Genomic DNA, 42,356 nt, shown 5'->3' with positions numbered 1-42,356 from the left:
GCCATCGGCGTCCCACGCGGCGGCGTTAAGCAGCCGTTGCATCCCGTCCGGGGCCAGATCACCAGCAGCCTCAGCCAGCGTCCACCCGTTCTTGCCAGCCAACGGAGCAAGTAAGCCACGCACGTAGGCACGAGCACGGCGCCGAGGCTCGACTCGCAAGAACCGGCCCGCCACCTGGGCAAACAACTCTTCCAGCCCATCCACCCAAGCATTGAGATCTTCATCAGTCACCACAAGATCGACAACTTACACGACAGATCACAAAGTGCGGCTGGAGTACTAAGAGACCGTCAAAGCCCGCCGCGGGGACGCCGCCGTCGAGAGGGCGTTGTTGCGCAAGGCGCGGATCTTCATCCGGTTCGGCACCTTCAACCACTGCGCCCTTCGACGAGAACAACCCGACCGGCGCGCTCTGCCTCGAGAACGCGATCATCCCACCAGGCCACAAAGGCCCGCTGCAGGATCGGTGCCGACCAGATTGCTGCGGCAACAGCATCATCGGCCAGGAGCACGTGCCGATCTGGGACGCCGAGAAACGCGCCCTCCTCACCCTTCTCGACAGCCCGAAGCTGCCGCCCTGCCGCAAGACCGCCCTGCAGCGCGAACTCACCGACATCGAAACCGTCCTTGGCAAGGCAGACAAGGAAAACCCGTGACGATCACTCCAGACCACCCTGCCGCACCAACCCAGGACGAGGGCGTGCCGCCGCGCACCGCCGTCGCCCTGCGTGAGGCCATGGACCGGCTGCTGGCCGGGCGCCCGCAGCGCATCGACGGCAGGCTGGTCAAGGATGACCTCTGGAAAGAAGCCGGCGTCAGCCGAGCCGCCATGAACCGAGCCCACCGCGTCATGGCCGACTGGAACACACGCGTCACCGAATGCGGCGGGATGACTCCCGGCGAGGCGCGGAAGAACGACGAGCTGACCCAGCTGCGCGCGAAGCTCGCGGAGCGGACCCGCGAATGCGCCCTGCTGAACCACCGACTCGACGCGGCGGGCCCAGCGATCGCGGCCCTGCACCACGACAACACCCTGCTACGCCAAGAATTCGACCAGACCGGGATCCTGGTCACGCTCGACACCCGCCGAACCCAGCCCCCATGACCGGAAGGCAGAACCCGAGTTCGAACCCCGGCAGGCCCCACAGGTTCTGCTTTCACGAACTCCGTTGCTGTGCGCGGCCACCGACGGTCGTACGCTTGTCGCCTCGGTCGGTCGGATGTGGCGAGGAAACTCAGCGGTCAGGTCGCGAGCATCGTCGCGCCTCGGGTGTTCCATGGATCAAGTCGGGTGGTCCGCCTCTTCGAGGCTGTATCTCCAGGCGGACGTCAGTTGACGTGCAGTGCCACCTTCCCGCGCGTGTGTCCGCGTTCGATCCGCCGATGTGCCTCCGCGGCTTCGCCGAGCCCGAGACTTGCGTCGACGGGTATCCGCAGGGTTCCCGTCGAGGCTAGTTCGGTCACCTCGCGCAACGCGTCAATGGACCGGCCGCCAACCCGCTGGATGCCATGGCTTCGCACGGCATCGGTGTCGACGGTCGTCCCGATCCGGGTCGGTGCGATGCCGAGGGCCAGTGACGCGAGCACCGATTCGCCGCCGACCAGGTCCAGCGCGGCGTCGACGCCGCCAGGCGCGTGTGTGGCCACGCGGTCGACCAGGCCGTCGCCGTAAGCCACCGGAATGATGCCGAGCGCGCGCAAGTAGTCGTGGTTCGCCGGGCTCGCGGTGCCGATGACGGTGGCTCCGCGCAACCGGGCCAGTTGAACGGCGACCGTGCCGACTCCGCCTGCGGCACCGTGCACGAGCAGCGTGTCGCCCGCACGGATCGTCAGCGCCGTGAGCGCCGCCGCCGCGGTTTGGCCGGCGGCGGGCAGCGCCCCGGCCAGTGCCCAGTCCAGCGAGTCCGGCTTGGCGACGACCGCGTCGGCGTCAGCGACGATCAGCTCGGCGTAGGCCTGGGCGAAGGCCGATCCGAGAACTGCCTCGCCGACGGCGAGCGCGGTGACACCCGGACCGAGAGCGTCGACCAAGCCGGCGTATTCGTTGCCGACCCGGCGCGGGAACGCCGCCGGCTCGTCGGGGGAGGCGAAGGCACCGCCGCGCGACTTGGCGTCGACGGGGTTCACCCCGGCGACGCGGATTTGGATCCGCACTTGGCCGGGGCCGGGCTCGGGGTCGGGCAACTCGGCGAGGCGCAGTACCTCGGGCGGGCCGTAGCGGTCGTAGACGATGGCACGCATCCGGTGCTCCTCATCATCAGGCGGGATAGGGAACGGTGGCGCGGGCCGTGCGCAGTGCGTCGGCCACCAGCCGAGTTGGTCGAGCAGCAGGTCGGCGGCGTCCGCCTCCGGGTCCTTCGGGTTGCCTTCGGCGTCGAACCGCTGGTGGCAGGAGTGGAAGCTGACCGTCTCCCGGATGGGACACCATGTGCAGTTCGGCGACGACCAGCCGGAGCAGCTCCACCGACCGCAGGCCACCGGCGAGGCCGCCGTAGGAGACGAAGGCGATGGGCTCGGCCGCCCATTCCCGCCTCGCGCCAAGAGCGTTCTTCGGCGCTCCGGGGTAGCCGTGGTTGTACTCCGGGGTCACCACCACGACGGCCTCGGCGACGCCGACCCGGGTGGCGAACGCGTCGACCGTGGCGTCGCGAGCCAGGCTCGCGGGAACAGGAGTCGCCACGAGGTCGACCGTGTCGACCGCGAAACGGGCGTGCGCACCGGCTCTCCGCGTGAACCACTTCGCCACGACTAGGCCGAACTGGGAATCCCGCACGCTCGCGGTGATCACGAGCAGTCGAAACCTGTCCGGCGCTGCACTCGTTCCCGTCTGTGCCACCGTGGTCATTGGGCACTGTCCTGCTCGGCGGCGGGGTTCGTCCGGTTCTCGGCGACAGCCGCCAGCCGTTCTCGGGCTTGCCGCAGGACGGCAGTCAGCACGCTGGTCCGCTCGTCGTCCAGATCGCCGAACGTGGCGTTCTCCAGCCGACGCCAGATCTCGTTCGCCCGGGGGCACAGCTGCGTACCCTGCGCGGTCAGCTCGACGGTGAGCGCCCGCTTGTCCGCGCCGGAAGGCCGGCGTAGGACAAGTCCGCCGCGTTCCATCGCTTGGATCGTCGCGGTCACCGTCGAGCGGTCCCGGCCCAGATAGCGAACGAGTTCACGTTGCGGGGAGGGGCCGTGCTCGTCGAGAAAAAGCAGCACCAGCTCCTGCGGGGGCACCAGCCCGACATCGGCTAACCATCGCGTGGCGAGCGCGGCGTGTGCGCGCACGACCTGCAGCAGCGCCGAGCCCAACGGCGCCACTGCGATCCGCACGCCGACGTGGGGAGGATCATCATCACTTGCTGGCATGCCAACAAGTGTAGCAGAATGTTGGCATGCCAACAGAACTGGTGGACGACCGGCGCCTCCGACTGCTCGCCGGCGTGCTCCTGCTCGGCGCGACGGTCTCCTTGCTGGACACGACCATCGTCAGCGTCGCTCTGGACACGATCGCCGCGCAGACCGACGCGTCAGAGGCCGAGGTCGGCTGGGTGTCGAGCAGCTACCTGCTGGCGATGGCCGTGGTGATCCCGCTGATGGGCTGGGCTGTCGATCGCTTCGGCGCACGGACGGTCTGGCTGGCGACCCTGACGGTTTTCGCGCTCGGGTCGCTGCTTTGCGCGCTCGCCTGGTCCACGCCGAGCCTCGTGGCCTTCCGGGTGCTCCAGGGAGCGGGCGGCGGACTCATTCTCCCGCTCTGCCAAGCGATCCTTACCCAAGCAGCCGGGCCGGAGCGAATCGCCAGGGCGTTGGCGCTCATCACGATACCTGGACAACTCGTACCGGTCGCCGGTCCAGCGCTGGGCGGCTTACTGGTTAGCGGGCTCGGCTGGCGTTCGATCTTCTGGATCAACCTGCCGATTTGCGCGGTCGCGCTGCTCGCGGCGTGGCGCCTTCTGCCGGACGGTGAGCGTCGGACCGGCCTGCGACTTGACTGGCTCGGCGCACTGCTGCTCTCGGCCGCACTCGGTGGCTTGATCTACACGCTTTCGGTAGGCGGCGAGGTGCAGTGGCTTCCCGCCGGAGCCGGCGTGGTGCTGCTGGCGCTCTTCGTTGTCCACGGGCTGCGGACAGCCGAGCCCATCGTCGACCTCCGGCTGTTCGCGCGACGCGGATTCGGGCCCGCGGCGATACTGCTGTTCCTGTCCGGGGTCGCGATCTTCGGCGCGCTCTACCTGTTACCTCTGTACTACCAACAGATCCGGCTGCACACTCCCTTCGAAGCTGGGTTGCTGCTGGCGCCGCAGGGCGTCGGCACCGCACTCGCCCTCCTGGCAGGCAGCCGCTACGTCGACCGTGCCGCGCCCGCCCCACTGGTCGTCGCCGGCACACTGGCCGCACTGGCCGGCAGCGTCCCGTTCCTCTTCGTTACTGCCGAGCCCGACTCGGTGTTGCTCGCCGCGGCCATGGTCGTGCGGGGATTCGGCCTCGGACTGGCAGGTCTGGCCATGACAGCCGCCGCCTACCGGCTGCTCGCACGCCCCGAGATTCCGCGGGCGACGGCGCTCATCAGCGTGCTTCAACGGCTCGGCGGGGCCGCGGGCACGGCGGTACTCGCGCTGGTGCTAGCCACGCAACCGGCAGGCGAAGTCGATGCCTTCGCCATTGCCTTTCAGTGGAGCGCCGGCCTCGTCGCGATCTGCCTGCTACCAGCGCTCGCCCTGCCCTTCCGGCGAGCCGAAGCACCGTCGCCCCCCGCGACCTCGCGGTAGAAGATCGCGATCTCAGGACCTTCGACCAGGATCGAAAAGTCCGGGTTGTGCCACGCCAGGCCCATTAACGATCGAGTGAACTTCTCGATTCCGGGTCAGCCAGCCATGATGTCTCACGGTCGGCCAGCACACAGACTTGCCGTTCCGCTCGACATGACCCTTCGACCAGCACCGCAGTCATTCGCCGATGTCTCACGAGACATTCGAAATCTGGAGAAGACTTCGTCGCCGACATCACCTATGCGACCGACTGGATCGTGGTCAAAAGCGAGTGCGGGCTCACGATCACTGTCCCGGAACGTACCGCCCTGGCCAGCATGCTCGACCGCTGCTGACAACGCCGCCCGGCCTGCCAGCGGAGGTGTCAATATTTCCAGGTGGTGCCGGTTCCGCGGTATTGCTCGACCGGGACGGGGTACTTCTGGCGCATGTGGTCGGTGTAGAGGTGGCCGTGGAGATGATCGATTTCGTGGGCGACGAGGCGGGCGACGCCGCGTTCAAACACGGTGGTTCTCGTGGTGCCGTCGCTGATCTTGCTGCTCTCGCCGTATCTCTCCCGTCGGGACGCGAGAGCCTGGGAGCTTTCGATGGCGGAGTATCCCGTTCGTGAAAGGCACGTGACGGTGGTGAAATCGTGGTCGGTGGGAAGTTTGACGCTCCCGGCCTCGCTCCACTTGGACAGCGGAGGTGTACCCCGGAAATACCTCGTCGTGCCGGTGCTGAGCATGTCGTGGACGCACGAGGCGATGAACTGCTCTGCTTCCACCGGCCGGAACACACCGAAATCCGGGGTCACCACCACCAGACTGCGGCGCAGTTCGGTGTCTTCCTGCCACACCACGTGCCAGTGCGCGGTGCTGCTGTTCGCGCATTTGTCCGGGTGGTAGTTGACGACACCCCACGGTTGCCCGGCCAGGGTCCGTCCGCGAGAATCAGCGGCTTCTCGATCAGCTGCCGGAACACCGCGAGGGTGACCTGTTTTCCGGACACCGTCAGGGTTTTGATCTCCACGCTGGCGGTGGTGATCGCGGCGTTCTGCACGGTCAGCGGCGGCTTCGCAATCTCACTCCTTCACCCCGCGGTGCGCGGGCGGTTGATCATCGATTGGGTTCCGCGCCGGGATAGGTCCAGGCGAACCGGGCGGCGGGCGGGTTCGCCCGGTAGGTGGTGAGCTGGGATTCACGCTGATCGGCGCCGAAACCACCTCCTTCGGCGCCGTTGCAACCCGCGCAGAGCGCGCGCTCGGCCAGGGCGGGGCGCAGCGCGCGGGCGATGGTGTCGAGCGCGTGGTGGATGGCCATGTGGGCGCTCCGGTCGGAACGTCGGCGCCGAGTCCTTGCTCGATTGCGGTCGCGACACCGACGCCGATCTAGTCCGGTACCCGACACGACCCCGCCTTCCCGGATCCAGTCAGAAGCTGAGCCCGCAGTGAGTCGTTGAAGGAGGTAACGCACTCCGGCACTTTCCGCTTCTGCTTCAGGACGATCGCGGACGCCACGGTGGCCGCCGCGACGCCGGCCAGCGCGGCGAGTCCCGCGATCGCGACTGGCCTCTTGATCATCAGGGCGGCCGCGTCAATCGCGTCCTCGACCTGTTGGGGAGCGGAAGTCTCCTTGAGCAGGGCCGCGAGACGTCCGGCGCCGTCACGGATCACACCGGCGTGGCGGATCAGGTCACCGGTACGTAGACCCGCCTCGATGTCGGCGGGGAATGTCGAGGGTGATCTGAAGGTTCATTCGTGATCCTCGGCTGTGCTCGGTGGTGGTCCTGCTACCCGGGATGCTAGCGCTGGTCACCAACAGGCCGAGTCTCTGGCCGCGACCCCGTTGGCGGCGCCGAGTCGCTGGGCGGTCGGGGTCTCCGGGTTGTTCGATCTGGGCGGTGTGTCAGCGGTCGTGACGTCGTCCGCGGCTTCCGCTGGTTGAGCCACGGGAGTCGGTTCGTGGTCAGCGTGCGTTGCGAGCGCGGGTTTCCCCATCGGGTGACGGGACACCGCGCTACGGTGCCGGTTCTCACCATCGCCGACTCGAAGAGGGGCTTGATCGTGCCGCACGACAAGAGGTTCGACATCAGCGTCAACGGTCACCAGATCACCGGTGTCACCGCGTCGCTCAACGTCATCGCGGTTCCCGAGGACCGGCTGCACCTTTCCGGGGCCGAATCCGGGATCGCTATCGAACTCGCCGCGATACAGCATCTCCTGGAACTCGTCGCCGACGGGAGCGTCACCGCTGAACAGGTCCGCAAGCGGTTGCACGACCTCGGAAGCCAGCTTCACGAGTCGAACCGAGAACTACGCGCCATGAAGGAGATCGACGAGCTCACCTGGGCTGGCACCGACTGACCGAAGCTGTCCGGCAAGGCACACCATCCACCGTTACGTCGTGTCCCCGGCTTCCGGTCGACGGGCCACTGTGCGGTGGCGTGCGCGCCGGCGGTCTCGCCCGCGGTCCACCGCCGCAGCCCGGTCGCGGTCGACCAGGTCCACAGACGGCGCTGTCCCCGCGTGCGATCTTGATCCCGCCCGGACCGACGTCCCCGACGCGCCTGAGTCTCCAAAGGACTGTGATGAAGGAGCTCTTCGTGCCCGAGAACGCCTCGCCTCCGCCGCTGACGGTCAACCCCGTGACCGGCGAACCGATCAGCGAAGGCGACACCGTCGCCTTCCGCGTGAGGCACCGTATGCAGGCCGTCGTGAGCGGCATCGCTGAACGTCTCCTCGGTGGGAGACAGTTCGCCGTCTACAACCTGGGTGAACGTGCCACGGATCCACGGATTTCGCCGAGAAACCCCGACATGAGCAGCCCCGACCAGTAAGCACGCCCTCGTGGCGCGGCGGTCGACCGGGCGGGGGCCGCGTGCGACGGCGTTCGCGCGGCGGTGGCCCGTCGTCCGGCGCTCGGCATAGCCGGCGACCTGAGATACCTGAAACGAACCGCGCACGGATAGGCACAACCGCCTGCAAACCGGATCCGGTTTGCAGGCGACCCAGTGAAGGTCAAGACCGCCGGACAGATCCAAGCGCGACGGCCTGCGTCGTATGTTTCCGCAGTTCAGGCACCTGCACGCTCCCGACCGCGCCGTCCACCTGATCCGACGGCGTCGACGCACCCTCCGACAGCCGCTCCACGGTCTCCACCATTTGCTCCGATCCGCCAACGGCGGAGACCGACCTGGCGGGATGCCACACCAGCCACTTCCGCTCGACCTGTTCCTTGAGGTCGACTCCGTGGTGCCGAGCCATCAGCACCACACGACACAACACATCGGCCAGCTCGGCGCCGAACCTGTCGTCCAACTCCTGCTGCGTGTTTCCCTTGGATCTGGCCTGCCCAGTCCGCATCAGGAACGCCTGCGTCAACTCGCCGACCTCCTCCTGAAGCTTCAAGAGAAACCACGTCTCATTCCGTTCGATGCCGTGCGCACGGGCATAGCCCCGCGAGACCCCCTCGACGTCGTCACTCAGCCGCGTCAGATCCATCGGGGCAGCCTAGAGACGAGCCTGACCGAAGCTTGACCCGCGTATCGCATCCCTCGTGGCGCGGCGCCCGAGCCGACAACGCTCATCCGACAGGCGACTTGCCAAATGAACGGAGGGCGCGTTCCAGTCGCCGTCAGCGTAGCCGGTGTCGAAGCGCTGGACGAGCAGGACGTGCCCGTCACGAACCAAAAGGAGCAGGACGTCAACATAGCTGGTGTACGGCACGTCGGAATCCATTTCGGCCGGATACGAGTTTCATTGATATAGGCTATTTGCCCATGTCATGGCAGGTTGTCAGGTGGGCCTCGCACGCTCGCACCGCGGCCATAAGTTCGTCCAGCAGCCCGGCGGAGATGGTGCCGCAGTCGAGGCCGGATGCCTGCACGATCTCGGCGAACGTGGTCGAGTCGTCTTCCGTGATGTGCGTACGGCACCGGTCGTGTGCGAGCACGTCTCGGGCCGCATAGGCGTCGCCGGCGGTCAGCGCTTCCCGCGCGATCCGGGCGGCCAGCATTGGCACGTCGGGGTCGGGTGCGAGGTCGAGCGCGCACAAGCCCAAGCGGGTGCGGAACACGGGATGCCCAGGTGCGGACTCCAGGTTGAGCACATCGTCGATCATCGCTGTCAGCCCCGCTTGGGAAAGCTGTCCGGAGGCGTGGAGGCAGAGCGCTCGCAGGAACGCGGCGATGGCCCGTTCCCAGGGTTCGGGGATCGTGCTGTCGCCAAGCAGGTCCAGGGCGCCGTGGTGGTCACCCGCCGAGTACCGCTCGAGGATGGCGACCTGCCGACCGTCGAGCATCCGCTTCGCGATGCCTTTGTGCTGCTGAAGATGCTGTAGCGCGTCGTGCCAGCGGCCAGCTCGGGTAAGGGCGCGAGTGCCGTCGGCTAGGAGAATGGTCTAGAGGAAGCGTCCTACGTCCTTGTGGTGGCTGGGCTGGTCGACGAGGTGATGGAAGTCGATCCGGCGGCCGTCGACCGTTGCCGTGGTCTGGTCCCGCACGGCCTCGAAGACGTTCACGAAGAGCTGATAGGCACGGTCGTAGTGGCCTGTGCGGATGAGGAGTCTGCCGAGGTTGACCACGGGCTGCAGGGCGAGCTTCGCCGATCGTTCCGGCAGTGGCCAGGCGGTGTGGAAGATGCTGAACTGCTGCCAGCACAACTGCTGTGCCAGATCGTCGAGACCGCAGTCGCTGAGCACGAGCGCCGCCTTGTTGTGGGCCTCGGCGGCTGTGGAGATCCGGTCTTCGGTCGGGTTCTCCGGCGCCACGCGTGCGAGCTGCCGGATCTCGTCGACCCGGCGTTCGAGGGTCCGGCACTGGGGCCGGGCACGGGGTATGAGCGGGAACCATTCGGTCAGTCTGGTGCTGAGACGCTCTTGGTCGGTTCGTTGCACGAAGTCCTCTCAAGGTCGGAGCAGCGGCGTGCCCATGCAGGCCCCCTTTGTGGCGTGAAGACGACAGCCTTGGCGACGTTGGCGAGGATGCTTTGCCTGGTGTGGCTCAGGCCGAGGCGGTTCCAGGCGAAGATCACGTGGTTGGCCAGCACGGCCCGCAGTCCTCGACGGAGGACACCGCCGGTCGCGAGCTCACCGAGTTGAGCCCCTGCCTCGGTGAACGCCGTGGCCCAGCCAGCGAGAGTTCCGTTGTTCTGGAGCAACTTCGCGGTGTCCACGGTCATCAGCCGCCGGAGTCCAGGCTCCAGGCCGCGTAGCCGGTCTGCCGGGGTGTCCGGCGGAAGCGTCCGGTGCTCTGCGACGCGCGCCCAGACGTCGCCTTGTTCATGCCAGTCCTGTTGGGCGCTGCGCATGAGGGCGCTGCACAGCAGGATCGAAAGCTCACGGCGCTGATCGTCTGCCTCGGCTGCTGCGGAGCGGTCGCTGCCGAGATAGGCAAGGATGTGGCGGCTGTCCATGTGAAAGAGGCGGTGAGCGGTGTCCATTGCGGTGGAGCCGCCGAAGGCGTGGGTTTCGGGCTCGTAGATGGTCTTCACCCACCGGGTGATTCGGTGGTCGTGTTCCAGCGCGTCGAGACGCTGGTGAATTAGCCCAGTGGCGTTCTGGGCAGTGCTCTGGTCGCGGGGGAGGAAGCGCACGCGCCAGCACGGGGATTTCCGCATGAAGAACCAGGCGGAGATCAAACCCGTGTCCTCGGCTTCGGTAAGCAGTTTGGCGAGGTCGGTGACGGCGATGCGTTCGGCGGCGTTCCAGTCCTCGAAGTGGACGAACACTTGACACCACGACGAGGTCATCTTCTCCGGTCCTTCCGCGTGGCGGTCAGTTCAGCAGCAGGCAGGCGTCCCACACCGCTGGGGGAGTGGCCTCGGTGCCGACGGCGTGCAGGGCCAGGCCGATGCCGGCGAGTCCGTCGAGGAACTCGATCTCGTCGCCTACCGCGGAGAGTTCGGCAAGCAGACGTTCTGTGAGGGCAGGCAGTTCTCCCGCCAAGTCCGGGGTTCGCGCGTCACGGGACATGCGCCAGGCGGCCTGAAGAACTCCGGCGGTGCCGTGGCAGAGGCCGCTGTCGGTGAGGCGGTCGAGTTGCACGTGGTCGCGCAGGCAACCGAGCATCGCGGCTTCAGCGGTGTGCTGGCGCTCGACATCGCCGGTAGCCAGCGCGGCGAGCTGTTGAGCTCGGGCAAGGCCGGGGGAGCCGTAGCACCACGAGGGTCGTTGCCTGGTGTGCGGATCGACGTGTCCTGTGCGGACCTCGGCCAGGGTGACGAAGCCCGGCCACCACGGCCCTGTCGGATCGGGCTGTTGCCAGATGTCCAGCCAGGCACAGATCCGCGCGATGGCCGCTGCGTGCCCGTCAACGATGACGTCGCGGCGGAGCGCGAGGGCGAGCACGGTCAGAGGGGCGGCGACGCCGTGGGACATGCCCAGGTTGCCGTGTCCGCCGGGGAAATCCGGTGCCAGGGCGCCGTTCGGGGAGACGTCGGTCCACCAGCCGGGCAGCTCGTCCTCGTAGCCGGTCAGCGGTTCGGTCAGCCGGACGAGGTAGGTGAGCACGGCGCTGGTGATGTCGTGGTTGGGATGGCGCTGCAGGTGGTAGCTGCCGAGCCCGGCCAAGCCGCGGATGAGGTCGAATTCGGCCAGCGGCGGCCGTTCGCCGCGGTCGATGCGCGCGTGAGCGTCCTCGATGCGGCGGCGGGTCAGGGCGATGGTGGTGGCGTCGAGTTCGGCGAGGGCTCGCGCGTACCTGCCGGGTTCGTCGGCCGCCACGTCGGTGACGAAGGCGAGGGTCGGGGCACCGAAGTACAGGTTGGCATTGGGGCCGGCGCTGAGTGTCTCCTTCGCGGCGGCCGACAGCCAGGACCGTGCAGTGGCCCAGTCGCCTCGCCCGGAGCGGACTCGCTCGATGTGGAACAGGGCGATGCCCGCCGCGCCTCCGGCCAGGGATTGCGGTCGGCGTCGGCCGGGACCGTTGGGGCTGGCGGTTTGTGGGTCGGCAAGCTGGTTGGCGATGGCGTCTGTTGCGACGTGCGTTTCGGGGATGGGTTGGTTCACAGCGCTCCTCGGGTGCGTGTGGTCCAGCTCAGGGCGGCGGCGCGGGCCAGCCGAAGGCAGGCGCGTTCGGCGTCCGTGTCGATTCCGACCATGCGGACGTGGTGCAGGTGCAGCAGGTCCGGCAGCACCGTCTCCGGGGTGGTGTCGCTCTCGGCGGTGAGGGCGGCGCGATAGGCGTCGAGCGCGGTACGTCGTCGCGTCCACGCGGCGGTGATGCTCTCGCCGCCGGGAATCTCGCGTAGCGCGGCCCAGGCGTCGCCGGGGTTGGCTAGCCGGATCGCGGCGTTGTGCACCGTGCGGTCGACGGCCGGAGCCGGGGACGTGGTGGCGTTGTCGATCAACCAACGCATTCCGGCGGCGGGGTCGCCGGTGACCGAGATGGCGAGGTCGACCATGCTCGCGGCGATGACGGGGTGCAGGTGTTGGCCGTCTCGTCGGCCGGTCACGGCCAACTGGTTGACGGCTGAGGCGGAGTCGGCGGCGAACAGCGCCTCGGCGGCGTGCATGGACGCGCTACTGCCGAACCGTCCTGTTTCCGGGTAGTAGGTGTCGAACTGCACCTGCCCGACGAGACCACGGCGGCGTAGGTCGCTTGACCAGGTGGCGATCCGTGCGGCGGCCGAGCCGAAGTCGGCGTGGTCGTGCAGCCGGAACCGTAGGCGCAGATGGTGCTCGGGATCGTGGTAGCGCAGGAACCACCATTCCGGCTCGTCGTCCCATGTGGACAGTAGGACGGGCAGGTGGGTGGTGAGGACGGTGTTTTGTCGGTCTGGGTGGCCGTAGAGCTTGGCGAAGAGCCAGGGGCTGGCGGCGGGTAGGTGGCCGTGGTCGCGGCTGACGACCCTGTCGGGCCAGCGTCGGTGAGGAACTGGTGGGCTGGTCGTCGCGAGGGGGATGACGACTTCGTGGGCGTGGCCGCCGATCCAACCGAACGCGCTGTCGCTGGGTGCTTCGCGGATCGCGACGTGGCCGGCGCGCTTCAGCTCGGCGTGCAGCACGTGGAGGTGGGCGGGTTCGGTCAGGTCCAGGCGGATCCGGCGGTCGCTCTCGCCGAGGTAGACCGTCTGCGGTACTCGCAGCCGCTGTTGCCACGCCTTCAGGCTGTCCACCCAGCTCTTCCAGGGTGCGTCGGGTTCAGGCAGGTCGGATTTGGCCAGCAGCCAACGGGCTGGCGACAGGATGGTGCGTCGATAGCGCAGCCTCGGCAGGAACGGCAGCCGACTGGCGGCTCCCCATGAGAACGGAGCGCACGCCGCAGCGCGAGCGGTGCTGATCTCGCACAGGAACCGGACCAGGGGATGGATGTGGTTGAGGAACTCCACCGCGCTGAATAAGACCGGTTCTACCGGGACCTGCCGGGACAGCGAAATCAGGTACAGCCGGTGGGGGTCCCCGACGACCGCCAGGTCGTGTACCGGAATCAGGCCGTCGCGGCCGAAGTTGTGTTCGCCCAGGGCAAGCAGGTGCGGCAACACGGCGGGAGTGCGGGCCACGTTGTCCGAACGTGGGTAGAGCGTGGGCCCGGAGACCTGCACCGGGATCGCCTTCTCGTTGACCGTGGGCAGCGCCGCGTAGGCGGTAACCATGCGGTCCCGGTCGTGTTGGGGGAACAGGTCGAGGAACCGGCCGGTCGTGGTCCCGGCCGCGCGGGACACGCCACTCAGGGCGAGCTCGAAGTCACCGTCGTCCAGAGCTTGGAGGGTGGCGGCGTGTATCCGCAGGCGCAGTTCGGTGTGTGGCTGGACCCGGATTTCGCCGAGGTCCGCGACCGCGAGTTCGGTGATCAGCTTCTCGTCGAGCTGGATCTCGTGCTCCTGCCGCAGCGCGGCGGTCTGTGCCAAGGCCAGCAGCGCGTCATCACGATCGGACAGGCCGGGCCGGGCTGCGGTCTTCAACCTCGAATCGCGGTACCCGGCGGGGAATCCGAGACCGGTGTCGCCGTGGAGGAGTTCCTCGACGGGCACCACGGCACCGACTCCGTACCGTTCGAGGAACCGGCCGTGATAGTCCTGCCAGGCCGGTGAGCCGAACGGCTGCGGCGTGAGTTTCACCAGTGCGGCAGCGGCGGCTTCCGCTTCGCACGCTACTGCCGGTGGCAGGCTTACGTCGCTGCCGAGGACCAAGTCCACCGACACCGGCCGCTCGATGGCGGTAACCGCCGTCGCTTCTTGCGCGGCGGCGATTCGCAGGCCGCGGGCCCGCACAGCAGAGCGGGCGCAGTCGTGTTGCGTCAGGGCGGTGTGGATACCCCGTAGGGCACCTGCCAATTCGGCGGTCTCGGGGAGTGTGTCGGCGCCCGCTGCGGTCAATACCTCAACGACATGGGCTAGCGGATCGGCCACCGTCATCGGCGGCTGCAGGTTGGTAATCAGGATCCGCTGCGCGACCAGCCCGGCCAGCATCGTGTCGATCAGGTTCTCCGGGGTGTCGGGGAAGTCGATTGCAAGCTTTGCCGCCAGGTCGCCCAGCCGGATCGGCGACTCTGTGGCGCGCAGGATGGCCTGGGTAGGTTTGGTGTGCCGAACCGACACCTCGGCCGGCTCGTCACCGCTGCCGGATCTCTGCTGCTGGCAGCCGACCACCAGTCGGTCGTCGCGGACGAACGCAAGGTTGGTGCGCACGACGAGTAGGCGATGGCGCAGGTCCCGACAGGACTCGAGGCGCGTGATCACCGCGGCGAGCCATTCGGTCTCGACCCTCGCGACCGGACGGTGGTCGTCGCCGATGTTTCCGGCGAGTGGGGAGCCCAGGCGGGCGGGAGCGATCCCGGCGAACAGGCCGAACGGGGTGGCTCGACCGGTGGCACGCAGCAGATAGCGAACGACCGAGAGCACGGCACGGCGGACCTGGCGCTCATCCAGCCTGTTCCCCGCGCACACCTCTTCGACACGGTGCGCCAACGACGGACTCGCAACTTCAAGAGCTTCAGCGAAGACCGGTGAGCTCCAGACTTCTTGTAGCCATAAGCGCCATCGCGTCACGGGATCCTCCGCGACGTCGGGCACGTCCGTCAGGTCAGGCCAGCGCAGAACATCCGAACCGCCCGGCCTCGTCGCCGCTCGGACGACGGCCGCGTCCACTACCTCGTACACGGGCTCCCCAAAGGTCATAACGCCTGCACCCGGTGACGGGTAGACAACAGCCGCCACCGGGTGCAGAAGTTCATCGGATCGTGCCTACGCGCAGGAGTTGCAGGCGGACTCGCAGGTGGAGCCGCAGCCGTCGTCGGTCAGCCGCATCATCTCCTCCACCACGGGACCCGACTCGGCGATGCTGAGGTCGAGGTCCCAATCGGACGCCATTGCCGGGGCTCCTGGCGTCGACGCGACCTGTTCCAGTAGTGCTGTCACGAAACCTCCTCCGTTGAAAGGTGTTGCGATTACTTCCCCAGGTGTCCTTTGTGGTCAGGACGCCTGTGGTCGGGGCCAGGAAATGACGACGCGCGTGTGCTGCTTGTCGACGACGCATCCCTGGGGGAGTATGGAGATCGGGGTGCCTGCGGGGTAGGCCTCGATGCGGGCGCCAGGACCTCGCCGGTGGTCGCGGTCCCACGTGCGCAGCAGCTCGACGTACTCCTTGGCGACGGCCTCAGCTTCTGGCCCGTGGGCGTACACGCCGGTCTCGAAGGTTTCGGTGCCCTCGATCGGGCGCTTGGTGCGGTAGGCGAAGCTGCCGCCACGTACGAGGGTCGGCACACCGCGCTTCGCTGAGGGGCCGACCAAGCCGCGCTCGATCGGGCCGTCCTGGGCCGTGAGCAGGCCGAAGGCCGGCGCATGGGTACCGATCCAGAAGTCCAGTTCGTCGACCTGGTCGAACTCGACCCCCGACCACCGCATAACCCGCGGCATGAGCAGGGCTTCCTGCAGGCGGCCGGCGTCGACCGCCAGTTCCTCGTCGACTGCCAACTCCTCGTCGACCCGCAGGACGACCTCGTCGCCGTCCAGCGGGACTCGACGTTCGGAATGAGCCCCTGAACCCTGCATCGGGACGAAGCCGCACAGGCGGTAGTCCCGGCTGACCAGGTGGTCGCCGACGCGTTCGAAGACGACGGTGCGGGTCAGGCCACGCATCCGGAAGGGGACGATGATCCGGCCGTGCTCGGTGAGCTGGTCGGACCAGGCAGGAGGAATGTCCCAGGCACCGGCAGTCACGATCACGCGGTCGAACGGTGCCCTGTCCGGCACGCCGTTCTCCGCGTCGGCCAGCACCACGTTGACCTGGTCGTAGTCTGCGGCAGCCAGGCACTCCTTGGCGCGGGTGACGATGTCGGAGTCGATGTCGACCGAGGTGACCTGTCCGGCCGTGCCGACGAGTTCGGCGATCAATGCCGCGTTGTAGCCGCCCGAGCCGATCTCCAGAACACGCATCCCTGGTTCGATCTGAGCCTGCTCCAGCATGACCGCCTGGATGTGGGTCGCGGAGAGAGAGCTGATCGCGACGCCGTTCTCGTCTCGCTTGGTCACTACGGCGCTGTTAGCGGCGTACGCCTTCTCCAGCGGCTTCCCTGGTGCGAACAGGTGGCGTGGCACGGTTCCGATGGCGGCGGCCACCTGCTCGCTCTGGATCGCTCCAAGGTCGCGCAGTTCGGCCACCATCGCCTCGCGCAGCTCTTCTGCCTGGGGGGCTACGTCGAAGTTGATGTCTCGGGCTGTAGTCATGCGGTCACTCTTTCAGACTCAAATGTTCGGCTTTCCGGCTCTCTCGTTGCACGCTCTCGGCCCAGACCCTCCTCACATCACCCCCGCCTGAACTTCCGGATACAGCACGATCCCGTCGTCGATCTCGACGAGGTCGAATCCCTCGGGCACCGCGCACGCGGACAACCAGTCCTGTGCCTCCCGGCCGCCGCGGGCGAGCTGCTCCTCGACGTCCGGGGACGGCGCGTTCCGAGCGCGGCCCGCGGTGGTGAGCTTTGCGTTGCCGTAGGAGGTGTTGATCCAGCAGGGCTTGGTCGCCAGCTCGATCAGGCGGATGTTCACGCCGTGCGTCGTGTTCGCGCACCAGCACGCCGGCGGTGTTCAGCAGGGTGGCTTGGCTCCTGCGACGTTCTCCTTCTCTGCCAAGGCAAGTTGCTTCGCGCTGAGGGGCTGGCTGTAGCAGATGGCCGGGAATCATGACGATCTTCGCGCGATACCTGGCCACGGTGAGCGCCTGCGCGACGCGGTCACGGAGGCGCCGAGTAGCAGCGTCCTGTGCGCCGACGTCGCCGAAGTCCTGGCAGGTGGGCCTCGCGGAGACGGAGGTAGACGTGGCTCTGGTCGTTGCATGCCGCGGCCGTCGCAGATCAGCGGGACCGCGAGCCGGGGGTCGTGGATGATCAGCCGAGGTGGTTCGCCCTGGATGCGCTGGTGAGCTGGCTTCGTTCCTCGCTGCTCGGCGGTGATCATCGCGGCTCGTCACGCGACCTTCTCCGCGACGGGCACGACGTCGCGTGGCACTGGGCCGGGACGGAGCCGCGGCGCGGGAATCTCGCGTCTCGGACACCCGGCCTGGGAACGGGGTCCGGTCGTGCATGCTCGCCCGGTGAACACCGTGTCAGCGGCCACAAGGTGACAGCGGAGGTTCACCCTGGGTTCCACTCGGCACGCTGGGCGATCTCGGCGTGCACCGAGCAGAAGAACCGTTCCTCCACTTTCTCTGTGCCGGGATCCAGCCGCAGCCGCCGCCACCATGCCGGCCGGGGCCGGGGACGGCGAGGAACGCCCAGAAGAAGCCGTTGCTGCCGGTCTGGGCGATCCCGGTCGGCACGAGTCCCGCGGCCACCGTGAGCGGCGTCGCCGCGGCGAGTGCGCCGGCGGCGATCGTCAGCGGACTCAGCGCGGCCTTGCGCAGGGCCTCCCGCACCGTGGACGTCGACGTACCATCCACTGTGGACTCTTCTCTGGCGGATGCTCCGGACGAGGTAGGCACAAGGCGACTCCGAAACGGTGAGGGGACAGGGAAAGGGGCGTGGACGCTCAGGTGAGGCGGGTGGCCGACGACTCCAGCGAATGGGTGAGGCTGGCCAGCAACGGCTCGACGCCGGCGGGGACCGGTTCCGCGCGCAGCCGGTTCCGGGTTTCGTCCGGCAGGTCCAGGTCGGTCGCCGTCGCGAGGTGCAGCGCGTCCAATCCCCGCCAGAGAACGCTCGCAGGAGCGGGAACCTCCGCATGGGGGGTCACCTCCCTCAGCAGGTAGCACCGGGCCCAGATCGGCGCGCCCGCATTCGTCAGCTCGAACCTGTGCCGACGGCGGAACAAGGACGCCCGTTCCTCCGCAGCGAAACCGCCCGCGACCAGCCTGCGCCACACCAGCGTCGTCGAGCGGAAGTCCAGGGCCAGATAGGCCAGCCACTGACCCACCCCGAGCGGCTTCGGCTCGCCGCGGATGTCGTGCCACAGCGGCGCTTCCACGGTGTCCCCGTCTCGGTCCCGGTCGCGGCCCACCGGGCAGACACGTCCGGCGTGATCGACGACAATGTCGCGGTCCAGTACGAGCTCGGCCAGCAGCAGGAACCCCAGTACGTGCGCGACACGTTCCTGGTTCTGCATCGCCGGGCGATACTGGCCGCGGCAGTAGTTGGCCGCCAGCGCCATATCCGCGAGCCGATCCGACCGAATGGCCTGCGCGATCGAGATCCGCGGCGAACGATCTCGCTCCTGCTCATGGCGGCGGTCATCCGCGGCTGAGGCGGAGAGAGCCGGCGACGTCGATTCAGCCGCTGGCTCCGGTGCCGGGGTGCGCTTCTTCGGCGGCTGGCGATGAGCGCCGTCGAGGAAGGTCCCGGTCCGCACCGGATCGCCCGGGTGGCCCGTACCGCTGAGGCGGGGCAGGGGAACTGGAAGGGTCCGCTCAGTGGCGGGAGTGACGTAGGGGTGGGACAGCTCAGATTGACGCAGCTTCGGCGCGGGCCCTGGTCCGGCCGGGTGCTGGCCCACCCCTGGTCCGGCCAGGGGAGGGGCCGGACGTCTGGTGCTGCGCAGCGGCGGCAGGGTCGACATCGCTGGGTCCTGCGCGGCCGGGACAACGACCTGCCCGGGCACTCCGGTGAAGTGCGGAGACATCCAAGCTCCCAAGGGTGCTAGTGGGAACGGTGGCCTGAACCAAGTCGCGGTGAACGGTCGGGCCACCCGTGCTCCCGTGAGACAACGGGTGTGTGTACGTCCGCCTGCGAGGCGTCGCATGTCCGCGACGGCATCGTTATCCGCGAGGGATTCGCGTCCGGGATCGGCATCGTGCTGACCTGCGACTTTCGGATACGGCCCTGAACGGCCCTGAGAGGAGGCGCCTACCAAGAGGGCCACGGTGGCCCCTTGTGTGCGAGACCGCCGACGACGAGCGGGTCCATGGCGTGCGGTTTCACCGGACCTTGCGGATACCACTGCCAGCAGGGGACCACCTTCCCCAGGTCCATGCCCGTATTCGGCCGCACCAGAGAGAGTTCACCGAACAAGTCCATGACCTCGGATTCCGGTAGAAACACCCCGGTTCCGAGCGGGCCGGTGCAGAACGCTTCCTGTATCCGATACGCCAGGCGCGCAGCAGCGTCGACTGGCGGAATGCAGAAGGAGTCCAGGGAAACAAACGAGCGGTCAAAAAGATTCTTGGTGATCCGGGCTACGATGTCCTTCGCCGAAAGATGAGGTTCTGGCGGGATGAACGGCAGCGTCGAACAAAGCACCAGCCCGATGGGCTCAACGTCGGGCGCATCGAGCAACATGAGTTCGCGAAGGTCACGCATGAAAGTGGGACTGAAGACGTCGGCATAGACTACTTCGACAAACCTGCTCGGCCGGAGCTGCTCCTTGAAGAAGGCCTGCCGGGCACGATGTGCCATGACAATGTCGGGTTCGACATACAGGATTTCCGCGTCCGGATTGATGCGATGAATCAGCTGATGCAAAGGATCCGGCGCCCACACGTCCGCGCCACAGATGACGAATCGCTTGACTCTGCAGGTACGGCCGACAAGAAGGCGACATACCCTTGCTTGAAACTCAGCACTGGCGCGCAGTAGTGTCGCGTGATTCTGTTGTCTTTACTTGGCGTTGTTGTCGACGAGTTTCTTGATGTTGGTCTGGAGGAGGCGGACTTTGGCGAGGATCTCGTCGGTCGTGGCGGTCCAGATGAAGGGCGTGGCGTCGGAGTTCCAGTGGGTGATGTAGTCGCGGATCTGCTTGATCAGGACCTTGACGCTGGTGAAGGTGCCGCGGCGGATGGATTGGCGGGTGGCGATGCTGAACCAGGTTTCGATCTGGTTCAGCCAGGAGGAGCCCTTGGGGGTGAAATGGAAATGCACCTGCCGGTTGTTGCGCAGCCACGCCTGCACGTCGGGCGTGGTGTGCGTGGACAGGTTGTCCAGCACCACGTGGATCTCTTTGCCCGCGTGGGGTTTCACCGCTTTATTGAGGAAGGCCAGGAAGTCGGCGCCATTGCGGGTGGGCGTGCACTCGCCGAACACCTCGCCGGTGCCCACGTCGAGCGCGGCGAACAGGTTCGTGGTGCCGTGCCGCACGTAGTCATGGGTGCGTTTCTCGCTCGCGTCGAACTCGATCGGCAGCAACGGCTGGGTGCGGTCCAGGGCCTGGATCTGGGTCTTCTCGTCGATCGAGAGAACCACAGCCCCGCCGGGTGGGTCGAGATACAGTCCGACGATGTCGGCGACCTTCTCGGCGAAAGCCGGGTCCTTGCTGATCTTGAATGTGCCCTGGCGATGCGGCGCCAACCCGTTGTCCCGCCACAGTGTCGCCACGTAGTGATGCGACACCGACACCCCCTCGGTCCGCGTGATGAACGCGGCCATCTCCCGGCTCGACCAGTGCGACAACCCCGATTCCGCGGGCGGGCTCGTCCGCGTGGCCGCCAGGATCCGGGCCCGGACCGAGGACGGAACCTGCTCCCGGCCCGCCCCGCGAGGCCGCTCCAGCAACCCCGCGACCCCCTCAGCCTCATAGCGGGCCAACCAGAAATTCACTGTCGGCCGCGACACCCCCGCCAGCGCCGCGATCTCCTGCTTCTGCCGGCTCTCCGCCCGCCACAACACGATCCGCGCCCGCGTCGCCACCGTCGCCGGCACGTCCGGGCTGCCCACCAGGGACCACAACTCGGCCCGTTCGTCCACCGTCAACTCCACCCACCCAGTCAACAACACGACCAGTCACACCCATGTAAAACAAAGAGAATTACACGACAGTAGAGCCCTTGCATCGTTTGCGCCGTTCGGCAACACGCCGAACACGGCAGAGGCGACATTCCTATCGACCTGATAGCTGCCCCCACCGCCGAGTATGGCGTCGATGACCCCTCGACCGGTGCGGCATACCTATCCCCATCGGCAGCCGATAAGGATTCGGGGACCAGTTCCGCGGTCGATTCTTCGCGCATTCACATGCCTCGCTTACTTCATGTTCTCGGCTGCGATCTCAGTGCACTGAATGGACGCGCGAGGCTGGCCGGGCAACTTGGAGAGGTGCCGAAAACTGTGCTTGGGAAACCCCTGGTTAACGTAGAGTGATTACTGGCAAGTAACCCGGACTGTCAGTCCGGGTTCGTTTGCGTGACAATCGACTACGCTGAGTTGTCATCCCGCCCGAGGGCACCTCGGTCAGCGCGTCGTCCCCGTCCGTCCAGTGAGCACGACTTTTGCGCGATCAACTGTGGCGACTGCATCGTCATCGAAAGCCGGTCGGTCCGTCGCCGATGCCGAGTGCACGGTGGTATCTGCCGTGCTGGTCCTTCGCCACGCCGACGACGATGTCGACAGCACCGCCGTTCGATTCCGCCACATGCACCACGCGCGCTCTTCGCCATCCCTGATGTGTCACGGGACTGAAGCTAGGAGCGATAATGCCTGGCGAGAGGAGCCTCGCGGGGTGGCCATTTCCAGGGGGTGGCCAGAAGGCGAGGCCAGAGAGATGATGGCCACTTTAGACCGGGCGACATGAGGGGTACCTGTGGAGCAGGACAGCATCGGCGCACTGCTTCGGACCCTGCGTGAGGACACTGGACGGTCGCAAACTGATCAGGCCTCGACTCTGTCCGAGCTTTCGGGGCAGGCCATCACCAGAAACGAGGTATCCCGCTGGGAGACTGAGAAGCGTCTACCGGCACCCTTCTGGCAACAACAGATCGCGGCCAGCTTCGGAGTCGAGGAAAAGAAGATCAGCCGCGTCGTTTCGACTGCACGGGCGAAACGACGCAAGGAAAGGGGCGGCGTGCAGCGGCGTGTATTCATCGGGGCGATGGCCGCTCTGGCAATTCCGCTCGCTCGCACCGATCAGCCTACCGCCCGCCTGATCGGCCGCTCCGATGTCGCGGCACTACGCCGTCGCACTGCCCGCCTGCGGCGCCTGGACAACATCTTGGGCGGGGCCGAAACCTTTCCTGTCTACGCCGCCGAAGCTGACTACACGCAACGGCTGATCCACGAGTCCAGCCACACCGAGGACATCGGTCGAGACCTGCTGGCTTTGCTTGCCGAACAGCAGCAGCAGGCCGGGTGGGCGGCATTTGACCACGGGCAGCACGCGATCGCGCAACAGCTGTACGACGACAGCCGAGGACGCGCAGGCGTTGGATCTTGCCGGGAACGCGATCGCGTACGCCGCGTACCAGCAGACGGCGACGCAGCAGAGTGGCACGGCGCTCGCGGCGGATTCGTATGAGGTTGCGCGTCAGGTCGCCACGCCGAAGGTTGGGGCGCTGCTGCTCGATCGGAAGGCCTGGGCGCACGCGACGGCGGGAGAGGCGCAGGAAGCCGACCGGGCGCTGAACCTCGCGCGCGAGGCACTGAACACCCCGGCGACCAGGCCGGAGCCGGATTGGGTGTTCTGGGTCGATGCCGCCGAGATCGACATCATGGCCGGCCGCTGCTGGACTGAACTCCGTCGGCCGCTGCGCGCAGTCCCGGTGCTTGAACGGGTTCTCGGCGAGTTCGACGACACGCACGCACGCACGCGATAAGGCTCTGTACCTGACCTGGCTGGCTACGTCGTACCTCCAGGCCCGCGAGGTCGAGCAGGCGGCGGAGACGCTAAGCCACGCGGTGGACCTCGCGGCGGGTGTCACGTCTGTTCGTCCGGCACACAGGATCGAAACGGTGGCGCGCTGTCTCGCCCGCCACCGTTCGACACCGGCCGTCGCTGATCTCCTCGCCCGGTTAAAGGCCTAGCGGGGGCGCGTCGACTCCTCGGCCCACGCCAGATAGTCGGCCGAACCGCAGACGAGCTCGACGGCCGTCACCTCAGGCTTGTTCCACGGGTGGTTCTCGATGATGTGCGCCTCCAGCTCGGCGTACCTGGCATCGGTCGTCTTGAACGTCACGTTGAACTCTTCGCCACGGCCGGAATCGCCGAGGTGCCAGAAGAACGACGTAACCGGGCCGACGACCTGTGCGGTACCCGCCAGGCGCGCAGCGACGGCCGAGCCCGCCAGCCTCTCGCCGGATTCCCGATCAGGGGTAGCTGTGGTCACGACAAGATGAACAGTCATGACCACAGGGTAGGAGCCGGAGATGGCCCGCGGCCGGACAGCAGAACGCCCGGCACCGACAGGCGCCGGGGCGACGCACGACGAGGTCGTCCTACGCCGTCGTCGGTGGCGCACTGGCCGGGTCGTTGTGCCGGCTGAACCAGGCGCTGGCGTGCCGCGGCTGGCCTCAGCACGAAATGGTCATGGTGTCGAAGCGGCGGTCGAGGGTGTGCGGCGGTGTGGTGATGAGGTCGAGCTCTCCGGCCAAACCGGGCGCCTCGTACCTGGCGAGGTCGGTCACTGCCGTCAGATCACCGGCAGTCGGCAACGCGCCTGACGTCGGCCGCGCCCGGCTGGGCCTGGTCGAGTGTCAGCCCGACACGTCGCTGTCGCGCGACTCCCGATTCGGGAGGCGCTGGTGAGACGCGGGGCGAACGGGTCGTCTTCATGCTGCAGGCCTGGCTACAGCGAGAAGGTCGTCAGTGAGTCGACGACATGCGTTGCGCCCGCCAGCCGTAGTTCCGGTGCGGTGGCTTTCCCTGTCGCTACGCCGATAACGCGGACACCTGCGGTCAAGGCGGCCTGGACGTCGTTCGGGGTGTCGCCGATCACCAGTACGTTTTCGCCTGCGAAGGTCGTACCGGTCCGGTCCTCTGCGCGGCGCCGGGCGATGTCGACCAGGCGGGCCCGTTCGGAGTGATCGTCACCGAATGCGCTGCTGTCGAAGTGGAGGTATCCGGCGAGGCCGAATACCTCGAGTTTGATCCGCGCGACCGGCCGAAGATTTCCGGTCAGAATCGCTTGATGAACCGTGCTGTCCGCGACGAACCGTTCGAGGGTGTCGCGGGCTGCGGGTAAGGCCCGCCCGGTGGTCGCCAGCTCGTCGCGAGCGTCCTCGTACCCCTGAATCAGCGCGCCAGCCAACCGCTGCATCATCTGTTCCGAGGTTTCCAGCCCGTTAATGCGCAGAGACTCTGCCATGATGTCCAGCTCGGTCCGACCTGAGATGGCCGCCAGTCTCTCCAAGGGGCGACCTGTCGCTGCCAGAAACGCCCGTTCGTAGATTGCCCGCCCGACTCCTCGCGTCTCGATCAGCGTGTGGTCGACGTCCCAGAGCAGGAGTGTGCGCGGAGCACCAGCGGGCGCGGTCATGGTGAAAGTGTGGCATCCTGCCAGACATCGCCTCCCGGAGTACGATCTTGCCTGGTCAGCAACACCCTTGGGAGGGGGGCGCGATCGTGAACGACGAGTTGGCGCGGGCTGTCGGCACCCGCGTGCGGTTTTACCGAACGGCAGCGCACAAGAAGCAGGCTGTGGTCGCCGGGCTCGCGGGGATCACGACGGATTACCTGCACAAGATCGAGCACGGCAGGAAGCTCCCCACGGTCCCGGTGCTCATCGCGCTGGCCGAGGTTCTCGACGTGAATCCGGGCGACCTCCTGGATGCCGGACCCAGTACGCCGAAGCGCCGAGGGACATCACTTCAGACCGACGATCTGTATCGGGCCATGACAAGGCCGACCTTGGGCGCGGCGACGCCTGTTGGCAAGCTGGGGGAGCGCGTGCATGAGTTGTGGCACGCGTGGCAGACGTCCCCGCGGCGCTACAGCGAACTGACGACCGACCTGCCAGAACTCATCGACGCGACAGAGTCGACAACCCGCACCACGACGAGCAGCCAGCAGCGTCAAGCGCACGCCGTCGCCGCTGACCTGTATGGCCTGGCGCGAACGGTGACCAAACGGGTAGGCCTGACCGAGCTGTCACTGCTGGCGGCGGATCGCGCGATCCGATCGGCCGAAGCCGCGGACGATCCCATCCGGCTGGCTGGGGCGCGCTGGAACCTCGCGCAAGTGCAACTCGCCGATCGTCGGCCGGCGGCAGCTGAGGACACCGCGATGACGGCGCTGGACGACCTCCGCCGAGCGTTCAGCTCCGCGCCACCCGACGCCATAGCGATGTCCGGCGCCCTCCTGCTCATCTCAGCTGTCGCGGCAGTACGCAACCGCGACCCGTGGAGTGGGCGCGACCGACTCCGTCGAGCGCTGCCGCTTGCCGAGCATGTCGGCGACCGCAACGTGTGTTGGACCGCTTTCGGCCCCACCAACGTCGCCATGTACGCCGTCACACTTGAAGTGGCGACCGGCGAAGCAGCCGAAGGGCTACGCCTCGCGTCCACAGTGGACCATGAACGTTCACCCTCGATAGAACGGCGTGTGGCTTTCCTGCTCGACCGCGCCAAGGGCTACCAGCAGCGAAGCTATTACACATCGTCAATGAATCTGCTCGAACAGGCTTACTCTGAAGCGCCCGAAGACCTGGAGTTCCGGCCCGCTGGACACCACATCGTCCGCGCCATCATCAAGCGGGGACCACGAGCTGAATCGCTGCGTGCCACGCAACTTGCCAGCAAAATCGGCCTTCCGAACTGAAAGGGGCGTCCTTGCCGGGCCGAGGCCAGATAGACGACGGCCCGCGCCCGCGTTCAGGGCCGCCATCCCCGGCGTCTGGCTCGCTTCCGCGAGCGCGATACGCCGTTCGGGGGGCGGTTGGTCGCTGTACCGGCCTGACGTCGGCAGGGTTCGTCAGACTTGTCCGGATAACTCTGTTCAACGAGCCGGACACCGCACCATGGGACCTTGACGTCGGCTTCCGCGCACGCTGCTTGATCAGCTGGTCAGTCGTCTCCTGCCACAGGTTCCGCACCCGAGCCTCCTCGGGATCTGGCTCGCGCGCCGGACAGTTGACAAGCGGGCTATTCAGCCACAGCCCGTCTACCCGCGGCGTCGAACGTACGCCGGTGCCTCGCCCCGTCGGATCTCCTCGGGGCTGCGCCGAACGATGTCGTGAAGGTGCCAGTAGCCCGAACCGGCGGCAGGTCCGTCGCCAACCACTGCGGTGACGTCCTGGTGCTGCTCGACTTCGGCGGGAACCGGGGGCGACTGCTCTTCCTGCTCGTCCATACGCCGCACTCTAATTCAGGACCCGCGCCGCCGTGCTGGTCGACACTGGACGCCTCGAAGGCGGCGGTGCACGGTGGCCACGGTGCACCGCCCTGGTCTTATGTGGATGGAGTCGCCGCGAGTGTCGCAAGTGGGGTGTCGCTGGTGTCGGTGTAGATCGTCTGGGTTTCGCGAGTGACGAGCAGGCCGAGACGATGCCAGGGCGGCCGCCCGGCTTGGTCCCAGAGTTGGTGGGCGTGTTCGACGTGCTGCCACAGCCGGACCGGCCCGGTCTCGGCGACGTCATGGCGGCCGCGGTCGTCGGGGGCGAGGGTGATGTCGGCACGGGAGCCGTCGGGGGTGGTGATGAAGGCCGCGCGGGGAGGCCCGTCCTGCGGGTTCCCGGTGTATCCGAGCTGGTAGCGGCCGCCGATGCGGAGCGCGGCGAGGAACCACACGACGGGGTGGGTCCAGGGTGTCTGTGGGTCGCGGGTGGTGGTGGACGTGGTGGTGGGGGAGTCGCTGCTGGATCGCGTGTAGGGGATGCGGGTGTCGGAGCCGGGGGTGTGGCGCAGGCCCATGAAGGAGGCACTGTGGGCGTCGAACCTGCCTTCCGCGCGGTCGGACGCGGTGCGGGTGAGGTGGACGAGGTTTCCCGCGTTGGTCCCTGCTCGGACGTCGGTGAGGATGCGGCCGCCAACACGGGTTTGCTCGATCCAGGGCCAGGGGATGGAGGGCACGGAGCAGGTCGCGATGATCCGGTCGAAGGGGGCGTGCCCGGGCAGGCCGGCGGCTCCATCTCCGGTGACGAGGGTGGGCCGGTAGCCGAGTTGGGCGAGCCGGGCGCGGGCGGTGTCGACGAGGTCGGGTTCGATGTCGATGGAGTACACGTGCTTGTCGCCGAGGCGGTGGGTGAGCCAGGCGGCGTTGAGGCCGGTGCCGGTGCCGATTTCCAGCACGGTGTGCCCGTCGTGGACGTCGAGCGCTTCCAGCATGCGGGTCATCAGGCCGGGGGTGGAGCTGGAGGACAGGAACACCGGTCCGCTGTTCTCGTCCTGGTCGAGCAGGGTCACCAGCGCGATGTTGCTGTAGACGGTGTCGGCCCACTCCTGGCGGGTATCGGGGTCGTCGGCGGCGAGGGCGACCATCCGGCCGTCGCGATGGAGGTAGAAGCGGGGGACGAACACGTGCCGGGGTACGTTCTCGACCGCGGCGCGCCACTGCGGCGAGGTGAGTTTCCCGGCGGCGATCAGGTCGTCGGCGAGCGCGGCACTGCGGTCCTGCCAGTCCGGGACGCTGTCCGGGCCGGTGCTGGTCGTCGAGGTCGTCATGGCGTGCCTTTCGCGAGCAGGGTGGCCATCGCCTCGGTCAGCGGGGCGCCGGTCGCGGCCTCGAGCCAGCCCATCTGCGGTCCGGTGTTCGCTTCCAGCATGACCCATTCTTCGTCCGGGGTCACGACGAAGTCGAAGGCGGCGTAGGCCAGCTCGGTCCGTTTCATGTAGCGGGTGACCGCCTGCGCGAGGGTGCCGGGCATGTCCAGCAGTTCGTAGCTGAGGTTGTCCGGATCCGTGCGGTAGTCGATGCGGGCGGCCTGGCTGTGGGCATGGATGGCCACGGGGAACATCTCGTCACCGATCACGGTCAGGCGGACTTCGAAGGCCTTGGGGACGAACGGCTGCAGCGTGGTCGCGGTGTGGGCGACGCCGTCCAGCGTGGCGAGGTCCTTCGCAGTCAGAGGACGGGTACCTCCGGCGGTGGCCTGTCCATCACGCATGATGCCGGTGGGCCCGAGGGCTTTGGTGATCGTCTCGCCCGGTGCGGTGCTGATGAAGCGGCGGGCGGTGTCGGGGTCGTTGGTGATGGTGGTGTCGGCGACGGTGAGCCCGCACTCGGTGGCGATTGTCCATTGGTAGGGCTTGAAAATCGCGTCCGCGCATCGGTTCGGATGGTTGGCCCACAGCACGTTGAGCGCGGCCAGCACTCCACCGAATCCCAGTTTCGCCTCGCGGTAGCAGAAGTCCTGCACATCGGGGGCGAGGGTGTTGTCGGCCCGGTAGGTGCTGGGGTTGCGGTTCCAGATCGACCTGATGTCGGCGAGGTCGACCTCGTGGTGGGCGTTCCACAGCCTGCCCGTCCAGGTGCCGCCCCGAAGTCGCGCGTCGAGGCGAAGCTGGGCGGGGAACGCGGCTAGGTCGGTGCGGAAGACGGGGACGTGCTGCGCGGTGAGTTTCGTGATCACCGCGTCGGCGGTCGGGTCGAAGTCCCGGGCGAGCACCAGAACGGTCATTATTTGTTGTTCTCTTCCCAGTCCCAGGTCTCGTTGTCGCCGCCGTCGCCGTCGGTGTGGGTTCCTTCGAGGCTGGTCCAGTCCTTGCCGAGAGTGGGCGCCAGCGGCCGGCCTGCGAGATCGACCGCGACCTGCCGGACCGGGTCGTAGACGTGGTCCGGCAGATCCCGCCGCGGTGCCGGGCGCAGGGCGCGCAACGCCAGGGGCTGCTCCGGCGCGTCCGTGGCGGATACGGCGGTCACGACGGATGGTCGCGGCCTGGACCGGCTGGGCAACTCGAGGGTCGAGAGCGGACCCGTTACCGCGGCGTCCTGCGACCTGTCGTCGGCGGGACGGGAGTTGAGCGGCATGCGCGTTCCTTTCTGACCTGAGCTCTACCAACGTAGGCGCGATGTGCCTGGCCGTACAGGCGTGGAGCCGCGTGGCGGGCGAGGCGCGGTCTGGTCGGAGGCACCCGGTGGACATGCTTCCCCGACGGCGCTCCGGCGTGCCTCGGCAGGATCTGGCAGCAGGTTCCACCAGTGTCCGGGCGAGCGATCCCGACGTCGGGCGCTGGTTCGTGCTCGGCGATCAGCCCGGCGGCCGCGGCGAAGACATCCGGTGTCAGGCGCCAGACCCGCGTGTGCGCGAAGACGCGCTCAGCCACGCCGTCACCGTGAACGACCGTGGTTGCGTTGTCGGACATGGAATCCGTTCTCCCCCTCGTCGAGCTGTCCGCCAGGCACGGGCGGGTCACCGGGCGCCGTGGCGGGACACCCAGCGCGTCGCGGCGGCGCGGAGCTTCTCGGCGGCAGCGGCAGGAAAGTTGTCCCAGTTTCCGTCGGGTGCTGCGGTCTGGCCGATCACTTCGTGGCGGCCGAGCTGCATCGGGATGTGGGGGAGCGGGTCGGTGATCACTAGGTATCGCTGACTCGCGTTCGCGACCCGGCCTTCCTGAACGGCGATCCACTGGTCGCCGAGGGTCCAGGTGAACGTGTACCCGTGCAGGAACAACGCGGTCCGGATCCGGCGTCATAAGGATGTGTCAGGCCGGGCGGCAGGTCCTCCACGCGCGGTGTTTTCCCTGTCGCGCCGTCGTTTCGCGGTGTTGCCGCGCCGGACTGCGGGACAGCGGCAGCGAGGGTCATGATCGACGCCTCCGTGCACCTGGACCGCCGCGGCGGTGGTCTCGAGCAGCGCCCTTAAGGACGAACCGCCGCCTCCGTGCGTGCTCGTCCGTCGACTCCGTCTTGGCCGGCGCGGTGAGGTCTCGTGACGCGCATGGGTTGCCCGAGGAAGACGCGGCCGGATGCAGTGCCGGGTGCGTCATCGCGGCGATCCAGGTGATCGCGATTCCTTGCTGGGGGCGCGTGGGCGACAGTTTCAGCACGTAGAGTCACCTCCCGTTTCCGAAAGGCGACGCTACTAGTACATTTTGTGCGGGTCTAGTACAAAAAGTACGTTCACTCGATGGGGCTAGTGGAGAGTCGTGCTGTGAGCTCGGCGAATCCCTCGTCGTCGTTCGCGGCCGTGGTCTTTGCCAGGTTGTGCAGCAGCGCGCGGACAGCCGGGTGAGTACGAACCTGTTGCGGTGCCAGGTCATCAGCCGCGGTCAGCGCGGCGACGACTTTCGGAAGCGTCCGGCGCTGCGCGTGCGCGCGGGCCAGGTCGATCAGCAGCCGTGCCTGCCGCTCCGGCGAGAGGCTGGTGGCGTCGAGGGCTTCGCCGACGCGTCGCGCGCGTCCGGCGTCGCCGAGCGCCAGCGCGATCGCCACCTCGTGCACACCGACGTTCGCCGGCCCGAACTCGGTGCCGTGGTCGTTGCGGTTCTCCCCATTCCGCTCGGCCAGCTCGTGTGCGAGATCGAGGTGGCCGTAGGCACGCTCAGCGTCGTTGCGGCGGCTCGCGATGACCGCCAATTGGAGGTTCAGCGCACCGCGCAGGGACACGACGACTGGATCGGCGGCGTCGAAGCCTGCCAGCGCGTCGTCGGCGTTCTGCGCGGTCGCCTGCGCGAGGTCCAGTGAGCGCGCGGACTGGAAGGCCAGGGTCAGCCGGAACGCGCCCGCGGCCACCAGCATCGGGTCACCGGCGCTCTCGGCCACGTGGAGGGCCCGGTCCGCCGCCACCCACGCGGCAGCGGGTTCATCCAGTTTCGACAGGACGGCGGCGGCCGCGTGATACGCCGTGGCCAGTGCGCCGTGCAACGCCTGTCGAAGTTCGCCGTCGTCGGCGCGGACGGCGGTCTCCAGGTCGGGGAGCAGGTCGAGCAGCTGCTCGGCAAGCGCCCCGTAGGCCGAGCCGTGTGCCAGCTCCCAGGCCTGTCCCGCCCGCTCGATCAGCGTCGCCGGATTTTGACGGGTCCGCGGCTTCGGGTCCCCTGGGCGGCGCAACCCGAACCGCAGGCCACTGCTGAGGATGAGCGCCATCGCCAGCTCGCTGACCGCCAAGGGCTTGTTCGGCGCGGTGGTCACGAACGCCGGCATGAGCTCGGCGATGGAGATCTCCGCCACCTCGGAGATCCGCACCAACTCGGACAGGCGGTCGATGGTGCGGGTACCCCGCTCGACCTGGCTCACCCAGGACTCCGACCTCCCGATCAACTCGCCGAACGCCCTCTGCGACAGTGCCAGCTCATTGCGCTTGGCGGCGATCGCGGCCCCGGCGTTTCGAGCCTCCTCAGTCACCTGAAATCAAGCCCTTACCGTCGGTGGGACGGAGACGATCGACCTGATAGCTCTCCACGTACCGGCCGCGTTCCGCGAGGAACGTCTGGACGTGCGGCTGCCGCTCGTGGGACTCGAAGGCCTCGGGGCTGGCGTAGATCTCGTTGAAGACCCGCGACAGCGGCGCATCCTCGACCGTGTTCACGATGTAGAGCAGAGTCCCCGGTTCCTCGGTCTTGATGAGCGGCAGGGTCCTCGCGACCAGATCGTCGAAACCGGCCGCCGCGTCCTCGTCTATCAGCTCGAACCGCACCGACAGCCCCAACAACATGAACCAGCCTCCTTCGTAAGCAGGTGATCCACGCGAGTCTACGGAGGTAGCACTTTTTGTGCGCCAAGTAGTACGAAAAGTGCGACCCACACCGCAGGGAGGGTCAGGCGGCTGACCGACTCCACAACAACGCGGTGCGCAGGGTCGCGATGAGGATTTCGTCGTCGGCGTCGATGAGCTCATTGCCGCCAACCGGCAGCCAGGCCTCGTCAACCAGTTGCCGCCGCGGCGGCGGAAGATCGCGATCCCGGGATAGATCCTTCGGCTCAGCCGCCTTCCGTGATGCCGCGAGAGTGCTTGATGCCGTCGAGCAGGTAGGAGTACTGCGGGGTCATCGTCGCCGCGTCGTCGAAGCTCGGCCGGTTGAACTGGGTGGTCCCGTACACCGTCAGTCCCCGTGGCGCGCCATCAAGGTGTTCCTGGGTGCCGTCGGCGTGCACCCGCTGCGCGGGCATGGAGGATCGGGGATCGAGGATTGACTTGAGATATCCCTCGACGTCGGCGTCCGTCTCGCGGTGCCAGACGATGGTGCAGCCGTCGAGCCTGGTGACCTGATCGCCAGTGCGCCGGGCTTCACGTCGCGCACGCTCGCGACGTTCCGTGTCCTGGTCTTCCGCGCGTGCGCGGGCCGCGAACTCCGGGCCCGGCACGACCACGACCTGGTCGACGACCTCGACGTCTTGGGCATCGTGCCGGAACAGCCAGACTTCATCGGGCCAGCCGCCGTGACGCCGGGCGGCCGCAGGGGAGGCGGTGGGATCCTCGCGCCAGAGCCACAACTGGGAGGTCTCACCGACCGCGTCTGGCCGGAACCGGGGCGCCCGCCGCGGGTCGCGGTCCAGCACGAGGATTTCCACCAGTAGGGCTGAGCGCCGTTGCCGCCGGTCGCGGCGCAGCGCGGCCAGGTGCGAACGCATCACCTGCTCGGCGACCGCGCGGTTAGCGAACTTGGCCACGGACCGTGGCCGGCCGTCCTGCAGTTCGGCGCGCACATGGCCGCGTTCCCAGTCCCGGGAGAGCCAGATGCCCCAAGCTGGCGGGCCTTCGAGCCTGGCTTCCGCACATGCCGGGCACCACCCGTCCGGGTGCGCGTAGAACTGCTCAAGCGGGTAGCGCAGGAGGCCGGGCCCGGTGAAGACCATGTCCATCGTGAGCCCGACCATCTCGGCCGCGACGGGGCTGTTGTACTCATCCCACACGAGCGTCACCCCGCCGTCATCGTGGTGTGTCACCACGACTCGGTCCTGGTCGAGCAGATGCGCGACCGGCTCGACACGCGTGAGGCGAGCGCGGCTGTAGCGACGAGCATTCGGCACGCACCGTCCGGGACGGCTGCCAGGGTCCGCTGGTAGAGGTCGTCCATTGTGGACACGTTCATTCTCCGCTCTCGTGAGGCATGGCACGACGAAGGGCGCACGAGGGTGCGCCAGGGTTTGTCGTTGCGATCCTCAGCCCGAAATGAGCGGGGGCTGCTGCGTGAAGAGTATGCCAGCGCAGTGTACCGGCAGCGTGGCAACATGGGAATGCGCCGCCCGAAGCGACGCGGGCAGTCGATACATTCTCTCCATCGACGAGCTGCGCCCGCCGGAGCGCTCCTCCCGACCTGAAAACCTCGACGAGGAACTGGACCGCGTCGGCAGAGCTATTGGCATCTGAACTGATCGTGTTCAGGGTTCCGGACCGGGGAGAAGCAGCATCGTGACCGAGACCGCGTCGGCAGGCGAGCCGGCCGTTCATGCCCGGCTCCTGGCGCGCGGTCGCGCCTTGCGCACGGTGGCGGAGTACCAGCCAGGGGCGGCCAGCCAGATAGCGAGCCCGTTCGAGACGAGCATGGCCCGCGCACGACTGGACGAGTTCCTGGCCAAGCACGGCCTGACAGATGCCGATCTCGACCACAACCCGCCTTACCTGACCACGACCACCGGCGGCGACGACTGGACGCCGCCGAAGCCCCGCGCACCGCACGTCATACATCGGATGGACGGATTCAGCCAGTCCGGGGCGAAGGGCTTGTGGCGGGCGTGGTGCCGATGCGGACACGGGACCACGCCGCGGGTGACCCGCGACCGCGCGCTCACCGCCCTGCGCACGGATCCGGCGCATCCGCTCGAACCCACAGTGTGTTGCTTGTGCGGGAAGAACTACACGAACGTCACCGGAGATGGATGGATGGATGGACGCGACCGCCTGGTGGTCCTGACCGACACCTTCTCCGGCGACGAGTTCATGGTCTGCCGGGACGGATGCTGACCGTGCCAAGCTGCCGATCTGAGTGCCGCCGTACTCGACGGGGAGGCCCCTTTTAGGTCAGTGGTGCCGCGTCACCACTGACGTTGTGTCGCTTGTTCGGGTGGGAAGGCGGGCCCGGAGCAGGCTTTGCGCCGCAGCCCGATGGCCTGCGCTACGTCATCCGACGCGGGAGCGGCGATGTCGCGTTCGGGGTGCGCGAGCCAACACGGTCGATGATCTTGTGACAGGGAGTCCTCCGACAGCGATCTCCTCGTGTGCGTACACCTCGTTCTCGTGTCCGGCCCGCCGACGGTGTTTCCCGGCTTCGGCCGCGGGTGTCGTCTCTGCGGCCTCCGGACCGGCGCCGCGTGCCCCAGTCCCGCGTACCCCGATCCCGCGTTGGGGGCGGCAAGCTCGGCGTTCTGACCCAGACCGCCACTGCGCTCGCGGCCCTCGGTGCCCTTGTCTTCACCGGTGTCGCTGGGGCATGTCTGATGGTCTGTGTATGAGATCGACTTCGTGTGGATTGAGGGAGTACACAGATGTCTGTGACTGACGAGAACAAGGCCGTGTCGCCGGCCAGGCAGACGATCAATGACATGGTCGACGCCGGGTTGCTGGACCAGTTGATGTCCAAAGTGGATGGTGAGGGCTTGGCTCTGACCGGGACCGGCGGGCTGCTGCCCGAGCTGGTCAAAGCCGTACTGGAACGTGGGTTGCAGGCTGAACTCACCGGCCACCTGGGCTACGAGAATGGCGACCCGACCGGTCGGGGAGTCACCAATTCCCGCAATGGTTCTACCCCTAAAACGGTGTCCACCGAGGTCGGTGAGGTGCAGCTGGCCTCGCCCCGGGACCGGGACGGCTCGTTCGAGCCCCGTCTGATCCCGAAGGGCTCACGGCGCACCGGTGGCCTGGACGAGATGATCATTTCGCTCTATGCGGGTGGGATGACCGTCCGCGATATCGGCCACCACCTGTACCGCACCTACGGCACCGAACTGTCCCACGCGATACTCGACGAACTCGGCAGCCAGGGTCTGCTCGACTGGAGCCGCGCGATCGTGGACGGTGCCTGCGTACGGGCGAAGAAAGGGGGCCTCTGACCGGTCCTAGCCCGGTGGATCGAGGCAAGTCCGGCTCGAATGATCCATGCCCTGTCCGATCGGGCCGGATTGCCGCTCGCAGTCGCCATCTCCGCGGCCAACACGAACGACTCTCACGCACTCAAACCGCTGGTGATGGCGATTCCCGCGATCAAGTCCCGCCGCGGTCCGCGGCGCCGGAAACCGGCCAAGCTGCACGCCGACAAGGCCTACGACCAGGTCGACCTGCGCCGCTGGGTTCGCGACCGGGGCATCACGGTCCGCATCGCCCGCAAAGGCATCGAATCCAGCCAGAGAAACTCGGCAAACACCGCTGGGTGATCGAACGAACCATGGCGTGGTTCACCGGATACCGACGCCTGACACTGCGGTACGAACGTAAAGCCGAGCACTTCCTCGCCTTCCTCATCCTCGGAGCCAGCCTCACCTGCCACAAGAAACTCCGCAAACTCACCACATGAGACAAGCTCTAGGGGACTCGAACCCCTGACCCCCTCACTGCCAGTGCGCAGGGGCTTTCTACCTGCGGGAACGGAGAAACCGCAGGAAAAGCGCTGCGGTTCAGTCCTGTTGGATGCAGTTCAACACCATTCGGGACCCCTTCGTGCCCCAGTTTTGCCCCAGGGAAATTCGTGTGAATGATGACAGACGATGCCGGGAGCGCGCAGCAACTGCGGGGAAAGGGGTGGCTCCACGTCGAGGGGGAGGCAACCCGGAGCTATCTGGAGAATCCTGGCACGATCGGGCGGCGAGCACTGGGTTGATGGCCCTTCGAGACTGGCGACCCAGTCGGCATCTAAGAGACCATGGCTCGGAGAAAGGGCACTACCTGCTATTCCTGGCCCGACGGTAGGAGGAGGTAGCTGCCACCCTCCCTTTCATTGCCCCAAGGACCAGCTTTATCTACGCCGCTGGGTGTATGGGCATGGGCGCTGGGCGACGTAGTTGGAAGCGACGCCGCCCAGCCAGGCATCCACCCAGCTTAAGGGGATCTTGAGCGTGGAGATCATGGCATTCAGCACAGACAATCCTGCCAAGACGAGGACGGCCCGGCGTTGGGCCGGGCCGTAACCAGGGACTGACTGGAACCGGATAACTGGAGGGTTCTTGGTTCGAGTCCAAGCGGGAAGCTCACAAGCCCAGGTCACACGGCCTGGGCTTCTTCGTGTCTGGGCTCTAGGGGCCGTGTTGCTGAAGGCGGTAAGGGGAGCTTCCCCGGGCGATCGTGACGGGTGAGATAGTTTGGCTGTGTGCAGTTCAGCGCGTTCGAGGCCTATGCGGCCGAGGTGGGGATAACCGTTGCGGTGACCCCCGAGACGCAGAACAGCGACTATGAGTCGGGCATTGCCCAGATCTGCGATGAGGCGTGGCATATCCGGACTGCGCGAAACACTCCGACCAAGCCGGGCGCTTTCGTCGCCTTCTGGCAGAGGGACGCGGGCGGAACGACGACCCCGTTCAGTGACGACGATCTCGCCGCGGGCCTGCTTGTCTTCGTCGAACAAGAGGGCAGACGCGGCGTATTTCGGTTCACCGGCGCGCATCTCGCCGAACTCGGCATCACCTCAGGGAGGCGGCAGGGCAAGCGTGGGTTCCGTGTGTATCCGAGCTGGTGCGCGGGGTTGAACATGCAGGCCACGGCCACGCAACGTGCTCAGGCGTCCGCGTTTCAGGAGTTTTAACCTCAGACCGTGCTGGTGAACCAATGGAGGGTCGCAGCGATGCCGGGGCCGGCGTGGTAGTTGCGGGAGGTCCTGTCCGACCGCATCGCGATCGGCGCGCCACTGCTTGGGCTTGTTGAAGCACTGCTCGACGACGTCGCGGCCCCGGTAGCGGAGCTTCTGCCGCACGCCTAAGTCGATCGGCCGTCCTCGCCGCTTCCGCCGGTGCGCGACTTGGTCGTCGCGTTGGGCCCTGGCTTGTTCCGGCGCTGGCAGCGCGCCGGTGTGTGGGCGTTGATCCTGGCGGCGTTGCAGACCCGGGCCGACGCCGCCGGCTGATCACCTGGGAGGTGAGCGTGGATTCCACGATCGACCGGGCGCACCAGCACGCGGCAGGTGCCGCATCGAGGGCGAACGGCAGAAAGAACCGCCAGGCGGGATCGGCGAGCCCGAACCGGCCGACCACGCGTTGGGCCGGTCGCGGGGAGGTTGGACGACCAAGCTGCATCTGGCGACCGAGCAAGATCAAAAGCCGTTGTCGTTGCTGGTGACCGCCGGTCAACGTGGTGATTCGCCGCAGTTCGAGGCGGTGCTGGCCAGGGTCCGGGTCGCCCGAACTGATGGTGGGCGAGCCCGGACTCGGCCGGATCGTGTCCTGGCGGACAAGGCCTACAGTTCCTGCGCCAACCGGGCCTATCTGCGGCGGTGTGGGATCGCGTGCACGATTCCCCAACCCTCTGATCAGGTCCGGCATCGCCGCAACCGCGGCCGGGCTGGTGGTCGGCCACCAGCATTCGACCCCGAGATCTACAAACAGCGGCATGCAGTCGAGTGCGGCATCAACCGGCTCAAACGCAACCGAGGCGTGGCCACACGATTCGACAAACTCGCCGTTCGCTACGAGGCAACCATCCACATCGCGGCCATTAACGAATGGCTACGCCAGTGAAACTGGCTATAGTCGCCATTGTCATTTCGCCACAACGCCGCGAATACAGCAGATCCGGCACCGCCCGGAAGCCGCAACGTCGGTACCAGCCGTAACCTGTAGCGCATCGCAACCGCGAAGGCTGATACACGACAGCGCAGGTGCACCTGTCCGTAGTCATTGAGGCTGTTCCGCCGACGAGTGCGCGTGCTCGACACTAGAGGATACGCTCACGCTCTCGCAATTGAAATTGTTGGCGAAACCGCATCGATGATAAAAGAGTATCGATGGAACCGGGATTGTCATCGTTATCCCCTTGCAAGTTCGATCGTCCGGCGAAAGAATTTGAGAGCTGACACTGCAGTGGCATTTTCGGGACGCTTGGGTTCATGTGGATCACGTGCCGGTGTAGCCGAAATTTAAGAACCGTTCTTCATCTTACGGCCGTTTCTGCGTAGCAAGCTCGTTATAAAGCTAAGGAAAGACGCTGGCATGCGAGAAAATTTATTTGGCGCTGCCTGCCGTATTTGTCCTGATCATGTCGGCGCGTCAGCAAGTGCCGTGACGCATCAGGAAGCCGGTATTCGGTCCGCCAGTGGCTGCATCGCCGCCAATGGGCCAGGTGCCTGGAATAAGCACTGTATCGCCGTCGTGGGTTCGGGAGTGCATGTCGAGTCCGCTGAAGGGTGGCTCAGCTCGACCGGTGCGCCTTATTTCCCAGCGGATATCTGCGGTGTCAACGTGAAGGTTTGAGTAACTGAACTCGGAGTAGACTATTTCGAGTACAAGATTCAAGACAATCCACGCCCCCGGCTGATCAGAAGCGGCCGCGCACCGACTATCGGGCACCAGCAGGGATTCCCGCACCAGAGACTCTCAGCGGTCAACAGGAATTCGAACTGGCCAAAGCAACACACCCGGCTCGGCGAGCCCCAGGCAGCCCAGGTCCAATCCAATGACAGCGCCCGAGATCGCCAGGACGGTCCACGTTCCATCCCCAAACCGTGTGTTGCCGCCTGCGTCAGCGCAGCGAGTCCTTCGGTGACCGCCAGAGCAACGCCGACGCTGCCTCGATCTGGAATTGCCCTCCACACCGAAGCGCTGCCAGCGAGAACGGGCTCGATACGAGGCGGTGACCTGACGTGGTGGCAAGGCGGCCGCCGATCCCCCTGTGATCACCACCGTCGCATCAGTCCGATCGAAAAGGATCGTGCTCGGTACCTCCACACCAGACGCGCCGTATGTTCCGTGTAGCTCGGACATCCGCCGTCGGATCACCGTCTATTAGGACGAGATCGGCACGCAGACCCAGTGCGATGGCGCCGCGGTCCGGCAATCGGAAATGCTTGGCCGGCAAGCACGTCGCGGCCCTCAGTGCCTCAACCGGGGTAAGACCGGCGTCGACGAGCAGTTCCAGTTCGTGGTGGAGGCTCTCGCCGTGCTCGACGTCCATGTGAATGTTCGCATCGGTGCCTGCGAGCACCGGAACGCCCGCGGCGTGCAGAGCGAGGACACTGGTCGAAGCACCTGCCAGTGCCTGCGGCGTCCCATCGTTGTCCGCGAGAGTCCGCATCATGGTCAGAGTAGGCACCGACGCCGTTCCTTCCCGGGCCATCGCCGCGATGAGCTCGGGTGTCAGAGGCGCACCGAGCGGGACATGGGTGACGATGTCCGCACCGAGCTCCACGGCCAGAGCGAAGGCGCCGTGTGAGGCGGCGTGGGCCACCACGAGCACGCCCCGACGGTGTGCGGCCCGAACGAAGGCGCTGGCGGCGATGGCGTCCGGTCCCCCGTCTCCGGGAGCTTCGAGGATCAGCTTCAGGTAGTCGGCGCCCTCCGCAAGCCGGGTCGCGACGAAGGACTCCGCGTGCCCGGCGTCGCGGAGCACTGCTTCCGCAACGAGTTCGGGCATCACGCGCGCGTGCGGCCCGCCCGGCCCCATGGCCGGGGTACCGGCGCTCCGGATATCGGTGAACCCGACGACACCACGTAGCCGGGCGAGCTTCTCCGCTGGCCAGGTGGCCATGTCCAGACCGGTGGTCACGCCCCAGCGAGTGAGCTGCACGAGTGTGGTGCGGTCCTCCAGATGCAAGTGGGCGTCGATCAGACCCGGCAGCGCAGTGGCGCCGTCAGCGTCGACGATCCGCGCTCCGGTTCCGTCGGTACCGAACACGGCGCCGTCGATCACCACTGTCGACGGTTCGGACAGTCGGCGACCGTCGAAGACGCGCACGTTGCGAATAAGGGTCTTTGTCACCATCACGTCTCTACGAGAAAATCACCGAGGTAGGGATGACCAGGCTTTCAGCGCTTGACAAGCACGTGTTTTGCCACCTCTCGTTCCCTTTCAGGGGTGAACGGGTGCGCGGCAACCGCTGCGGCGACCTCTTCGTTGACCAGATCGATGTTGATCATCGCCCCGGTCTGTACGCCTTGCGCCGCGGCGTCGATGATCTGCGCTCGGTGGCCGCGCACGTTGCCCGCTGCCCACACCCCCGGCACGCCGGTCGCACCGAACATGTCCACATCGGTCAACGTCGCGCCAATGACCTGATCGTCCATGTGCTTCTCCTCGGGAAGCAGGCCGAGTTGGCCGAGCAGCTCGGTTCTGGCGTTGGACACCGGGAACACCAAGGCGACCTGTACGGCGATCGTGGTGTCTCCGACGCGGATTCCACCCAGAGCGTCGCCGGTAACCTCGATACCGGAGACTTGGCCCTCGAGCACGGCGATACCACGCGCCGCCAGCTCCGCTCGATCACTCGTCTTCAGCTCGAGGGATTCGTGCACGAAGAAGACGACACGGTCGGTCCACTGCCGCCACAACTGTGCCTGGTGCAGCGAAGCCGCCCCACTGGCGATTACCCCGACGACCTTGTCGCGCACCTCCCAGGCATGGCAATACGCGCAGTGCAACACGTCCCGGCCCCACCGCTCCCGGAGACCGGGGATGTCGGGCAGCTCGTCGACGACCCCGGTCGCGAGGAGCACCCGCCTTGCATCCACTGTGGATCCGTCGGCGAGGCCAACGCGCAGGGCGGTCGGGCCCAGACGCTTCACGGACACCACTGTGCCGTCGCGGACGTCGCCGCCGTACTGTTCGACCTCGCCACGGCCGATGGTCAGCAGCTCTCTCGGCGCGATGCCTTCCCGCCCCAGATAACTGTTCGCCCTCGACGCGCGCCCGTTACGCGGCTCGCCCGCGTCAATCACCAAGACGTCACGCCGGGCGCGGCTCAAGGTCACAGCCGCGCCGAGGCCGGCTGGCCCGCCACCGATGATGACGACGTCATACATGTTCATGCCGCAACTCTGCGACAAGATCCGGAAGAATGGCAAATGATGTTGCCAATCCAGCAACTTTGGCCTTGATCGGCCAATGGCCGTCTACCCTGATGAATCACGAGACGCCGACCGGCCAGCGAAGCCTCGGCGACACACCGTTCAGCAGCCGCATGATGAGCAACGCGAGTCCCGTCTCGCACCCCGGCAGCAGGGGGTCGTGGGACAGGACCGCGTTGTTCGGATCTGCGGGGTTGTGATGTGCGAACGGGGAGCAGCCGCCCTCCACGGTCTGATAAAGGAGCACCCCCAGCGAGAACAGGTCGCTGGCAGTCTGTGCCCGATCGCCACGAACTCGTTCCGGAGCCATATATCCCGGCGTGCCGATGATCAGTCCGTTCATGGTCAGGGTGTCGTCCTGGTGGATCGCGATCCCGAAGTCGATGAGAGGACTTCGCCGGTAGTGGCCAGCATGACGTTGGCTGGCTTGATGCTCGGTGCACGATCCCGGCGGCATGGGCGGCTCTCAGCGCATTGAGCAAGCTCTTGGCAACATGGACCACCTGATCAACCGGCAGCGGACGCTTCGCGAGACGGGCATTCAGCGAGGTTCCGGTGACCAGCCGACGGTTCAGGGGCTCTCGTCCTCGATGACGACATCGTGGATGGCGGCGATGTTCGGATGGTCTCGCAGCTTCGCGGCGTTGCGGGCTTCCCGCTTGGCACGTGCAAGCATGTCGGCCCGCTGGCGCTGCGAGTTCGCTTCGGACAGCGACACTTCCTTGACCGCCACCTCGACGTCCAAGGTTTCGGCGTGCGCCTTCCAGGCCCGTCCGAAGCCTCCGATCCCAGACTCCAGTGGTTCGATGAGCCGATAACGACCACCGATTAACCGGCCTGGCTGCGGTTCTGGTGTCACGGTTGTCCCGTCAGGGGACTGTCCCAGTAAGGGCTCTGGCGCACTTTCGGTGGTGGTGTTAGCCGAGGAGGATGCGGTGGCGCAGGAGGTTGATTCCTGCGCGTCCGTACATCTGTCGCTTGAGTAGCTTGGTCTTGGTGTTCACGCCTTCGGTGCGTCCGTTGTGGTGTTTGAGGGTGACCGCGGCGATGACGGCGTCGGTGTCCTGGTCGATTTTCGGGTGAAGGAGTGCGTGTGAGGTAGATCTGCTTCGCGTGCGGCGGTGATCCATTCCGTCAACCGGGCGGGATTGTCCTTGTGGGGAGAGAGCAGAGCTGCGAAGGAGTGCACAACGCCTGCCAGCGCCGTCATTTCGGGGCGGGCCGCGGTCAGGGCTTGGAGTCGTTCGCGTTGCCGTTCGGTGAGATTCTCCGGCCGGGTCAGTAGCAGCCGACCGGCTCGTCGTGGTGAGAGGTGTGGGTGGTCGTCGGGATGCCGTCCTTGGTTCTGGTAGCGCACGAGGAGGTTGTGGCTGCCGGTGTAGCCCAGAGTGCGGATTTCGGCCAGCAGTGCGGTGGCCCCGACGGCTGGGTCTTGTTCACGGCGGGCGCGGAGGTGGTCCCGGTACGGGTCGACCATGCAGGCCCGGTACTTGGGAACCCGCTGAATTCGGTCCGGGGTGGCGGCGTGGGCGTATCGCTTGACCGTGTTCAGCGCCAGACCCCCAGGGGCCGTGTCACGGTAACCGTGTAAGCCAGAGGTGTACCAAGATCGACTTGCTGGTTTAGCGGTCGGAAGGGACACTGAGTGACACAGGACATATCGTCTCGTCGGGGTGATGAGGCGGCATCGCGGCGGC

Annotated in this window: 44 protein-coding genes and 5 pseudogenes; 14 read left to right on the top strand and 35 right to left on the bottom strand. The window is 66.9% G+C overall.

All coding sequences use genetic code 11. The features are described from left to right. Positions 1–234 (bottom strand): annotated as a pseudogene (locus tag ACM6LU_RS38080) (IS701 family transposase); the annotation flags it as partial. Positions 235–512: 278 nt separating this feature from the next. Between ACM6LU_RS38080 and ACM6LU_RS38075 the strand changes: the two are divergent. Together ACM6LU_RS38075 and ACM6LU_RS38070 are read left to right on the top strand one after the other, a co-directional pair. Next, positions 513–656 (top strand): hypothetical protein, encoded by a 144-nt coding sequence (locus tag ACM6LU_RS38075; protein ID WP_414942725.1) that lies wholly within the window; start codon positions 513–515, stop codon positions 654–656. Continuing rightward, positions 653–1,105: a hypothetical protein gene (locus ACM6LU_RS38070; RefSeq protein WP_414942724.1), complete on the top strand. Its 453-nt coding sequence runs from the start codon at positions 653–655 to the stop codon at positions 1,103–1,105. The genes ACM6LU_RS38075 and ACM6LU_RS38070 overlap by 4 nt, the downstream gene beginning before the upstream one ends. A 224-nt stretch (positions 1,106–1,329) precedes the next feature. On the opposite strand, the gene ACM6LU_RS38065 is transcribed toward ACM6LU_RS38070, so the two are convergent. From ACM6LU_RS38065 to ACM6LU_RS38055, 3 genes are read right to left on the bottom strand one after another with little or no spacing between them, the layout of a single operon-like run. Continuing rightward, positions 1,330–2,241, bottom strand: coding sequence for an NADP-dependent oxidoreductase (locus ACM6LU_RS38065; RefSeq protein ID WP_414942723.1), 912 nt, complete (start codon positions 2,239–2,241; stop codon positions 1,330–1,332). Positions 2,242–2,257: 16 nt separating this feature from the next. Next, positions 2,258–2,845 carry an NADPH-dependent FMN reductase gene (locus ACM6LU_RS38060; RefSeq protein ID WP_414942722.1) on the bottom strand — a complete coding sequence of 196 codons (588 nt, stop codon included), beginning with the start codon at positions 2,843–2,845 and terminating at the stop codon, positions 2,258–2,260. Further along, positions 2,842–3,351, bottom strand: a complete 510-nt coding sequence (locus tag ACM6LU_RS38055; protein ID WP_414942721.1) for a MarR family winged helix-turn-helix transcriptional regulator — start codon at positions 3,349–3,351, stop codon at positions 2,842–2,844. Before ACM6LU_RS38055 ends, ACM6LU_RS38060 begins: the two co-directional genes overlap by 4 nt. Positions 3,352–3,377: 26 nt before the next feature. On the opposite strand from ACM6LU_RS38055, the gene ACM6LU_RS38050 reads away from it, so the two are divergent. Continuing rightward, positions 3,378–4,754, top strand: coding sequence for a DHA2 family efflux MFS transporter permease subunit (locus tag ACM6LU_RS38050; protein WP_414942720.1), 1,377 nt, complete (start codon positions 3,378–3,380; stop codon positions 4,752–4,754). 236 nt (positions 4,755–4,990) lie between these two features. Continuing rightward, positions 4,991–5,089 (top strand): annotated as a pseudogene (locus ACM6LU_RS38045) (HNH endonuclease); the annotation flags it as partial. Positions 5,090–5,118: 29 nt separating this feature from the next. Here ACM6LU_RS38045 and ACM6LU_RS38040 read toward each other — a convergent pair. From ACM6LU_RS38040 to ACM6LU_RS38030, 3 genes are all read right to left on the bottom strand, one after another. Beyond that, the gene (locus ACM6LU_RS38040; protein ID WP_414942719.1) at positions 5,119–5,592 is read right to left on the bottom strand and encodes a peptide deformylase; all 474 of its coding nucleotides are present in this window, start codon (positions 5,590–5,592) and stop codon (positions 5,119–5,121) included. 259 nt (positions 5,593–5,851) lie between these two features. Then, the gene (locus ACM6LU_RS38035) at positions 5,852–6,055 is read right to left on the bottom strand and encodes a hypothetical protein (protein WP_414942718.1); all 204 of its coding nucleotides are present in this window, start codon (positions 6,053–6,055) and stop codon (positions 5,852–5,854) included. Between the two features lie 68 nt (positions 6,056–6,123). Beyond that, complete coding sequence (locus ACM6LU_RS38030; protein WP_414942717.1) at positions 6,124–6,408, bottom strand: hypothetical protein; 285 nt, start codon at positions 6,406–6,408, stop codon at positions 6,124–6,126. A 348-nt stretch (positions 6,409–6,756) separates the two neighbouring features. On the opposite strand from ACM6LU_RS38030, the gene ACM6LU_RS38025 reads away from it, so the two are divergent. Both ACM6LU_RS38025 and ACM6LU_RS38020 read left to right on the top strand, forming a co-directional pair. Continuing rightward, entirely contained in the window at positions 6,757–7,098 is a 342-nt protein-coding gene (locus ACM6LU_RS38025) for a hypothetical protein (protein WP_414942716.1), read from the top strand. A 239-nt stretch (positions 7,099–7,337) separates the two neighbouring features. Beyond that, the gene (locus ACM6LU_RS38020) at positions 7,338–7,571 is read left to right on the top strand and encodes a hypothetical protein (protein WP_414942715.1); all 234 of its coding nucleotides are present in this window, start codon (positions 7,338–7,340) and stop codon (positions 7,569–7,571) included. Between the two features lie 181 nt (positions 7,572–7,752). Here ACM6LU_RS38020 and ACM6LU_RS38015 read toward each other — a convergent pair whose 3' ends face one another. The 13 genes from ACM6LU_RS38015 to ACM6LU_RS37955 form a co-directional block, all read right to left on the bottom strand. After that, positions 7,753–8,235, bottom strand: a complete 483-nt coding sequence (locus ACM6LU_RS38015; RefSeq protein ID WP_414942714.1) for a hypothetical protein — start codon at positions 8,233–8,235, stop codon at positions 7,753–7,755. Positions 8,236–8,503: 268 nt separating this feature from the next. Beyond that, the gene (locus tag ACM6LU_RS38010) at positions 8,504–9,034 is read right to left on the bottom strand and encodes a hypothetical protein (protein ID WP_414942713.1); all 531 of its coding nucleotides are present in this window, start codon (positions 9,032–9,034) and stop codon (positions 8,504–8,506) included. 99 nt (positions 9,035–9,133) lie between these two features. Continuing rightward, positions 9,134–9,628 (bottom strand): hypothetical protein, encoded by a 495-nt coding sequence (locus ACM6LU_RS38005; RefSeq protein WP_414942712.1) that lies wholly within the window; start codon positions 9,626–9,628, stop codon positions 9,134–9,136. Further along, positions 9,589–10,461, bottom strand: coding sequence for a thiopeptide-type bacteriocin biosynthesis protein (locus ACM6LU_RS38000; RefSeq protein WP_414942711.1), 873 nt, complete (start codon positions 10,459–10,461; stop codon positions 9,589–9,591). The genes ACM6LU_RS38005 and ACM6LU_RS38000 overlap by 40 nt, the downstream gene beginning before the upstream one ends. Before the next feature lie 46 nt (positions 10,462–10,507). Continuing rightward, the gene (locus tag ACM6LU_RS37995; RefSeq protein ID WP_414942710.1) at positions 10,508–11,740 is read right to left on the bottom strand and encodes a lanthionine synthetase C family protein; all 1,233 of its coding nucleotides are present in this window, start codon (positions 11,738–11,740) and stop codon (positions 10,508–10,510) included. Further along, positions 11,737–14,850, bottom strand: coding sequence for a lantibiotic dehydratase (locus tag ACM6LU_RS37990; RefSeq protein ID WP_414942709.1), 3,114 nt, complete (start codon positions 14,848–14,850; stop codon positions 11,737–11,739). The genes ACM6LU_RS37995 and ACM6LU_RS37990 overlap by 4 nt, the downstream gene beginning before the upstream one ends. 66 nt (positions 14,851–14,916) lie before the next feature. Then, complete coding sequence (locus ACM6LU_RS37985) at positions 14,917–15,090, bottom strand: FxLD family lanthipeptide (RefSeq protein WP_414942708.1); 174 nt, start codon at positions 15,088–15,090, stop codon at positions 14,917–14,919. A gap of 54 nt (positions 15,091–15,144) precedes the next feature. Beyond that, a complete protein-coding gene (gene fxlM, locus ACM6LU_RS37980) occupies positions 15,145–16,398 on the bottom strand; it encodes a methyltransferase, FxLD system (RefSeq protein WP_414942707.1) in 1,254 nt (417 codons plus the stop codon). Positions 16,399–16,470: 72 nt separating this feature from the next. Beyond that, positions 16,471–16,719 (bottom strand): hypothetical protein, encoded by a 249-nt coding sequence (locus ACM6LU_RS37975; protein WP_414942706.1) that lies wholly within the window; start codon positions 16,717–16,719, stop codon positions 16,471–16,473. Between the two features lie 556 nt (positions 16,720–17,275). Beyond that, on the bottom strand, positions 17,276–17,608 hold the full coding sequence (locus ACM6LU_RS37970) for a hypothetical protein (RefSeq protein ID WP_414942705.1): 333 nt from the start codon (positions 17,606–17,608) through the stop codon (positions 17,276–17,278). Between the two features lie 89 nt (positions 17,609–17,697). After that, the gene (locus tag ACM6LU_RS37965; protein WP_414942704.1) at positions 17,698–18,783 is read right to left on the bottom strand and encodes a GPP34 family phosphoprotein; all 1,086 of its coding nucleotides are present in this window, start codon (positions 18,781–18,783) and stop codon (positions 17,698–17,700) included. A gap of 224 nt (positions 18,784–19,007) precedes the next feature. Then, complete coding sequence (locus ACM6LU_RS37960) at positions 19,008–19,733, bottom strand: SAM-dependent methyltransferase (protein WP_414942726.1); 726 nt, start codon at positions 19,731–19,733, stop codon at positions 19,008–19,010. 24 nt (positions 19,734–19,757) lie between these two features. Continuing rightward, on the bottom strand, positions 19,758–20,840 hold the full coding sequence (locus ACM6LU_RS37955; RefSeq protein WP_414942703.1) for an IS630 family transposase: 1,083 nt from the start codon (positions 20,838–20,840) through the stop codon (positions 19,758–19,760). 832 nt (positions 20,841–21,672) lie between these two features. Here ACM6LU_RS37955 and ACM6LU_RS37950 point away from each other — a divergent pair. Beyond that, entirely contained in the window at positions 21,673–22,383 is a 711-nt protein-coding gene (locus ACM6LU_RS37950) for a hypothetical protein (RefSeq protein ID WP_414942702.1), read from the top strand. Further along, positions 22,292–22,681: a hypothetical protein gene (locus ACM6LU_RS37945; RefSeq protein WP_414942701.1), complete on the top strand. Its 390-nt coding sequence runs from the start codon at positions 22,292–22,294 to the stop codon at positions 22,679–22,681. The genes ACM6LU_RS37950 and ACM6LU_RS37945 overlap by 92 nt, the downstream gene beginning before the upstream one ends. 204 nt (positions 22,682–22,885) lie before the next feature. Here ACM6LU_RS37945 and cutA read toward each other — a convergent pair whose 3' ends face one another. Further along, on the bottom strand, positions 22,886–23,209 hold the full coding sequence (gene cutA, locus ACM6LU_RS37940) for a divalent-cation tolerance protein CutA (RefSeq protein WP_414942700.1): 324 nt from the start codon (positions 23,207–23,209) through the stop codon (positions 22,886–22,888). A gap of 441 nt (positions 23,210–23,650) precedes the next feature. After that, on the bottom strand, positions 23,651–24,340 hold the full coding sequence (locus ACM6LU_RS37935) for a haloacid dehalogenase-like hydrolase (RefSeq protein WP_414942699.1): 690 nt from the start codon (positions 24,338–24,340) through the stop codon (positions 23,651–23,653). Between the two features lie 86 nt (positions 24,341–24,426). Between ACM6LU_RS37935 and ACM6LU_RS37930 the strand changes: the two genes are divergently transcribed. Beyond that, positions 24,427–25,620 carry a helix-turn-helix domain-containing protein gene (locus ACM6LU_RS37930; protein ID WP_414942697.1) on the top strand — a complete coding sequence of 398 codons (1,194 nt, stop codon included), beginning with the start codon at positions 24,427–24,429 and terminating at the stop codon, positions 25,618–25,620. 342 nt (positions 25,621–25,962) lie between these two features. On the opposite strand, the gene ACM6LU_RS37925 is transcribed toward ACM6LU_RS37930, so the two are convergent. The 8 genes from ACM6LU_RS37925 to ACM6LU_RS37890 all read right to left on the bottom strand — a co-directional run bounded on the left by ACM6LU_RS37925 (position 25,963) and on the right by ACM6LU_RS37890 (position 32,709). Further along, positions 25,963–26,151 (bottom strand): hypothetical protein, encoded by a 189-nt coding sequence (locus tag ACM6LU_RS37925; protein ID WP_414942696.1) that lies wholly within the window; start codon positions 26,149–26,151, stop codon positions 25,963–25,965. Between the two features lie 98 nt (positions 26,152–26,249). Beyond that, the gene (locus ACM6LU_RS37920) at positions 26,250–27,461 is read right to left on the bottom strand and encodes a methyltransferase domain-containing protein (RefSeq protein ID WP_414942695.1); all 1,212 of its coding nucleotides are present in this window, start codon (positions 27,459–27,461) and stop codon (positions 26,250–26,252) included. Beyond that, positions 27,458–28,417 carry an MvdC/MvdD family ATP grasp protein gene (locus ACM6LU_RS37915; protein ID WP_414942694.1) on the bottom strand — a complete coding sequence of 320 codons (960 nt, stop codon included), beginning with the start codon at positions 28,415–28,417 and terminating at the stop codon, positions 27,458–27,460. The genes ACM6LU_RS37920 and ACM6LU_RS37915 overlap by 4 nt, the downstream gene beginning before the upstream one ends. Then, positions 28,417–28,767 (bottom strand): putative ATP-grasp-modified RiPP, encoded by a 351-nt coding sequence (gene tgmA, locus ACM6LU_RS37910; RefSeq protein ID WP_414942692.1) that lies wholly within the window; start codon positions 28,765–28,767, stop codon positions 28,417–28,419. Before tgmA ends, ACM6LU_RS37915 begins: the two co-directional genes overlap by 1 nt. 382 nt (positions 28,768–29,149) lie before the next feature. Continuing rightward, positions 29,150–29,410, bottom strand: coding sequence for a hypothetical protein (locus ACM6LU_RS37905; protein ID WP_414942691.1), 261 nt, complete (start codon positions 29,408–29,410; stop codon positions 29,150–29,152). A gap of 449 nt (positions 29,411–29,859) precedes the next feature. Then, positions 29,860–31,083, bottom strand: coding sequence for a helix-turn-helix domain-containing protein (locus ACM6LU_RS37900; RefSeq protein WP_414942690.1), 1,224 nt, complete (start codon positions 31,081–31,083; stop codon positions 29,860–29,862). After that, positions 31,076–31,393, bottom strand: coding sequence for a putative quinol monooxygenase (locus tag ACM6LU_RS37895; protein WP_414942689.1), 318 nt, complete (start codon positions 31,391–31,393; stop codon positions 31,076–31,078). The genes ACM6LU_RS37900 and ACM6LU_RS37895 overlap by 8 nt, the downstream gene beginning before the upstream one ends. A 266-nt stretch (positions 31,394–31,659) precedes the next feature. Beyond that, entirely contained in the window at positions 31,660–32,709 is a 1,050-nt protein-coding gene (locus tag ACM6LU_RS37890; protein WP_414942688.1) for a hypothetical protein, read from the bottom strand. Positions 32,710–33,091: 382 nt separating this feature from the next. Here ACM6LU_RS37890 and ACM6LU_RS37885 point away from each other — a divergent pair, with 382 nt between their 5' ends. The 5 genes and pseudogenes from ACM6LU_RS37885 to ACM6LU_RS37865 all read left to right on the top strand — a co-directional run bounded on the left by ACM6LU_RS37885 (position 33,092) and on the right by ACM6LU_RS37865 (position 37,338). Next, positions 33,092–33,643, top strand: a complete 552-nt coding sequence (locus ACM6LU_RS37885) for a hypothetical protein (protein ID WP_414942687.1) — start codon at positions 33,092–33,094, stop codon at positions 33,641–33,643. Between the two features lie 521 nt (positions 33,644–34,164). Further along, positions 34,165–34,650: pseudogene (locus ACM6LU_RS37880) on the top strand (transposase); the annotation flags it as partial. Then, positions 34,624–35,189, top strand: a pseudogene (locus ACM6LU_RS37875) (IS5 family transposase); the annotation flags it as partial. The pseudogenes ACM6LU_RS37880 and ACM6LU_RS37875, both read left to right, overlap by 27 nt. Positions 35,190–35,978: 789 nt before the next feature. Further along, positions 35,979–36,410, top strand: coding sequence for a MepB family protein (locus ACM6LU_RS37870; protein WP_414942686.1), 432 nt, complete (start codon positions 35,979–35,981; stop codon positions 36,408–36,410). Positions 36,411–36,858: 448 nt separating this feature from the next. Beyond that, positions 36,859–37,338, top strand: a complete 480-nt coding sequence (locus ACM6LU_RS37865; RefSeq protein WP_414942685.1) for an IS5 family transposase — start codon at positions 36,859–36,861, stop codon at positions 37,336–37,338. A gap of 1,168 nt (positions 37,339–38,506) precedes the next feature. Here ACM6LU_RS37865 and ACM6LU_RS37860 read toward each other — a convergent pair. From ACM6LU_RS37860 to ACM6LU_RS37840, 5 genes and pseudogenes are all read right to left on the bottom strand, one after another. Continuing rightward, on the bottom strand, positions 38,507–39,574 hold the full coding sequence (locus ACM6LU_RS37860; RefSeq protein ID WP_414942684.1) for an amidohydrolase family protein: 1,068 nt from the start codon (positions 39,572–39,574) through the stop codon (positions 38,507–38,509). 47 nt (positions 39,575–39,621) lie between these two features. Next, positions 39,622–40,677 carry an NAD(P)/FAD-dependent oxidoreductase gene (locus ACM6LU_RS37855; protein WP_414942683.1) on the bottom strand — a complete coding sequence of 352 codons (1,056 nt, stop codon included), beginning with the start codon at positions 40,675–40,677 and terminating at the stop codon, positions 39,622–39,624. A gap of 40 nt (positions 40,678–40,717) precedes the next feature. After that, complete coding sequence (locus ACM6LU_RS37850) at positions 40,718–41,116, bottom strand: protein kinase domain-containing protein (protein WP_414942682.1); 399 nt, start codon at positions 41,114–41,116, stop codon at positions 40,718–40,720. Between the two features lie 114 nt (positions 41,117–41,230). Further along, on the bottom strand, positions 41,231–41,404 hold the full coding sequence (locus tag ACM6LU_RS37845; RefSeq protein ID WP_414942681.1) for a hypothetical protein: 174 nt from the start codon (positions 41,402–41,404) through the stop codon (positions 41,231–41,233). A 172-nt stretch (positions 41,405–41,576) separates the two neighbouring features. Further along, a pseudogene (locus ACM6LU_RS37840) lies at positions 41,577–42,136 on the bottom strand (ISL3 family transposase). Between the last annotated feature and the right edge of the window lie 220 nt (positions 42,137–42,356).

Source organism: Amycolatopsis sp. cmx-11-51 (genome assembly GCF_047608665.1).
In the GTDB taxonomy this organism is placed as follows: domain Bacteria; phylum Actinomycetota; class Actinomycetes; order Mycobacteriales; family Pseudonocardiaceae; genus Amycolatopsis.
The sequence above is the reverse complement of the archived record's forward strand: the minus strand, read 5'-3'. Positions and strand labels throughout refer to the sequence as shown.

Bases quoted from the DNA above. Each gene is read 5' to 3' on its own strand.
- ACM6LU_RS38065 (WP_414942723.1), bottom strand. From the start codon at position 2,241: ATGCGTGCCATCGTCTACGACCGCTACGGCCCGCCCGAGGTACTGCGC.
- ACM6LU_RS38060 (WP_414942722.1), bottom strand. From the start codon at position 2,845: ATGACCACGGTGGCACAGACGGGAACGAGTGCAGCGCCGGACAGGTTT.
- ACM6LU_RS38055 (WP_414942721.1), bottom strand. From the start codon at position 3,351: ATGCCAGCAAGTGATGATGATCCTCCCCACGTCGGCGTGCGGATCGCA.
- ACM6LU_RS38050 (WP_414942720.1), top strand. From the start codon at position 3,378: ATGCCAACAGAACTGGTGGACGACCGGCGCCTCCGACTGCTCGCCGGC.
- ACM6LU_RS38035 (WP_414942718.1), bottom strand. From the start codon at position 6,055: ATGGCCATCCACCACGCGCTCGACACCATCGCCCGCGCGCTGCGCCCC.
- ACM6LU_RS38015 (WP_414942714.1), bottom strand. From the start codon at position 8,235: ATGGATCTGACGCGGCTGAGTGACGACGTCGAGGGGGTCTCGCGGGGC.
- ACM6LU_RS38010 (WP_414942713.1), bottom strand. From the start codon at position 9,034: ATGCTCGACGGTCGGCAGGTCGCCATCCTCGAGCGGTACTCGGCGGGT.
- ACM6LU_RS37990 (WP_414942709.1), bottom strand. From the start codon at position 14,850: ATGACCTTTGGGGAGCCCGTGTACGAGGTAGTGGACGCGGCCGTCGTC.
- fxlM (WP_414942707.1), bottom strand. From the start codon at position 16,398: ATGACTACAGCCCGAGACATCAACTTCGACGTAGCCCCCCAGGCAGAA.
- ACM6LU_RS37965 (WP_414942704.1), bottom strand. From the start codon at position 18,783: ATGTCTCCGCACTTCACCGGAGTGCCCGGGCAGGTCGTTGTCCCGGCC.
- cutA (WP_414942700.1), bottom strand. From the start codon at position 23,209: ATGACTGTTCATCTTGTCGTGACCACAGCTACCCCTGATCGGGAATCC.
- ACM6LU_RS37935 (WP_414942699.1), bottom strand. From the start codon at position 24,340: ATGACCGCGCCCGCTGGTGCTCCGCGCACACTCCTGCTCTGGGACGTC.
- ACM6LU_RS37925 (WP_414942696.1), bottom strand. From the start codon at position 26,151: ATGGACGAGCAGGAAGAGCAGTCGCCCCCGGTTCCCGCCGAAGTCGAG.
- ACM6LU_RS37920 (WP_414942695.1), bottom strand. From the start codon at position 27,461: ATGACGACCTCGACGACCAGCACCGGCCCGGACAGCGTCCCGGACTGG.
- ACM6LU_RS37915 (WP_414942694.1), bottom strand. From the start codon at position 28,417: ATGACCGTTCTGGTGCTCGCCCGGGACTTCGACCCGACCGCCGACGCG.
- tgmA (WP_414942692.1), bottom strand. From the start codon at position 28,767: ATGCCGCTCAACTCCCGTCCCGCCGACGACAGGTCGCAGGACGCCGCG.
- ACM6LU_RS37895 (WP_414942689.1), bottom strand. From the start codon at position 31,393: ATGTTGTTGGGGCTGTCGGTGCGGTTCGAGCTGATAGACGAGGACGCG.
- ACM6LU_RS37850 (WP_414942682.1), bottom strand. From the start codon at position 41,116: ATGCCGCCGGGATCGTGCACCGAGCATCAAGCCAGCCAACGTCATGCT.